The organism is Nonomuraea sp. KM90 (genome assembly GCF_052246675.1).
In the GTDB taxonomy this organism is placed as follows: domain Bacteria; phylum Actinomycetota; class Actinomycetes; order Streptosporangiales; family Streptosporangiaceae; genus Nonomuraea.
Genome location: NZ_JBQQCB010000007.1, coordinates 1 through 56,172 on the forward strand (window position 1 = coordinate 1; position 56,172 = coordinate 56,172).

Here is a 56,172-nt window from a genome sequence, read left to right on the forward strand (position 1 = left end):
TGTTCGACGCCGGCATCCTCGACCCGGCCAAGGTGACGCGCTCCGCGCTGCAGAACGCCGCCTCCATCGCGGCGCTCTTCCTCACCACCGAGGCCGTCATCGCCGAGAAGCCCGAGAAGACCCCCGCTGCTCCGGCCATGCCGGGCGGCGGCGACATGGACTTCTAGGTCTTTTCTCGTCGCTGGTACGAAGGGCGGCCCGGATTTTTCCGGGCCGCTCTTGTTTTTGTTTATCTGCCATTACGTTTCACAATTGATCGACTACTTGGAGTGAGGAAAGGTGGTGGCCACACTCGCCTCAACGAAGGAGTAGAGGATGCTTTCCCGCAGCAAGCGTATTTTCGGCATCGCCGTCCTGACCCTGGCCGCCGCCACCGCCACGGTGGCCCCGGCGCACGCCGACGAGGTTTACGAGGCCGACTTCAGCCTCCTGCGCCAGCTTCAGGGGCCGCTGTGCCTGCCGAACACGACCACGGGGATCGGGCTCCTCGACACGCTGCTGCCGCAGCTCATGGCGTGCACGTCGGGCGCCGTGGTGGTCGAGTGACAGCGGGGGCCCGAGCGCGGACTCCCGGCGGTCCCTGACCCACCGGCTCGTCCGGTCCCGTGCCTGTGGTGCCGCGGCCAACCTTGATCGCCACACGGCCGCGGCCCCACGGTGAAGCGCCCCGCCCATCGCGGCGGGGCGCTTCGATGCCCAGGTGCCCCCTCGGCGGCCTCCACGCCCGCACACGCCTTGCCCGGTGCGGGGGATGCACGCCGGGGCCGGCTGCCCACAGCGCGGGGCTGCACGCCGGGCCGGCGCCTTGCACAATGCGGGGCCGCACGCCGAAGCCGGCGCCTTGCTCAGTGCGGGGCCGGACGCCGGGGCCGGCGCCTTGCGCGGTGTGAGGTCGTGCGCCCGCCCCGCGCCGTTCGCAGCGCGAGGTCACACGCCTGGTCGGCGCCGTCCGCAGCGCGGGGCCGTCCGCCTGGCCCGCGTTCGGCGCGGCGCCGGGGCGGTGCGGGTCTGCGTCGAGCGCAGCGCGGGGCCGCCCGCCCCGTTGGGAAAGGTGGTGCCGCCGACCGGCTCGGGGGCGGTCGGCGGCGGGTGGGGTCAGACGCCGTAGTGGGCGATGACGTGGCCGCGGGCCAGGGTGTTGGCGGTGATGTTGAAGCCCACCACCGCCGGGCTGGCGTCGCTGTCCACCCCGAGCGAGTCCACCCCCAGCGCGTGCACCGTGAACACGTACCGGTGCGGGTCGCCGGGAGGCGGGGCCGCGCCGCCGTACGCCTTGAGGCCGTAGTCGTTGCGGGCGTGCGTCGCCCCCTCCGGCAGGCCCTTGAAGTCAGGGGCCGTGCCCGCGCCCGTGGGGAGCTCCGTCACCGAGGCCGGCAGGTCGAACAGGACCCAGTGCCAGAAGCCGCTGCCCGTGGGCGCGTCGGGGTCGTAGCAGGTGACGGCGTAGCCGCGAGTGCCCTCCGGGGCGCCGGACCAGCGCAGGTGGGGGGACAGGTTGCCCCCCGTCATGCCCCAGTCGTTGAAGACGTGGAGGTCGTCGAGCCTGGCACCGTCCTGGAGGTCGTCGCTTCCGACCACGAGCGCGGGGGCCGACGGCAGGTGTTCATGGGGAAGGGGTGCGGGCACGGCATCCTCCTAGGTTGAGAGCTGCTTGCCCAGCCATCCTAGAAGCGGCCGCGCCCGTCGCCCCTCAGGCCGCCAGCTGTACCGGGAGCGCCTTGTCGTGCAGCACCGTCAGGGACGTGACCGCCCGGGTCAGTACGACGTACAGCCGGGCCAGGCCCCGGGGCTCGGCCTCGACGATGTCGGCGGGCTCGACCACGATGACGTGGTCGTACTCCAGGCCCTTGGCCAGGGTGGCGGGGACGATCAGGAGGCGGTGTTCCTCGGCGGAGTCGGGGTCGAGCACGGCGTGGGGGAGACTCGCCAGCGAACGGGAGGCCTCGGCCACCAGCGCGTCGGGGACGATGACGCCGATCGAGCCCTCCTTGGCCAGCGCCTCCTGGGCGGCCTGCGCGATCGAGCCGCCCGGGCGGACCGTGAGCGAGCCGAGACCGGGGCGCAGCGAGCGCGGCGCGGCCAGGTCGGGCGCGATGGACGGGAGCAGCCGGGCCGCGTAGTCGAGGACCTCACGTGGCACGCGGAAGCCGAGCGTCAGCTCCGTCACCTCGCCCTCGCGCTGACCCAGGTGGTCGAGCACCGACTCCCACGAGCTGGTCGACCACGGCGTCGTGCCCTGGGCCAGGTCGCCCAGCACGGTGGCCGAGCCGTTGCGGCAGCGCCGGCCGAGCGCCCTTAGCTGCATCTCGGAGAGGTCCTGGGCCTCGTCCACCACGAGGTGGCCCAGCGACGGCGTGCGCTCCATGTGGTCGCGGAGCTCGTCGAGGAGCGCGGCGTCCGCGGCGGACCACTTCGCGGACTTCCAGCTCCGGTACGGCTTCCGCCAAATCAGCATTTCCTGCTCGTCAGGCGACAAATCGGATTTGGCGGCGCGGGCCAGGAACTCTGGGTCGGACAGGAGCCGGTGCAGGACCTGTTCGGGCGCCAGCTTGGGCCACACCGCGTCCACGAGCTGCTTGACCGGCTTCGACCTGGCCACCGCGTCCTGCACCCGGTCGTCGGGCGACTCGCCGCGCTGCTCCATCCTGACCAGCACCATGTGGGCCAGCCGCTGCGCCAGCGCCGCCCGCCCGGGGTTGTACCGCGTGGTGCCGCGCAGGGAGGCCACGATCTCGCGCACCTCGTAGTCGGCCACCCGGTGGCGGTAGGCGCCCTTCGTGAACACCAGGCCCTCTTCGGGCTTCACGATGTGCAGCCAGAGCGCGCGTTCGAGCACCGCCGCCATCCTGGCGTCGCCCTTCACCGCCGCCACGAGCGGGTCCTCCGGCGCGGTGTGCTCGCCGAGCAGCCCGGCCACGGTGGTCTGGTCGACCTTGACCTCGCCGAGCGCGGGCAGCACCGAGGAGATGTAGGACAGGAAGGCCCGGTTGGGCCCGACGATCATGACGCCGGACCTGGCCAGCCGCTCGCGGTGGGTGTAGAGGAGGTAGGCGGCGCGGTGCAGGCCGACGGCGGTCTTCCCGGTGCCCGGGGCGCCCTGCACGCACACGGTCTGGGCCAGCGTGGCGCGGACGATCTCGTCCTGGTCGGGCTGGATGGTGGCCACGATGTCGCGCATGGGGCCGGTGCGCGGGCGTTCGATCTCGTCGGTGAGGATCTTCGAGGGGCCGAGCTCGACGCCCTCGCCGAGCGGCTCGTCCTCGAACGCGGTGAGGTGGCCGCCGTGGTAGCCGAAGCGGCGCCGGCGTACGACGCCCATCGGGTCGGCCGGGCTGGCCTGGTAGAACGCCTGGGACACCGGCGCGCGCCAGTCGATGACCAGCGGCTTGCTGCCGCCGTCGTGGACGTGGCGGCGGCCGACGTAGATCGTGCCGGGCAGGTCGTCGCCGGCGGCGCGGTCGAGCCGGCCGAAGAACAGCGGCGTGTCCGGATGGTCGGCCAGCGCGGCCACGCGCTGGTCGAGCAGGGACTGGAGGACCTGCTGCGACACCCAGTCGCCCGCCGCGTCCGCGGACAGGGATTGGGCGTGCGCGCGCATGGCCTTGAGCGCGGCCCTGGACTCGGCCAGGTGCGCCTGCTCGGCGGCGAGTACGTCCGTGGGCATCTCGGGGGGTATGTCGGGCGCCAGCTGGTGTGCGGGCATGCGGAAGCGCCTCCCTGGTTCGTTACGGAGGTGGTCAAGGCAGCGAATCGGCCAGTCTAATAGCGCCTCGCGCGAGCTTCCAAAGCATTTACCGGGGTACGGTCAGGAGGTGGTGCGGGTCCAACTCCGTTTCTCGCCGATCATCCCCACGATCGCGAGCTTCCTGCTCGCCGCGCTGTGGGGGTTGTCGGTGTTCGCCGGGTGGGGGCTGGAGGCCTTCTGCGCCGGTGGCGAGGCCACCTCGGCGTGCTCCCGGCGCCTGAGCACGGTCTCCACCGTGTCGGGGCTGTTCGCCGCGCTCGCCGCCAGCTGCACGGCGGCCGCCTGGCTGCTCCCGTGGTCGAGGAACGATTCGCGGGCGTTCACCCGTCTGATGGGCGCCGGGGTGCTGGCCTGGGTCGCGGCCGAGGGCGTGCTGTTCCTCGGAGGGCTACTGGTGCGATAGGCCGCAAGCTCCAATGAACCTGTGAATACCGAAAAAATCGGGCATATCAGGTGGCTTTGCCGGATCATGAGGGTATGTCGCAGGCGGCGTGATAGTACGCAGGTGAGGGGGGTGGTTCGAATGTCGTCGGCCCGCGGAGTCTCGTGGACGTGACACCACGCTGAATGCCTGGCCGCTCGGGCGAGCGGCCGGGCATCACAACCTCACACCCCGCCCATCACGTCGTCGGCGTCGATGATCTGGTACGCGTATCCCTGCTCGGCCAGGAACCGCTGCCGGTGCGCCGCGAACTCCTGGTCCACCGTGTCCCTGCTGACCACCGTGTAGAACCGCGCGCCCCCGCCGTCGGCCTTGGGCCGCAGCACCCGCCCGAGCCGCTGGGCCTCCTCCTGACGCGAGCCGAACGTGCCCGACACCTGGATCGCGATGGCCGCCTCCGGCAGGTCGATGGAGAAGTTGGCCACCTTCGACACCACCAGCACCTGGATCTCCTTGTCACGGAACGCCTGGTAGAGGCGCTCGCGCTCCTTGACCCGGGTCTCGCCCTTGATGACCGGCGCGTTGAGGTGCTCGCCGAGCTCGTCGAGCTGGTCGATGTACTGGCCGATGACCAGCACCTGCTCGCCCAGGTGGCGCCGGACCAGCGCCTCGGTGACCTTGGTCTTGGACGGCGTGGTGGCGCAGAAGCGGTAGCGCTCCTCGGACTCGGCCATCGCGTACGCCAGCCGCTCCTCGTCCGTCAGCGTCACGCGTACTTCGACGCAGTCGGCCGGGGCGATCCAGCCCTGGTTCTCCATCTCCTTCCAGGGCGCGTCGTAGCGCTTGGGACCGATCAGCGAGAACACGTCGCCCTCGCGGCCGTCCTCGCGCACCAGCGTCGCGGTCAGCCCGACGCGCCTGCGGGCCTGCAGGTCGGCGGTCATCCGGAAGATCGGCGCGGGCAGCAGGTGCACCTCGTCGTAGACGATGAGGCCCCAGTCGCGGGCGTCGAAGAGCTCCAGATGGCTGTAGACGCCTTTGCGCCGGGTGGTCATCACCTGGTAGGTGGCGATGGTGACGGGGCGGATCTCCTTCTTCGTGCCGGAGTATTCGCCGATCTCGTCCTCGGTCAGCGACGTGCGCTTGAGCAGCTCGGTCTTCCACTGGTGGGCCGAGACCGTGTTCGTGACCATGATGAGCGTGGTGGCCTCGGCGTGGGCCATGGCGGCCGCGCCGACGATGGTCTTGCCCGCGCCGCAGGGCAGCACGACCACGCCGGAGCCGCCGTTCCAGAACGCCTCGGCCGCCTCGCGCTGGTAGGGCCGCAGCTCCCAGCCGTCCTGCAGCAGCTTGATCGGGTGCTGCTCGCCGTCGACGTAGCCCGCCAGGTCTTCGGCCGGCCAGCCCAGCTTGAGCAGGGCCTGCTTGACGTTGCCCCGGTCGCTCGGGTGCACGGCGACCGAGTCGGCGCCGATCCGATCGCCCAGCATCGGCTGGATCTTCTTGGAGCGCAGCACCTCTTCGAGCACGGCCCGGTCGGTGGAGGTCAGCGTGAGGCCGTGGACGGGGTCCTTCTCCAGCCGCAGCCGCCCGTATCGCGCCATGGTCTCGGCGACGTCGACCAGCAGCGCGTGCGGCACCGGGTAGCGGCTGTAGCCGATGAGCGCGTCGATGACCTGCTCGGCGTCGTGGCCGGCGGCGCGGGCGTTCCACAGCGCCAGCGGGGTGACGCGGTAGGTGTGCACGTGTTCTGGAGCGCGCTCGAGCTCGGCGAACGGCGCGATCGCCTTACGGCAGGCGTCGGCCCGCTCGTGGTCGACCTCGAGCAGCAGCGTCTTGTCCGACTGGACGATCAGCGGTCCATCGCTCACTGGCATATCTCCGTGGGGTTCAGACGGGGGCCTGGCGCAACAGGACCATCGTCTCCTGATCCCGGCTCCCCCGCTCCGAGTCTCCAACAACGGGCGGGCCAGGATTAGTCCTCAGGACCGTCTGCTCAGTCGTCGAAGGCGCCGTTGATGCCCAGGAGGATGAAGCCGCCGATGCCCAGCACGAAGCCCAGCCCGAACAGGACCCAGCTCCAGATGACCATGGTGCGGGCGGTCTGCGGCTGCGTGCGCGCCCTGCCGAGCGCGAGGCCGGCCAGGATCGCGCCGGGGATGCCGAGGACGTTGCAGCACGAGACGACCGCGAGGAGGTTGAGCACGAGCGAGACGATGGCGTTGGCGTTGGGGCCCTCGTCGCGGCGGGGCGGGGGATAGCCGTAGCCATAGCCGTATTGCGGGGGTGGCTGCTCACCGTAGGGGGCGCCATAAGGCTGGTACGGATACCCCGACGGATCTTCCTGACTCATGTTCACCTCCAGACACGTCAACACTTATCACGGAATTGAGACGCGCCTGACCCGGTGCACGAGATCACCCTAGATCCCCGGAGGGCTCAGCCGAGCCGCTCCCGCAACGCCTTGCGGTCGAGCTTGAGCACGCTCGTCACCGGCACGGAGTCGACGAAGCGCACCTCGCGCGGATATTTCACCCGGCCCACCCGATCGCGCGCCCACTCGATCAGCTCCTCGGCCGTCACCTCCGCGCCGGCCCTGAGCTGCACGAACGCCACGACCTCCTCCCCGAGACGGGGATCGGGGCGGCCCACGACGCCCGACATCACGACGTCGGGATGCCGGTTGAGCGCGTCCTCGACGTCACGCGGGAACACGTTGAAGCCGCCGCGGATGATCAGGTCCTTCTTCCGGTCCACGATGTAGAGGTAGCCGTCGTCGTCCACGCACCCGATGTCCCCGGTCCGCAGCTCGCCGTCGACCAGCGCCGTGCCCTCGGGATCGGCCCCATGCTCGCCCCAGTAGCCGAGCATCAGCGAATCACCCGAGACGCAGATCTCGCCGACGTCCCCGATCTCCATCGCCTCGCCGTCGCCGTCGCGGATGGTGATCGAGTAGCCGGCCAGGGGCAGGCCGACGCTGCCGGTCCGCCGCCTGCCCGGCGGGTTGAAGGTGGTGACCGCGCTGGTCTCGGTCAGGCCGTAGCCCTCCAGGATCTGCACGCCGGGCATCCGGCGCTCGAACTCCGCCAGCACGTCCCGGCCGAGCGGCGCCGCGCCGCAGGTGAGGTAGGCCAGGTCGGGCAGGGGGTGCGCCTCCAGCGGCTCGGCGAGCAGGAGCTGGAGCATGGCGGGCACCACGGTGCCGTACTGGACGCGCTGCTCGGCGGCCAGCTGGAGGAACGCCTTCGGGTCGAACCAGCGCATCAGGACGGCCTGCTGCGGCTCGGTCGCGTGCATGGAGGCGACCGAGATGATCAGCCCGTACGCGTGCGACAGCGGCACGGGCACCAGCGCGCGGTTCTTCCCCTCCTGGTGGGACAGCTCGAAGGCGTCCTTGGCCACCTTCGACAGGCCGCGGTGGCTCAGCATGACGCCCTTAGCCTTGCCGGTGGTGCCGCCGGTGTACATGAGCGCGGCCAGGTCGCCGGGGTCCCTGGTCACGGGGCCGCGTTCGGCTGCCCGTTCGAGCTCGGCCGTGTCCACATATATCGGGATATCGACGCCGGCGGCCCGTACGTTGTCCGCCAGCTCCGGCGAGGCGACGATCGCGGCGGCGCCGCTGTCGAGCAGGATGTGCCGCAGCTCCTCCGGCCCCACCAGGAACACCACCGGCGTCACCACCGCTCCCGCGGCCCACAACGCCTGGTAGATGAGCGGCACCTCGGGCGAGTTCGCCATCATGACGGCCACCCGGTCGCCGGGCCGGATCCCCGCCTCCGCGAACCCGCCGGACATCCTGCGCGCCCGCTCGGCGAGCGCGTGACTGCGGTGCCAGGCGCCTTCGTAGAACATCGAGTCGTAGTCGTCGAAACGGCTCCATGACTCCTCGGCCAGCCGGCCCAGCGTTTGCTCCGTCACATGCCCAACCTGATCCGTGCGGGGTTGTGCAGTCAAGACCGGAGGTGCTGCGGCCGGTCTTGACTAGTCATTGTGGACGGGGTTCTAGTAGCCCGTAAATAGGCATAAATCTTCCTCTGTCGCCATTCGTGTTTTCTTGTTGCCCTAGATCGTGTAATGGTGGGATATCTAAGGGCCGTGGGGTCCCGCAGACAGCCGCGGAGGGTGTGATCGATATGTCGCTATCAGGCATCAGGCCAGGCCAGCGCGATGTCGTGACACTCGGTAATCCCTCCGTGTAAAAGGAAGAAACTCGTTGGCCGGCGATATTTTCTGTAGAAAACTTTCGAGTTGATCCCGAGGTGACTTCGTGACCGAAACGCCTGAACCGGGCGAGATCGACCTCGACAACATAACGCTCACAGGGAGCCTCATAGCTGTCAGCGACCATCTGCGGACCGTGGCCGGTCCGGTCACCAGAGAGCTCAACAGGCGGGAGGCCGACGCCCTGCTGCGCTCGTACCTGGAGCCGGGCTGCTTCCCCGAGGCGGTGCGCCGGCTGAGCATGCGTCACCTGCTCGTGCTCGTGGGCGCGGAGGAGAGCGGCCGGCGCTCTGGCGCGCTCGCCCTGCTGTCGCGCATGTCGCTGGCCGAGGGCACGATCACCGTGCTGTCCCCGGCCGCCTCCGCGGGCGAGCTGCTGTCGGGCACCGAGTACGAGCCGGGCCGGGCGTACCTGCTGCACGACTGGATCGTGGCCAGCACCGACCGCACCGAGCTGGTCAACCTGGCCCGCAAGCTGGCCGAGCTCGGCTCCTACCTGGTCGTCACCAGGAGCGGCGCCCCCTCCCAGGCGGTCGAGGTGGAGCACCCGTGGAGCGCCCCCGAGCCGGGCGAGCTGTTCGACCTGTGCCTGAGCACGTTCGACCTGCGCGCGGGGCTGAGCCCCGAGGCGCTGGCCCGGGCCAGGGCCCTGGCGCTGACCCTCCCGACGCCCGCCGAGGTCGTACGCCTGGCCGCGCGCCTGGCTCGGGGCGGCGAGCCGGACGGCGAGGAGGTGGCGGCCTGGTTCGACACCAAGCCGCCCATGCGCGAGGTGCTCGCCGTGGCGGCGCTGGCGTTCGCGCACCGGCTGGCCGAGCCCGCCTTCGACCGGCAGCTCGCCAGGCTCGAACAGCTCTGCCACGAGATCGGCCGCCGCCCGGTCACCGGCCCCCTGATCGGCGCCGAGAGCGGGCTGGTCGGGTTCCGCGCGGCGCACCAGCGCGGGCGGGTGCTGGCCGAGCTGGCCGGCCGCTACGGGTTCTCGCTGTGGCAGCCGCTGCGCGAATGGGTGCTGTCGCTGCCCGGCCAGGGGCCGGCAGTCCAGGTACGGGCCGCGCAGGGCGTGGCGCTGCTGGCCGGGCACTCGCCGAAGGAGGTCCGGCAGGAGCTCATCGAGGTCTGGGCACGGGGCAGCGCGGCCGAGCGGGTGGCGGCGGCCAACGTCCTGTCGTACATGTGCGCCGACGACACCCTCGCCCCCGAGGCGCTCAGGCTCGCGCTGGGCTGGGCGGCGGACCCCGGCGACGTCAGGGCGACGACGGCGGCCGTGGCGCTGGGCGGCGGGCTGGCGGTCCGCTATCCCGCCGACTCCGCCCGGCTGCTGCGGCGGCTGGAGGCCGCCGGCGGGCCCGCCGCGGCGGTGGCCGGGCAGTCGCTGGAGCTGCTGCTCAGAGACCCGCCACGCCGGTGATGCGGTGCAGCGCGAAGCGGTGCACGGCGGCCCTGGTCTCGTCGTACGCGGTCAGGTAGCCGCCCTCCATCCGGGCCGGCTCCAGGATGCGTGAGGTCGCGTTGCCCTGCGAGTCGAGATAGCCGATCCAGACCCGCACCCCCTGCTTGATGGCCTCTTGCAGGGCCGAGATCGTGGCCGTGGCGGGCCCGCGCGGCACCTGGCCGCCGGGGGCGTCCACCGGCTCGCGCCGCGCCAGGTGCGCCGCGTCGCCGGCCCGCAGCGCGCGGACGGCCGCCGTGGCCACCTCGGGGTCCAGGCCGTTGGGCGAGGCCACGGCGCGGGCCGGCGCCAGCGCCTCGGTGCGGCGGCTCTCCAGCTGGGAGATGATCACGTCGCCGTCGAGCGACTCGGCGACCGGGGCGTACCCCATGGCCCGCAGCGAGTCGACCAGCGCCGCCCTGGACGAGCGGGAGGCGATGACGGTCGGCGCCAGCCGCCGCAGCCGCAGCGCGGCGGAGCGGCGGTCGGCGGTGATCTGGTCGAGCAGCGCGGGGTCGTCGCAGCGGATGTACGCGCCGGCGGTGCCCACCCGGATGCGCCCGTGCCGCCGGGCCACGTCGGTCACCAGGTAGGACAGCGCCTGCGGCACCGGCGTGGCGGAGTGGCGGGCCAGCATCGCGACCAGCTCCTCGCCACCGTGCCCGGCGTCGAGCGCGCGCCTGATCGAGCCCTCGCTGAACCGGTAGACCGTGGCCCCGCCCTTCGACTCCACGTCGGCGGTGAGCGTCATCCAGCGGTTGAGCTCGCTCGTGAGCGGGCCCGGCGCGACGGCGGTGAGGTCGGCCTGGAGCAGCACGTGATCGACCGGCTCCGGCAGCAGCGGCGCGAGCACCTTGGCCGCGTCACCGCCCTCGATCAGGGCCCGCCCGTGCACCGAGAGCGCGCCCAGCCCCGTCACGCCGACCTGCTCGGCCTCCCGCAGCGCGAAATCGGTGAGCTGCTCGCGCAGCGGCCCCCGGCGGCGCGGCTGCTCCCACGCCAGCCGCGCCAGCACGGAGTCGCGGTCGGGGGCCAGCCCGGGAGCCGCCGCCAGCACGCCCAGCGTGGCCGCCCTGACCCCGGGCGCGGAGGAGCGGCGCAGGTCGGTGTGCAGGGCGTTGAGCGGCCTGTCGCGCTCGTCGCGATCGCCGACCAGGCCGGGCACCCGGTCCATGTGCAGCCACGTGGCCGCCAGGGTCACCCACCGGTCGGCGGTGCCCCTGACCCGCCACAGGTCGTAGCCGGAGGTCGGCAGCCACTCGCCGTCGACGCCGCCGCCGGCCGCGACCAGCCCGGTCGCGTGCGCGACCTCGACCACCAGCGCCGCCACCCACTCCGGCAGGTCCAGCTCGCCCGCGGCCCGCTTCAGGTCGCGCACGCCCAGCCCGCCGGTACGCAGCACGCCCGGCGGCTCGATGCTCCACCGCTCGCACAGCTCCTCGACGGCCCTGACGAACGAGAACGCCTGCCCGGCCGCCGTCCGGTCGGCCAGCGCCCGGTCGCGCGCCGCCCCGTGCAGCGGCGGCGGCACCGCCAGCAGGTCGCGGTGCACGCGGCCGCCGCGCAGGAAGAGGCCCACCTCGCGGGGCAGCGTCACGCTCTCCTCGCCCGTGGCCGCCAGCAGGCCGCGCGCGAGCAGCTCCTCGATGGGGGAGCGGGCCGTGGCCACGCTCACTTCGCGCCTGGCGTTGGGCACGCGGCCCGTCGGCGGGCCCCAGACGAGCTGGTCGAGCGCGCCCCTGGCCTCCGGCGAGACGGACTCGACGAGCGCGGCGGGCGCCGCCAGCGCGGCCGCCAGCCGCTCCTTGCCCGTGCCGGCCGTGCCGGGGGCGACGTCGTCGGCCATCTCGTCGAGCTGCTCGGGCGCGTGGTGCCGGAACGCGTCCACGGCCCGCGGCCCCAGCCCGGCCGGGTCGTCGAGCACCTTGCGCACACCCGGGCCCAGCTCCAGCGCGTCGTCGGGCCCGTAGACCAGCGCCAGGTCGCACAGCCGGTCGAGCGCGGTGGACAGCGCGGGCTCCGGGTCGGCGCCACCGGTCGCGGGCGGGTCGTCCTCGTCGCCGGTCGCCAGCGCGTTCTCCGGGTCGGCGGCGGCCAGCGCCGCGCCGACGAGGTCGCGCAGGGCGTCCTTCGACACCGGCCCGTCCTGCACCGCCAGCGTCTCGACAACGGCCAGCGTGAACCGGTCGAGCCTGTCCAGCACCCTGCCGATCGCCGAAGGGCTGCCGGCTCGCGAGGCGAGACCCTCCAGATGCGCGGGCACCGGAGTGATCAACTCGGGACGCGCGGAGACGAGCGCCCGCAGCTGTTCGTCGGTGCGCCCCCTGATCCACTCCGTGAACTCCATCGTTGCCATGGTATGTCCCCCCTGATTGGGGCAGCATTGCTAGGCGTGATAGAGCGTGCGGACCAGCTCGTCCTGAACTACGTCTCGAAGGCGGCCGACGCCGCCCACGGCGTGCTCCGGGCCGACCAGCGGCTGGATTTCGCCAAGCGGCTGCGGGCCAGGATCGAGGTCGAGCGGGGCGGCAGCCAGAACGCGCGCGACGTGGCGAAGGTGTTGGCGCGGTTCGGCGATCCGGCCGCCCTCGTCGAGCGCGAGGCCCGCAGGCTGGCCGAGGCGGGCGTCGCGACGAAGCGTGCCGCCGCCGATTCCGCCGGTGTCGCCGCCAGCGGCGTGTCGCAGGCGGACGGAGGGCCGGCACCGACACCGGGCTCGGGGTCGACGCTGCGTTTCCCCTCCGTCGTGGACGACCACGACGAGCCGCCCGGCGTGCGCGCCTACCGCAGGATCGCCCAGGAGCGGCTGGAGAAGCAGGGGCAGGGCCGGGGGCTGCCGTTCGCGGGGCTCCGCCGGGCGGCCATGTCCAGCGCCAACCCGATGGCCACCGGCGGCCGGGACGCCAGGACCATCGTCAAGGAGCATCCGCGCGAGACGGCGGCGATGGTGATCCTGATCGTGGCGGCGCTGCTGGTGCCGTTCCGGCTGCCGCCGCTGGCGATCTTCCAGGTGCCGGTGGTGGTGTGGGCGGCGGGCGGCGCGCTGGTGCTGTTCAGCGAGAGCTGGAGCCTGCGCGACAAGTTTCTCGGGATCGGCGCGCCGCTGCTGGGCTATTCGGTGGGCGGGGTGCTCGTCGGCGGCCTGCGGGTGGGGATCGAGGCCGGGCTGCAGGCGTTCGTCACGCAGTTCTTCGACGTCAGCGGCACGATGTTCATGATCGGTACGGGTCTGGGCGTGGTGTGGCTGGCCTACCGGCTGTTCGACGTCAGCTGACCGGCGCGGGGCTGGGGAGCAGGCCGACCGCCAGGCGTACCCAGGCGGTGACGAACTGGTCCTTCTCCGCGTGTCCCGGCAGCTCGCCCACGGTCTCCTGGAACAGCCGGTAGTGCACGACCGAGCCCCCGAGGACGGCGGCGATGCCCGTCCAGTCGAGCTTGGCGTCGCGATATTCCGGCTGGGCCTGGAACCAGGTCACGATGGCGTCGAACATGGGCTGCAGCAACCCCTCGCGGACGACCGCGACGAGCTCGGGGAACTGGCTCAGGTCGCGGAAGAACACGCGGGTCAGCTCGGACTCCTCGCGCACCTTCGCCAGCCCCGCGCGGCACACGTGGGACAGGCGCTCCTCCAGGTCCACCGAGGCTTCCATGGTGCTCAGCTCGGCCAGGCTGCCGGCCACCTGGCTCCGCGTACGCGCCGCGTGCTCGTTGATCGCCGCGGCGAGCACCTCGTACTTGGACTTGAAGTGCCTGTAGAGCCCTCCGGCGCCGGGAGACAGCCCTGAGGCGGCCTCGATCTCGGCCACGGAAGTGGCGGAGTAGCCCCGTTCGGCGAACAGCCTCAGGGCCTCATCGACGATCCGCTCACGGGTCGATCTGCTCATGTCTATGCTGATACCTCCGTAAGGAGAGTAGTCGCTAAGGAGCAGCGCGCCGGATCAGGCTCGCCAGCGCGGAGCCGATGATCAGCCACACGACGGCGGCCAGACCGTAGTTGACCAGCGCCGTCCAGCGCGGGTCGGCGAGCTGGAAAAGGTTGGCCAGGCCCAGCGACAGCCACGCGGCCAGCGATTCGACGAACTGGTACCAGACGTTGGCCGGGTTGGCCCTGAACACCGTGAAGACCGCGTAGAGCACCAGGGAGAGCGCGGCCACCCTGGTGGCCACCTTGACCACGTAGGCGCCGGCCGCCACGACCCGCTGCCACGTCGTCACCACGGGCCCCCCGGGGCGGGCCGGGCGGTGCGGGCGGGTGGGGGCGGAGGAGGCGACGAGCCGGTCTCCGGCCTGTGGCGGTTTGGGGGTGTCGGTCACGGCCGCTCCTCTCCGATAAGTAATTCCTTTCTTCCCATTCCCATGCTTCCAGAACAAGGGCGGTTACGCGGGGTAGAGGCAGGTTTGGCATCCTGCACATGTGGCGACTTCGGTGGGATTCGACCTTGACATGACTTTGGCTGACACTCGGGCGGGCATCGCGGCCGTTTACGACGAGCTGGCCGTTCGATTGGGCGTGCCATTTGACAGCGCGGCTATCGTCCGGCGGCTGGGGCCGCCGCTGGAGCTGGAGCTGGCCAACTGGCTGCCGCCGGAGGAGGTCGAGGCGGCCGCTGCCCTCTATCGGGAGATATATCCGGAAATGGGGGTTCCGGTGCACACGGCCATGGCCGGTGCGTACGAGGCGATCGAGGCCGTACGCGAGGCCGGTGGCCGGGTCATCGTGGTGACGGGCAAGAACGTCCGGGACGCGGTCGGCACCGTCGAGGCGCTCGGTCTCGCCGTGGACGAAGTGGCCGGCTCCGTTTTCGGGGCCGCGAAGGGATCGGCACTCGCGCGCTTCGGCGCGGCGGCTTATGTTGGTGACCATGTCGCGGACATCGAGGCGGCACGCGCTGGCGGCGCCGTGAGCGTGACAGTTGCGACCGGCCCTTACACGGTGGGAGAGCTGCGTGATCACGGAGCAGACGTGGCCCTGGGCGACCTGACCGAATTCACCACCTGGTTCGCCGGTTGGCGTGCGCGTGATGAACTTCGGTAATTGTCCGGCATTTACCCGGTCGCCCTGGCGCTTCGCGGGGCATAACCTACATCCATCCGTCCTTCTTTTCGACTGTTTGAACGAGGTCGTCCTGTGCCGAGTGGCAAGGTCAAGTGGTACGACGCCGACAAGGGATTCGGCTTCCTCACCCGCGACGACGGCGGTGAGGTCTTCGTGCATTCATCCGCGCTGCCCCCCGGTACGGGCCCGCTCAAGCCCGGCCAGAAGGTCGAGTTCGGCGTCGCCGAAGGCCGCAGGGGCCAGCAGGCGCTCTCCGTCAGGATCCTGGAGCAGCCGCCGACGCTGGCCAAGCCCAAGCCCAAGGGCAAGCGGAAGAAGCCGGACGAGATGGTCGTCATCGTCGAAGACCTGATCAAGCTGCTCGATGACGTCTCGACCTCGTACCAGCGGGGCAAGCACCCGGACGCGGTGCACGCCAAGAAGATCGCGCAGGTGCTCAGGGCCGTCGCGGACGACCTCGACGCGTAGCCGGGCGGTCAGCCGTTCGGGTTGGTGAGCGGCTTGGTGGGGTCGAGCTTGTCCGGCCGCTGCTGGTCGGCGGCCTCCGCGCGTGCGCGGCGCAGCTTCTCGGCGGTGGCGCGTACGCGCTTCCTCCTGGCGATCAGCAGCCAGACCAGCGCGGCGGTCAGCACGACCGACACCGTCACCAGCCCGGCCACGCTGCTCTGGGTGAGCGAGAGCACCAGCCCGACCAGGCCGCCGAACACCCAGGCGAGCTGCAGCACCGCCTCGACCACGCCGAACGTGGACGAGCGCACCTCTTCGCCGATCTCCCGCTGCACGATCGCGTCGAGCGCCAGCTTGCCCAGCTCCTGGGCGAAGGCCGCGACCAGGGAGATCGCCAGCGCCGTCCAGACGCCGAAGAAGATCGCGGTGGTGATGACGGTCACCGCGGCCAGGGCCAGCGTCACCAGCACGATGAGCTGGGGAGCGTGGTTGCGCGTCCAGTTCGCGGCCGCGGCGCCGACCAGGCCGCCCAGCCCGGCCGCGCCCGCGAGCAGCGCGATCGTCTTGGGGATGTCGAAGAACGGCTCCTGCGCCCACGGCTCCTTGACCGCCAGCCACGGCACCGCCTGGTCCTGCACCAGGAACAGCAGGAAGAACAGCAGGAACCCGGAGAAGACGCGGACGGCCACGTTCGCCCAGACGGCCTCGGCCACCGCCGGGCCCACCTTGAGCAGGGTCCGCCAGCGGGGCGCGGCGCCCTCCTCCTCCAGGTCGGGGGAGTCGACGTGGCGCGGCAGGCGTACCGCGACGACGCCGAGCAGCAGGAAGGCCAGCATCGCGATGCGCAGCACCGCCGCCGGGCCCAGCCACGCGGTCAGGCCCGCGCCGAGCGGCACCGCCACCCCGGCCGACACCAGCGTGAACAGCGCCACCCGCGCGTTCGCCGACACCAGCGTGATGTCGGCGGGCAGCACGTTCGGCATGATCGCCGCCCGCGACACGTTGTACGCCTTCGACAGCACCAGCACGCCCAGCGCCCCGATGAACAGCGTCGGCAGGTCGCCGGGCCCCACGGCCGCGGCCATCGCGAAGCACAGCAGGCCGCGGCCGAACAGCGTGCCCGCCATCACGTAGCGTCGGCCCGACCGGAGCCGGTCGAGTATCGGCCCCACGAACGGCGCCAGCAGCGCGAACGGCAACATCGTGATGACCAGGTAGAGGGCGACGGAACCGCGGGCCTCGCCCACCGGCACGCCGAAGAACACGGTGCTCGCCAGCGCCACCGTGACGAGCGCGTCACTGGCGCTGTTGCCGGCCGACAGCTCGATCAGCCGGCCGAGCCCGGTGCGGCCGGCGCCGTTGGCGTACGTCAGCCGCCGCGTGGCCCTGCCGACTTTTCTGGCTCCCTTGGCGGTGGCTTTGCCGGCCCGCGCGGTGCCGCTCGCAGTGGCCCTGCTCGCGCGCACGGTCGCGCGTCCCGCGTCGGCGGCGCCACGCGCCATCCGCCGCGAGATCTCGCGAGCCCGCTCCCAGCCACCCTCCACGACTACCAGTCTTACCCGATCCGCGTGCGATCTCAGTGCGGGATCTGCGGTTGTGGGCCCCCGCAGGTCCCGGGATGGGTGAGAATGAAGTGTGAGCGAACAGCACCTTTCGGCGGAGGCGCCCCGATGAGCCGCACCAGGGCCCGCGTCTCCGCTCCCGACCAGGCCTGTGTCGCCGCGGTCGATCTGGCGCGCGCCGCGGCCGAGGAGCTTGCGCGGCCGGGCGAGCCCGGCGAGCACCTCGGTTACGAGAGCGAGGGCGACCGGATCGTCACCCACTACTTCGCCTGCCTCGACCGGGCCTATCGCGGCTGGCGCTGGGCCGTCACCGTCACGCGCGCCTCGCGCGCGAAGAAGGTCACGGTCAGCGAGGCCGTCCTGCTGCCCGGCACCGGGGCACTGCTGGCGCCGGAGTGGCTGCCGTGGAGCGAGCGCCTGCGCCCGGGCGACCTCGGCGTGGGCGACCTGCTGCCGACCCCTGACGACGACGACAGGCTCGCGCCGGGTTTCACCGAGACCGACGACGACACCGACAGACAGATGGTTTTCGAGTACGGCCTGGGCCGAGCCCGTGTGCTCTCGGCCATCGGCAGAGACCAGGCTGCCAGACGCTGGCACGCGGGCGAGCACGGGCCGCACACTCCGATCGCACACGCCGCTCCCGCGCAGTGCTCCACCTGCGGCTTCTACTGGTTGCTCTCGGGTGAGCTCCGGCTGTCGTTCGGGGTCTGCGCCAACGAGTACGCCCCGGACGACGGCAAGGTCGTGGCCGCCGACCACGGCTGCGGCGCTCATTCCGAGGCCGCCGTGCTGCCGCCGCCCGTGGAGCAGGCCATCCCGATCCTCGACGACATGGGCTACGACCTTATGGAGGAGGAGGCCGGATCGGTCGACGAATCCGCCTCCGAGGAGCTCGGCCATTCCTGATCGAGAGTGTCGGTTCCGGCCGCTACCCTACGGTGGCCCCCTACCCTCAACCAGGATCGTGATCGATGAGCGACACCTACGGCACTGACCGGATGCGAGCAGCCGTCCTCTCCGCTTGGACGGCCTCGCCCGCCCGGTTCCGCGAAGACGCCAACGCGGAGGAGGACTTCGCGCTCGGCGGCTACCGCGATCGGCTGATCGTCGAGCTGGCCCAGAACGCCGCCGACGCGGCGCTGCGCGCGGGCGTGCCAGGGTTGCTGCGGCTGACGCTGCGGGGCGACGTGCTGACGGCCGCCAACACCGGCGCCCCGCTCGACGCCACCGGCGTGGAGAGCCTGTCCACGCTGCGCGCCTCGGGCAAGCGCGACGAGGCCGGCGCGGCGGGCAGGTTCGGCGTCGGGTTCGCGGCGGTCGTGTCCGTCTGCGACGCGCCCTCCATCGGCTCGCGCGGCGCGGGAGCGGTCCGCTGGTCCCGCACCGAGACCGCGGCCCTCGTCGCCGAGATCCCCGCGCTCGCGGGCGAGCTCGCCGACCGCGGCGGCCACGTGCCGCTGCTCAGGCTCCCCTTCGACGAGCCGCCCCTCGTCGACATCCCCGAGGGTTTCGACACCCTCGTCCGCCTGCCGCTGCGCGACCAGGCGTCCGTCGACGTGGTCCGGCGCATGCTCACCGAGACCAGCCCGGCGCTGCTGCTCGGCCTGCCCGCGCTGGAGAGCATCGAGATCGAGCTCGACGGGTCCGTGCGCACGGTCGTGGCCGACGGCTGGCACGTGGTGTCGGACTCCGGCGAGTTCACCCCCGAGGAGGTGGGCCGGCTCTTCGCCGACCGGCCCACCGAGGAGCGGGCCCGCCCCTACTGGTCGCTGCGCTGGGCGGTGCCCGTCACCGGCACCGGCGAGCCGGGCGCGCTCCCCGCCGCCGTGCCGCCCGTGGCGCACGCCCCGACGCCCAGCGACGAGCCCATCGGCCTGCCCGCGCTGCTGATCGCGTCGTTCCCGATGGCCACCGACCGGCGTCACGTGGCCAAGGGGCCGCTGGCCGACTACCTGGTCGAGCGGGTCGCCGACGCCTACGTACGCCTTCTGCGGGAGCTGCCCCGCACCTCCAAGCTGCTCGACCTGGTGCCCACCCTCATGGGCAAGGGCGAGCTCGACGCCCGCATCCGCCGGGCCGTGCTCGACCGCCTGCCCGGTACGCCGCTGCTGCCCGCGCTGTCGGCGCCGGCACCCGCCGTGCAGACCCCGTCGTTCGCCGAGGCGCGGGTCTACGAGCCCGACGCCGAGTGGCGGGTCGAGCACCCCGCGCCCGAGCCCGAGGGTGACGGCTGGGTGGTGACCGGCCGCGAGGCCGCCGTCGTGGCGTCGGCCTCGGCGGAGCTGCTCGCGATCGTCGCCGACTTCGTGCCGGGGCTGCTGCCGGCCGGCTGGCCCGCCCGCCACGCGGCCATGGCCGCCCTCGGGGTGCGCCGGGTCGAGCTGGCCGACATCGTCGACCTGCTGTCGGGCGAGGCCGTCGAGGCGCGCGAGCCGGCGTGGTGGCGCGCGCTCTACGAGGTGCTCCCGGCCGACGACCCCGAGTCGCTGGGCGCGCTGCCGGTGCCACTGGCCGACGGCCGGGTGGTCCGGGGGCCGCGCGGCACGCTCATCCTGTCCGACGGGGGCGCCGACCTCGACCTGACGCCGCTCGGGCTGCGCATCGTGCACCCGGACGCGGCCCACCCGGCGCTGCTGCGGCTGGGCGCCGCCGAGGCCACGCCCAGGACGGTCCTCGACGACCCGCTGACCAAGGCGGCCGTCGCGCAGTCGCTCGACAGCTCCGACCCGGAGCCGGTGGCGCGGGCCGTGCTGTCCCTCGTGGAGGCGTCCGGGCTGGTGCCCGGCGAGGCGCCGTGGCTGGCCGAGCTGGCCCTGCGCGGCAGCGACGGCGAGCTCTACCCGGCCGGCGAGCTCATGCTGGCCGAGGGCGCGCTGGCGGGCCTGCTGGAGCCGGACACGCACCTCGGGGTGGCCGCGCCGGAGCTGCAGGAGACCTACGGCTCGCGGGTGCTGGCGGCCGCCGGGGTGCTCGACGGGTTCGCGGTGGTGCACGAGCCCGACGTGCTGCTCGACCCCGACGACTGCGACCACGACCTCGACGGCGAGGGCGAGTGGCTCGACCACGTGCTCGACCTGCTGCCCGAGCTCGACGTGCCGCCGCTGGTGCCGGAGTTCCTGGCGGTGCGGGACCTGGAGCTGGTGGCCGACTGGGCGGGCGCGCTGGAGCTGCTGACCAGGCCGCCGCTGCGGGCCGCCCTCCACCCGCTGCGCGTGGAGGGTGTGGAGGTGCCCTCCTACACGGCGTGGTGGCTGGCCAACCATCCGGTGCTGGGTGGGCGCAAGCCGCTGGAGCTGCGGCTCCCGGGGGCCGACCCGCTGTTGCAGGGCCTCTACGCCGACGCGCCCGCGGGGCTCGACGAGGCGGCGCTGTCGATGCTCGGGGTCCGCACGACGCTGGCCGAGCTGCTGGCCTCCCACGGCGGGCCCGAGGAACTCCTCGACCTGATGGCCGACGAGTCCGTGGAGGTGGACCGGGCCCAGCTGCGTGCCCTGTGGATCGCGCTGGCCGCCGTCGACCCCTCGCGCGTCGCGCCGCCGTCCCGGGTGCGGGCGGTGCTGGAGGGCTCGATCGTGGTGGCCTCCGCCGAGGACGCCGTGGTGGTGGAGGCGCCCGACCTGCTGCAGCTGGTCACGGAGCGGCCGCTGGTGCTGGCGCCGTACGATCTGGCGGAGTCGCTGTCCGAGCTGCTCGACCTGCCGCTCGCCGGAGAGCTCACTTCGGGGGAGGTCACCTCCGAGGGGGTCCGGCGAGAGGTGCCCGCCGAGGTGCGCTCGCTGCTGCCCACCGCGCCCGAGACGTATGTGGAGCACGAGAAGCTGCTGGTGGACGGCGTGGAGTGCGCGTGGCGGTTCTTCGAGGGGGCCGTGCACTGCACCGGCGTCGACGGGCTGGCCAGAGGGCTGGCCTGGGCGACGGGGCAGTGGAACGACCGGCTCGCGGTGGCCGCCCTGCTGCGCGACCCGGGAGCGGTGCCGCTGCTGCTCGCGGAGGCCGACCTGTCCTGAGTCCCGCCGGATCACCTGGTCACGAGGCCGGGCACTGCTGAGCGGGCGGCCTGCCGCCGGAGCAGGGGCCTGACCACCGTGAGCTGGGCGGCGGCCAGCACCAGGCACACGAGGGCCAGGCCGCCCCACAGCCCGGCCGGGCCGGCGCGTTCGAGGAGTTGCGTGCTGGAGAGGGGCGCCAGGACGGTGGCGAAGCCCCATGAGGTGCCGAAGATCGACAGGTATCGTCCCCGGGCGTCCTCGGGGGCGATGCTGACGACCATGGCGTAGCTGCGCCCGAACATCAGCAGGTCGCCGGCGCTCCACACGACCGTGGCGGCGAGGTGCCCCGGCAGCCCATCCGCCACGGCGTACCCGGCCAGGCCGGCGGCGAGCAGCAGGTAGCCGGCGACCATGGCGGCGTGGTGGGACAGCGGCGCCGTCCACCTCAGGAGTGGCTGGCAGAGCACCATCACGACGGCGGAGACGGTGGACAGGAGCCCGGCGTCGGCGGCCGGCAGGCCGCGCCGCACCAGCGCGAGCGGCAGCGCCATCATGACCTGCATGTAGATCAGGGCCAGGAGGGTGCCGGAGACGAGCAGCACGAGGAGCGAGCGGTCGCGCCACGCCGACCCGCCGACGACCGCCGGGTCCTCGACCTCGAACGGGCCCTCGGTGTGGGGCGGGTCGTCAATGTGGGGCCGGCCCTCGGGATGGGGCGGGTCGTCAGCGTGGAACGGGCTCTCGGGATGGGGTGCGGCGTCGGTGTGGGGCGGGCTCTCGGGATGGGGCGTGGCGTCGGTGGGGGGCCGGCCCTTGGGGTCGGGCGGGGCGTGGGAGTGGGGTGGAGGGGTGGTCCGGGGTGTGGGGGAGGGCAGGGCGGCGGGTGGGCGTCGGGCGGGGTGGTCGGCGGGCAGGACGAGGCGTACCACGATCGCGCAGGCCACGCAGGTGACGGCGTCCACGACGAACAGCCAGCGCAGGTCCCACCGTCCCAGCCCGGCGGCGATCAGGCCGGCGCCCATGCCGCCCACCGCCAGGGCCGTGTTGAACAGGCTGAACGCCTGCGCCTGCTGCGCGGGACGTACGGCGTCCGCGATCATCGCCTGGGACGGCGGCTCGTAGATCTCGAAGACCAGCCCGAGCAGGACGGCGAACACCGCGAGCATCGCCACGGAGCCGGAGGCCGCGATGCCCGCCTGCGCCAGAGCGCATCCGGCCAGACCGGCGACGATCGTCCGGCGCCGGCCCAACCGGTCGGCCAGGACGCCGCCCAGGAGGCGCGAGGGGATGGTGGCCAGGCCGAAGGCGGCGGAGACCAGGCCGGCGGTGACGGCGCCCGCCCCGAACTCGGTGCTGATCAGGACGGTGAGGAACCCGAGGGAGAAGGCCCCCAGCCGGTTGACGGCCCGCGCCAGGACGAGCCACCAGACGGTGCGCGGCAAGCGCTCCGCGCGGCCGGCGATCCGCACGTTCACCCTCCATGTGACTGATGAAACTGCTAACGTCGGTCATGGAGGACCGTAAGGCCTTAGGAGTGACCAGTCAAGTGATGTTCGATAGTCACGTGGCGATTCTGTTGGACACTGCGGCATCGCTCGTGAACGTGCTGACCGACGGCGACGAGGGTGGCAGGCCCTATGTGGCGCCGACGGGTGAAGGGCTGCCCGCCGCGATCGTCGGTGTGCTGCCGGGCGAGGCGGCGGTCTCGATGGAGGAGGCCCTGTACCTGACCGGGACCACGCTGAAGGTCCGGCGGGTCTTCGAGGCCATGGAGGCCGGGCGGGACGACGAGGCGGCCGCCGTCGTCAACGCGCTCGTCATCAGCACCGGTGCGCGGCCGCAGCTCAACCGAGCCCCCGGGGAGCCGTGGCAGGTGCACTTCCACGGCGCCGACGACACCCTCGCGGTGGGGTGGAGCGCGGGCATCGCCTCCGCGCTGACGCTGGCCATCGGCAGCGACCTCGGCGGGCGCTTGGGCGTCTGCCAGGCCAGGCGGTGCGACCGCGTCTACGTGGACGCCTCACGCAACGCGGTGCGGCAGTTCTGCTCCCGGTCCTGCCAGAGCCGGACGAAGGCGGCGGCCTTCCGTGCCCGCTCGGCCGCCCGCCACCCGTCCTGAGCGGGGTCCGGCCAGGGGAGACGCCCCCGCAGAGCCTCCCCGAGCCTCCCGTCAGGCCGGGCAGCCGGCGCCCTTGGCCGGGAGCTTGCCCTCCAGCAGGTACGACTCCACCGTCGTCGTGACGCACTCGTTGCCGCTCAGGTACGCGCCATGGCCCTCGCCCTCGTAGGTGACCAGGACACCCGTTTTGAGCTGCTCCGTCAGTCTCGTGGACCACTGGTACGGCGTCGCCGGGTCACCCTTGCCGCCGATGACCACGATGGGGCCCGAGCCCGTGGCGTCGATGCGCTTGGCGGCGTCGTCCCCCGGGGCCGGCCAGTGCGCGCATGCGCCGATCGAGGCTTCGCCCGACAGGATCGGGAAGATCTTCCGTACTTTCGCGTCGATCGCGGCGGCCTGCGCGGCGGTCGGCCGTTCGGTGGTGTCGGCGCAGTTGATGGCCGCCAGGCTGGTCATCATCGTGGTGTACGTCCCGTTCGCCCGGCGCCCGGTGTAGGCGTCGGCCAGGGCGAGCAGCACGGTGGCGTTGCCCTTGCGCGCGGCGGCGACCGCCTGCTCCAGCATCGGCCAGGTCTGCTTGGCGTACAGCGGGGTGATGACGGCCAGTTGCCCCAGCCCGTACGTGAGCTCGCGGTCCCCCACCTTGATCGGCTTGGTCTTGAGCCCGTCGAGCAGGTCCTCGACCGTCTTCTCCACGGCGGCCGGGTCGGCGCCCAGCTCGCAGCTCTGTGCCACGCAGTCCTCGGCGAACGCCTCGAACGCCCCGTCGAAGCCCTTGGCCTGGGTGAGCACCCGCTCCTCGAACGTCACCGTCGGGTCGAAGCCGCCGTCGAGGACGAAGCGGCCGACGTTCTTGGGGAAGTGGGTGGCGTAGACGGCGCCGAGGTGGGTGCCGTACGAGAAGCCGAAGTAGTTGAGCTGCCGGTCGCCGAGCGCGGTCCTGAGGAGGTCGAGGTCCTTGGCCGCGTTCACGGTACCGACGTGCGGCAGGACCTTGCCCGAGTCCTTCTGGCAGGCCGCCGCGAACTCCCTGGCCAGCTTGTCCTGGTCGGCGTCCGCTCCGGCGGAGAGGAGCTTGCCGATCTCGCCGCCGCACCTGACGCCGGAGCTGCGGTCGACGCCGCGCGGGTCGAAGCTGACCAGGTCGTAGCGGCTGCCCAGCTTGCCGAACGTCGTGGCGGCCACGGCCAGGGTGTCCACGCCGGAGCCGCCGGGGCCGCCGAAGTTGAAGACGAGCGAGCCGAGGCGGTCACCGCCGGCCTTGACGCGGATGAGCGCGAGGCCGATCTTGTCGCCGTCCGGCCTGGCGTGGTCGAGGGGGACCTGGAGGGTGCCGCATTCGACGCCGGGGCCGGGGGTGAGCTGCTTGCCGTCGGGGCCGACGAGATCGGTGCACTTGCCCCAGGCCACCGCCCCCGCTCCCGCCGCCTTCTCGCCGGCGGGCGCGGAGGGCTCGGCGGCGCAGGCCGTGAGGAACGCCGCTCCCAGGAGGAGTGTCACTATGGGCTTCTTCATGCTGACAAGCATGATTTGGCGGGCATGCGCCGATGTAGTGGGCGAAAACACCACTTCCGGGTGACTTCGACGAGCGGCCGGAGATGACGAATGTCAGCTCCGGCGAGGGACGCCTGTCAGTCGTGCCGGGGCCGCCGGACGAACCACATGCCGAAGAAGCCGAAGCCCACCCCGGTCAGGCAGGTCCAGATCCACCACGTGTTCTCGGGCTCGGGACGGAAGATCAGCAGGGCGACCAGCGCGACCGCCCACGCGGCCGTGCCGACGGCGATGGCGGCGGTGTCGTTGGTCCTGATCGGCTCCGGGTTGGGATGCCACTGCTTGTCCACGTGTTCAGCCTAGCTTCCAATCGGGTCTCGATCTCATCACTGGCTCTTTTCGCAGTTCACCACGACTGTCACTCTTCGCGTCGTGAGTGACACACGTAACGCAATAGATCGTTTCTTCGCAATCTCCGCACGAGGATCGACCATCTCCCGTGAGGTACGGGGAGGTTTGGCCACGTTCTTCACCATGGCCTACATCGTGGTGCTGAACCCGATCATCATCGCCAACGGCAAGGACGTGGACGGGCAGGTCATCGGCGACGGCACGACGCCCAACGTCGCGCTGGTGGCGGCGGGCACGGCCTTCGTGGCGGGTGTGCTGACGATCCTCATGGGGGTCATCGGCAAGGTGCCCTTCGCGATGGCGGCCGGGCTGGGCCTTAACGCCTTCGTCACCTTCAGCATCGCCAGCGTGATGACCTGGGAGGAGGCCATGGGTCTGGTCTTCCTCGAAGGCGTCATCATCGCCATCCTGGTGCTGACCGGGCTCAGGACGGCGATCTTCCACGCCATCCCGGCCCAGCTCAAGACCGCGATCAGCGTGGGCATCGGCCTGTTCATCGCGCTGATCGGGTTCGTGGACGCCGGTTTTGTCCGCAAGGCGGTGGGCACGCCGCTGGAGCTGGGCATCGGCGGCAACCTCACCTCCTGGCCGATCTTCGTCTTCATCGTCGGCCTGCTCGCCACGGCCGCGATGGTGGCGCGGAAGGTCCGGGGCGCGATCCTCATCGGCATCGTCGGCACCACGATCCTGGCGATCATCGTCGAGCTGCTCGCCAAGGCGGGCAACTTCTCGCCCGAGAACCCGGGCGGCTGGCAGCTCAACCTGCCCAGCCTCCCCGAGCAGATCTTCGGCTTCAACAACCCCTTGCTGCTCTTCACCGAGTTCGACCCCTTCGGCGGGTTCATCCGCGTCGACGTGCTGCTGGCCGCGCTGCTCGTGTTCACCCTGCTCATCACGGACTTCTTCGACACGATGGGGACCATCGTGGGCGTCGGCCGCCAGGCGGACCTGGTGGGCGAGGACGGGATGTTGCCGCGTACCAAGCAGATCCTGCTCGTCGACTCGATCGGCGCGGCGGCCGGCGGCGCGGGCTCGGTCTCCTCGAACACCACCTACATCGAGTCGGCGGCCGGCGTCGGCGAGGGCGCTCGCACTGGCCTCGCCAGCGTGGTCACGGGCCTGCTGTTCCTGGTGGCCGTCTTCTTCGCGCCGCTGGTCCAGATCGTGCCCTACGAGGCCGCCGCTCCCGCGCTGGTGCTGGTGGGCTTCCTGATGATGACCGCGATCCGGGACATCGACTGGGACGACTTCGAGATCGCCATCCCGGCCTTCCTCACCGTCGTGATCATGCCGTTCACGTACTCGATCTCGAACGGCATCGGCGTCGGCTTCATCAGCTACGTGCTGATCAAGGTGGTGTGCGGCAAGGCGCGGCAGATCCACCCGCTGCTGTGGGGCGTGGCCGCCCTGTTCACCCTCTACTTCGCGATCGGCCCCATCAGGGCGCTGCTCGCGGGCTGAGTGTCAGATCTGTGTCTCTACGTCGGAGCCGTCCTGCGCACGCGGGGCGGCTTCGGGGTATCAAGAGGTGAGATGCCTCATGTCGGGAAATATCTTGTCTTGCCGTATAGTTAGCAAAGGTAATGACTCATGCTAACCAAAACCCAGCCCAAGACGAACCTGCGCAGCGACGCAGGTCTGGCTTCAGCCCTGCGCGTGTCCCTGGCAAGGCTGAACCGACGCCTACGACGACAGGCGGCAGCGCATCAACTGACGGCCACGCAGTTCGCGACGCTCGCCGCGGTGGAACGGCATTCCGGGATAACCCCCGGCGAATTGGCCGAGCTCGAGAAGGTGCAACCACCCTCGATGACCCGCGTGATCGCCGCGCTCGAGGAACGCGGCCTGGTCGCCCGCACCCCGCATCCGACCGACCGGCGACAGGTGACCGTCTCGGTGACCGAGGCCGCCGAGAAGCTGCTGAAGGAGGAACGACGCCGCAAGGAAGCGTGGCTGGCGCAACGCTTGAAGGAGCTGTCGCCGGAGGAGAGGTCGATCCTCAGGCAGGCGGCGCCGATCCTGGAGAAGCTCAGCAAGATATAGAGCCTGAAGAACCCAAGACCGGGATGTTCCGGTCTCTCAGGGTTCACAACTACCGCATGTTCGCGGCCGGTGGCACCGTCTCCAACGTCGGCACCTGGCTGCAGCGCACCGCCCAGGACTGGCTGGTGCTCGACCTCACCCACGGCAGCGCGGCGGCGCTGGGAACGGCGACCGCCCTGCAGTTCCTGCCGATGCTGCTGTTCGGGATGTTCGGCGGCGTGCTCGCCGACCGCTACCCCAAGCGCCCCATTCTCATCGGCGCCCAGATCCTCATGGCCGCGCTGGCCCTGACCATCGGCGTGCTCACGATGACGGGCTCCGCTCACGTGTGGCACGTGTACGTGATGGCGTTCCTGCTCGGCATGATCTCGTGCGTCGAGGTGCCGACGCGGCAGGCGTTCGTGGTCGAGATGGTCGGACGCCAGGACCTGCCGAACGCGATCGCGCTGAACAGCTCCATCTTCAACCTGGCCCGCGTGGTCGGCCCGGCGCTCGCCGGCGTGCTGATCTACGTGCTGGGCGGCACCGGACCGATCTTCCTGATCAACGCGCTGACCTTCGGCGCCGTGATCTCCAGCCTGATCTTCATGCGCAAGTCCGAGCTGAACCCCGCCGAGCCCGTGCCCAGGGCCAAGGGCCAGCTCCGCGAGGGCCTGCGCTACGTGCTCCAGCGCGAGGAACTGCTCATGCCGGTGCTGCTGATCGGGTTCGTGTCGATGTTCTCGCAGTCGTTCTCGATGTCGATCGCGCTCATGGCCCGCGAGGAGTTCGGGGCCGGGGCGTCCTCGTTCGGGCTGGCCTCCAGCATGTTCGCGGTGGGAGCGCTCGGTGGCGCGCTGCTGGCCGCGCGCCGGGCGCGGCTGTCGCGGAAGGTGCTGTTCGCGGGGGCGATCGGGTTCGGGCTGTTCCAGATCGCGACCGGGGTGGCGCCGTTCTACCCCGTGTACCTGGTGCTGCTGATCCCGACCGGGATCGCGCTGATCACGATCAACACGGCCGCCAACGCCAGCGTCCAGATCGCCACGTCCCCCGAGATGCGGGGGCGGGTCATGGGGATCTACATGCTGGTGTTCACCGGCGGGGCACCGCTCGGGGCGCCGCTGATCGGGTGGCTGTCCGAGCTGGGCGGGCCCCGGGCGGGCGTGATCCTGTCCGGCGTGCTGGTCCTGGCCGGTACGGGACTGGCGGTGCTCATGACGCGGCTGATCAGCTCGCGGGTGGGCCGGCCGGCGCTCGCCGTGGCATGAGTCGGCACGCGGTGGGGCGAGCCGGTGTGCGGGCCGGCGAGGGCCGGGGGCAGAATCGGGTGGCATGAGGCTCTTCGCGGCCCTGGTGCCGCCCGACGAGGTGCTGGACGAGATCTCGCGTGCCATCGCACCCCACGTCGGGCAGGTGCCGGGCCTGCGCTGGCCCGATCGCGCCACCTGGCACATCACGCTGGGTTTCTTCGGTGAGGTGCCCGAGCGGGTGCTGCCCGAGCTGGAGGTGCGGGTGGCCCGCGCCGTGAGCCGCTACCCGGTCCTCGACCTGGCCTTCGGCGGCTTCGGAGCGTTCTCCTCCGTACGCCGGGCGCGCGTCTTCTGGGTGGGCGTCACCGGCGATTCCATGACCAGGCTCGCCGATTCCGTCAAGGCGGGCGCCCGCCGGGCGGGGGCCGCGCAGACGGACGAGAAGCGCTTCCACCCCCACCTCACCCTGGCCCGGGCCAAGGTGGAGACGGATCTCCACCCGCTGGTCGAGTCGCTGTCCGGATTCAGCGGCTCGCCGTGGCGGGCGGAGAGCGTCCGTCTCGTCCGCAGCCACACCGGCCCGCAGGTGAGGTACGAGTCACTCGCCGAATGGGCGCTGGCACCCGCCGAGCAGGGCTAGGCTCCACGTCGTGGATCGTCCTCGCCCCTGGCTGCTGCCCATCGTGCTCGGCCTGCTCCTGCTGATCGTGATCGTCGGCGCCCTGCTCAGCTGAGCTCTCTCGCCGGCGCCCTGCTCACCATGAGCTCGTCGTCCGGCGCCCTGCTCACCATGGGCCCCTCGTTCGGGCCCCTCGTCCGGGGCCGTCGGTCACCAGGCGTAGTCCTCCGGGGCGGTGCGGTGGCCCGGGAAGATCTCGTCGAGGCGGGCCAGCGCGTTCGCGTCCAGGTCGATCTCCAGGGCGCGCAGGCTGCCTTCGAGCTGCTCCATGGTGCGCGGACCGATGATCGGCGAGACGACCGCCCGCTGCTTGAGCAGCCAGGCCAGCGCCACGTTCGCCGGGTCCTCGCCGAGGCCGTCGCAGAACTTCTCGTACTGCTCGATCTTGTCGCGGTGCCTGTCGAGCTCCTTGACCATGTTCTCGGCGGCCGAGCGACCCTTGTCGATCTTGCGCAGCACGCCGCCGAGCAGGCCGCCGGCCAGCGGGCTCCACGGGATCACGCCGAGGCCGTAGTCCTCGCAGGCGGGCAGCACCTCGAGCTCGGGAGCGCGCGTGAGCAGGTTGTAGTGGGTCTGCTCGCTGACGAGGCCGGTGAAGTTGCGCCGGGCCGCGGTCTCCTGGGCCTTGGCGATGTGCCAGCCCGCGAAGTTCGACGACCCCACGTAAATGATCTTGCCCTGCTGCCGCAGGACCTCCATGGCCTCCCAGAACTCCTCGAACGGGGTGCCCCGGTCGATGTGGTGAGCCTGGTAGACGTCGATGTAGTCGGTCTGCATCCGCTTCAGCGAGGCGTCGCAGGCCCTGCGGATGTTGAGGGCGGACACCCGCCGCTCGTTGGGCCAGTCACCCATGTCGCCGTAGACCTTGGTCGCGATGACCGTCCTCTCCCGGCGGCCGCCGCCCTGGGCGAACCACCGGCCGAGGATGTTCTCCGTGACGCCCTCGCCCTTCTTCCCGCCGTAGACGTTGGCGGTGTCGAAGAAGTTCAGGCCCAGCTCATGGGCCCGGTCCATGATCGCGAAAGAGTCTTCCTCCGTGGTCCGCGGGCCGAAGTTCATGGTGCCGAGGCAGAGCGGGCTAACGAGGAGCCCGCTGCGTCCGAGGTTGACGTAGTCCATGACTCAACCCTAAGGACCTGGAGTGCACTCCAGGCCAGAGCGCCGCGGCGCCGGAAGCCCGGGAGGGCGTGGCGTCGGAGGTCCGGGAGCATCGTGGCTGCGTGTGGGGCATGATGGCGGCGTGGGGGACTTCGTGACCAGGGTGCTCGCCGTCATGGCGGCCGTTTTCCTGCTGCCTGCCGCTCCCGCCCGCGCGGCGGGCGACGACGGCGCGGAGCGGTTGTTCACCTTCAAGGATCCGCAGATCACGGAGTCGAGCGGGCTGGCCGTGTCGCCGACGCACGAAAGCGTCTACTACACGCACAACGACAGCTCCGCCACCCCGACCTTCTACGCGGTCGACGGCCGGGGGCGCACGCTGGGCACGTTCCAGGTGCGCGGGGCCGAGGCGCGGGACTGGGAGGCCATGGCCGCGACCAAGGATCCGGCGACGGGCCGGGGGGTGCTCTGGTTCGCCGACATCGGCGACAACCTGGACGGCGCGTGGCCGAACGTCTCCGTCTACAAGGTGATGGAGCCCGCGACGCTCCAGGACGCCACGCTGCCCGCCACCCGCTACCGCTTCCGCTACGCGGACGGGGGCCGGAACGCGGAAGGCATCATGATCAACCCGCGGACGGGGCGGCTCTACGTGGTGTCCAAGGAGTTCGCCGGATCGATCTACGCGGCGCCGAAGAAGCTGCGGGCCGACCGGACGAACGTGCTGCGCAAGACGGGCAACGCGCCCATCATGGCCACGGACGCCGCGTACGCTCCCGACGGCTCGTCCTACGTCGTCCGCACCTACTTCTCCGCCACCCTCTACAAGCCCTCGGGCGAGACGATCGCCAAGGTGGAGATGCCGGAGCTGAAGCAGGCGGAGTCGATCGCGTACACGCCCGACGGGAAGGCGCTGCTCACCGGGACGGAGGGGCCGAACAGCCCGGTCTACCGGGTGCCGCTGCCCGAGACCGCCCAGGTCACCGCCACGCCCAGCCCGGTCAGGGCCGAGGAGCGCGAGGAGGGCGCCACGCCCGCCGCCGCGCCGGCGGACTCCTCCGGAGCCGGGCTGACGGTCACCGACGTCCTCATCTGGCTGGCCGCCGCGGCGGCCGCCATCGGGGTGATCACCTTCCTGGCCCGGCGCACGCGCTGATCAGCGGCCGCGGCGCATGGTGGCGGTGAAGAGGTCGCCCCTGAGGGCGCGCTCGACCACCTCGATCGAGCGCGACAGCCGCACCAGCCGCGGCCCCTCCTCCCGGTAGGTGTCGAGCACCTCCTCGATGGCGTGTGGGGGCAGGTGGCCCTTGAGGTCGACCGCCGCCGCGCGGTAGCCGGCGCGGGCGGCCTCGACGGCGGAGGTGACGTGGTGGCGGGCCATCGCGGCCAGCGCCACCGGGTGCCGCCTGAGCACCTCGTACGCCCGGTAGTCCGGCGGCACCGCGTCGAGCAGCCAGGCCACTGCGGAGGTCTCCCAGTCGGGCACGCTGGGCGGCCGGACCTCCGCCGGCCACTCTGGCGGGACGTACATGGGGACATCGTACTCATGTTCGATTCGTCCGGATATGGCGGGGACGGTCGGTAAGTCGGAAAATCGTCATGTGACGGAGAAGATCGGGGTCGTGGGTGCCGGCATCGTCGGGCTCGCGGTGGCGCGCGAGCTGGCCACCGCCAGGGGTGCCGAAGTGACCGTGCTCGAGAAGGAGGGGCGCGTCGGCGCCCACCAGACGGGGCACAACAGCGGCGTCGTGCACGCGGGGATCTACTACCCGCCGGGCTCGCTCAAGGCCAGGCTCTGCCGCGAGGGCGTGGCGCTGCTGAAGGAGTACTGTGCCGCGCACGGGCTGCCGTACGACGAGGTGGGCAAGCTGGTCGTGGCGAGCACCCACGCCGAGCGGCCGCTGCTGAGCGCGCTGGCCGAGCGGGCGCGCGCCAACGGCGTGCCGGGCATCGCCGAGCTGGACGGGCTCGCGCTGCGCGAGATCGAGCCGCACGCGATCGGCGTCGGCGCCATCCACTCGCCGCACACCGCGATCTGCGACTTCCCGGCCGTCGCGCGCCGGCTCGCGCTGGACGTGGCCGAGCTGGGCGGGTCCGTACGCCTGGCGCACCCGGTCCGGGCGATCAGGGAACGGGCCGGGAAGGTGGAGGTGGTGGCCGGGCAGCGCAGGCTCGCCTTCGACCGCCTGGTGGTGTGCGGCGGGCTGGGCACCGACGCGGTGGCCGGGATGGCCCGGGCGCCGGGTGACGTGCGGATCGTGCCGTTCAGGGGGGAGTTCTACGCGCTCAAGGGCGCCGCCAGGGACCTGGTGCGCGGGCTGATCTATCCCGTGCCGGACCCGCGCTATCCGTTCCTGGGCGTGCACCTGACGCGGCAGATCGGGGGCGGGGTGCTGGTGGGGCCGAACGCGGTGCTCGCCCTGGCCTATGAAGGCTACCGGTGGCGGAATTTCCGTAATTTTCGGCAAATTCTTGGCTGGCCGGGGACCCTGCGCATGGCCCGGGCGCACTGGCGCACCGGGGTCAGGGAGACGTACGCGTCCCTCGTCAAGAGCGCCTTCCTCAAGGGGGCCCGCCGCTACGTGCCCGAGCTCGCCATCGCTGACCTGGAAAGAGCCGCCAGCGGCGTGCGCGCCCAGGCCGTCGCGCGGGACGGCCGGCTGGTGGACGACTTCGTGGTGGACGTGCACGGGAAGGTCGTCCTCGTACGGAACGCGCCCTCGCCCGCGGCCACCTCAAGCCTGGCCATTGCGCGGCACATTGCCGGAATTGTCCCAGCACCCGTCCAATGAGGGCATCCTTGGATGTGATGGAATCACGCCTGCTGATAGTCGAGGACGATCCGAACATCCTCGAACTCCTCGCCGCGAGCCTGAGGTTCGCGGGTTTCGACGTGACCACGGCGAAGAGCGGTCTCGACGCCGTGGCCGCCGTCCAACGACACCGCCCCGACCTCGTAGTGCTCGACGTCATGCTGCCCGACCTGGACGGTTTCGAGATCGTCAAGCGGTTGCGGGGCGGCGGGCTGCACACGCCGGTGGTGTTCCTGACCGCTCGTGACGAGACCGAGGACAAGATCCGCGGGCTGACGATCGGCGGCGACGACTACGTGACCAAGCCGTTCAGCCTGGAGGAGGTGGTCGCCAGGATCCACGCGGTGTTGCGCCGTACGAGCGGGGAGCCGCAGGCCGCGCCGCCCCGGCTGACGTTCGCCGACATCGAGCTGGACGAGGAGAGCCACGAGGTGTGGCGCGGGGGCAACGCGGTGGCGCTGTCGCCGACCGAGTTCAAGCTCCTGCGGTATTTCATGACGAACGCCGGCCGCGTCCTGTCCAAGCCGCAGATCCTCGACCACGTGTGGGACTACGACTTCAGGGGCGAGGTGGGCATCGTCGAGTCGTACGTGTCCGTGCTCCGCCGGAAGATCGACAACCGGAGCCCGCGGCTCATCCACACCCTGCGGGGTGTCGGATACGTCCTGCGCCTGCCGCCGAGTCCCTGATGCGCGGCCTGCCGCTGAGGGTCAAGCTGATCGCGTCGATGCTGGCGCTGCTCGGCTTCGGCATGACCTTCATCGGCCTGGTGAGCGTCTCGGTGCTGCACGGCTATCTCCTGGACCGCGTGGACAGCCAGCTCCACCTGCTCAACGCGCGCATGCACAACAAGGTCAGGAACGACTGGAAGAAGGACAGGGAGACCGACGACCGGCCGATCCTCATCGAGTCCGACGCCATCGCCCTGGTCAGGGAGCCGGGCGGCGAGTTCGTGCCGATGCTGAGCGACCGCGACGTGGACACCAAGCCGAAGCCCGTGCTGTCGCCGTCGCCGGGCACCGATCCCTACACCGCGCCCGCCTTCAGCGGCGGCGGCGAGTGGCGGGTGCTGGAGAGCGTCTACCAGCGGCGCACGCTCGTCGTCGCGGTCGACCTGGAGGAGGTGGACGCGATCACCCGGCGGCTCGTGCTCATCGAGGTGCTGGGCGGTGGCGGCATCCTGCTCATCCTGGCCGTCGTGGGCATCACCATCGTCCGGCGCAGCATGCGGCCGCTGGGCCAGATCGAGCGTACGGCCGAGGCCATCGCCGCCGGCGAGCTGGGTCGCCGGGTGCCGGACGGCGACCCGCGTACCGAGGTGGGCGGCCTGGCCAGGTCGCTGAACGGGATGCTGGCCCAGATCGAGGCCGCGTTCGCCGCCAGGTCGGCGTCCGAGGCGGCGGCCCGCCGCTCCGAGGACCGCATGCGCCAGTTCGTCGGCGACGCCTCGCACGAGCTGCGCACCCCGCTGACCTCGATCCGCGGCTTCGCCGAGTACGCCAGGCAGAACCCGGGCGCCGACCCCGCCGAGCTGATGCAGCGCGTGGAGAAGGCCGCGGGCCGGATGAGCCTGCTCGTGGACGACCTGCTGCTGCTCGCCCGGGTGGACCAGCAGCGGCCGTTGCAGATGCGGCCGGTGGACATGCTGGCGCTGGCCGCGGACGCCGTACAGGATGCCCGGATCCTCGCCCCCGACCGGGTGATCAAGCTGGACGTGGTCGGCGGCGCGGCCCTGATCGTCTCCGGCGACGAGGTGCGGCTGCGCCAGGTCATCAGCAACCTCGTCACCAACGCCATCGTGCACACCGAGCCCGGCTCCCCGATCATCGTCCGGGCCGGGGCGGGCACGGACCGCCTGTTCGTCGAGGTCGTCGACGCCGGGCCCGGCCTGACGCCCGAGCAGGTCGAGCACGTCTTCGAGCGCTTCTACCGGGCCGACTCCGCCCGGTCGCGCCGCCGCTCGGCCGAGGACCGGGGCAGCGGGCTCGGCCTGGCCATCGTGCAGGCGCTCGTGCGCGCCCACGGCGGTTCGGTCACCGTGGACAGCTCGCCGGCGAGCGGCTCGACCTTCCGTGTGGAACTCCCACTCGCCTTGGAGTAAGTGTTCAGCTAACCCTCAGGTGGCTGCGTCACTCTAAGTAGGTGACGAAACCCGAGGCGCTGATCATGGTGGTGGACGACGAGCCCAGCATCAGGGATCTGCTGTCCGCCAGCCTGCGCTTCTCCGGGTTCGAGGTGCTGACCGCCCAAGACGGCGAGGAGGCCGTCGAGGTGGCCGTGCGCACTTCGCCCGACCTGGTGGTGCTCGACGTGATGCTGCCCGACCTGGACGGGTTCGAGGTGGCCAGGCGGATCGACGCGCCCGTGCTGTTCCTGACCGCCCGCGACGCCACCGAGGACAAGATCGCCGGGTTGCGGGTGGGGGACGACTACGTGACCAAGCCGTTCAGCCTGGAGGAGGTGCAGGCCAGGATCAGGGCGGTGCTGCGGCGTACGCGGGGGGAGAGCGCGCCCGCCAGCAAGCTGAAGGTGGCCGACCTGGAGCTGGACGAGGACGCGCGCGAGGTGTGGCGCGGCGGCCGTCAGGTACGCCTGTCGCCGACCGAGTTCAAGCTGCTGCACTACTTCATGGTCAACGCCGGGCGCGTGGTGTCGAAGGCGCAGATCCTCGACCACGTGTGGAACTACGACTTCGGCGGCGACGCGGGGGTGGTGGAGTCGTACGTGTCGTACCTCCGGCGCAAGGTGGACGACGTCGAGCCGCGGCTCATTCACACGCTGCGCAGCGTCGGTTACGTGCTGAGGGAGCCACCGGCCGGTTAGTTTGGGTCTTATGGACCTGCTGGGCGCGCTGGAGTCGCTTCGGCGGCCGCTGGATCGGGAGCTCTTCCCCCTGGCCGTCGGCGAGGCGGCGGCCGACCGGCGCGCGCTGCGCGAGCTGACCGGGCAGCTCGACGACTACCTGCTGCCCAGGTTGCGCGCCATCGACGCGCCGCTGCTCGCTGTCGTGGGCGGCTCGACCGGGGCGGGCAAGTCCACGCTGGTCAACTCGCTGGTCGGGGCCGACGTGGCCGAGCCGGGCGTGCTGCGGCCCACCACGCTGGTGCCCACGCTCGTGGTCAGCCCGGCCGACCGGTCCTGGTTCATGGGCCAGAACGTGCTGCCCGGCCTGTCCCGCGCCACCGGCGGCGGTCCCGGCGCGCTGCGCGTGGTGACGTCCCCGGCGCTGGGGGCGGGGCTGGCGCTGCTCGACGCGCCCGACATCGACTCCGTGGTGACCGCCAACCGGGAGCTCGCCGCGCAGCTCCTGGCCGCCGCCGACCTGTGGCTGTTCGTCACGACCGCCGCCCGCTACGCCGACGAGGTGCCGTGGAGCTTCCTGCGCTCCGCCCGCGAGCGCAGCACCGCGCTGGCCGTCGTGCTCGACCGCGCGCCCGCCGAGGCCGTCGAGCCCGTCTCGCGCGACCTCGCCCGGCTGCTCACCGAGAACGGCCTCGACGGCACCCGGCTGTTCACCGTCCCCGAGGCCGCGCTCCCCGACGAGAAGGCCCGGCTGCCCGCCTCCTACGTCGAGCCCATCTCCGCCTGGCTGACGGGGCTGGCCGCCGACGCGGCCGAGCGGTCGCGGGTCGTCCGCCAGACGCTGTCCGGGGCCCTCGACAGCCTGGCCACCCGGGTACCGTCGCTCGCCGCGGCCATCGAGCGCCAGCAGGCAGCCTTCGACGGGCTGCGCTCCATCGTGTCGGGCGCGTACGCGGGCGGCATGGCCGACTTCGACGAGGGCATGCGTGACGGGTCGCTGCTGCGCGGCGAGGTGCTGGCCCGCTGGCAGGACTTCATCGGCACCGGTGACCTCATGCGCTCCCTGGAGAGCCGGGTGGGGTGGCTGCGCGACCGCGTCGTCGGCTTCTTCACCGGGCGGGTGCCGGAGGTGCAGCTCAGGGACGCCCTGGAGAGCGGCGTGGAGGCGCTGATCAGGGGCGCCGCCGACGGGGCGGCCGAGCGGGCCCTGGAGGGCTGGTCGGCCGCGCCAGGGGGCCCCGGGCTGCTCGAACGGCTCGGCGCCGTCGAGTCCGCCCGCCTCGGCCGGGCCTCGCCCGACCTCGGCAAGCGGGCCGAGACGGCGGTGCGGGGGTGGCAGGAGTACGTGCTGGACCTGGTGCGGGAGGAAGGGGCCGAGCGGCGTACGACGGCCAGGGTGGCCTCGTTCGGGGTGAACGGGGCCGGGCTGCTGCTCATGCTGGCCGTCTTCGCCTCGACCGGCGGGCTGACGGGGATCGAGGTGGGGATCGCGGGCGGGACGAGCGTGTTGTCGCAGAAGCTGCTGGAGGCGGTGTTCGGGGACCAGGCGGTACGGTCGCTGACCGTGCGGGCCAGGGAGGACCTGCGCGAACGGGTGCGCGGGCTGATGGCGGAGGAGTCCGGGCGGTTCACGGCCCGGCTGGAGACGGTGGAGCCGCCCAGAGGCACGGCGGACGCCTTGCGCGCGGCGGCCCGGCAGATCCGCGACCACCGCGCCGAACTGCCCCCTGCGACGGCGGATGGGCCGCCCGGCGCGACGACGGCCGAGCTGCCCGCGCCCGGAACGGAGGCGCGGACGGCAGAACTGCCTGTGCTCGGGACGGTGGAGCCGCCCGTGCCCGGGACGGAGCCGCGGACGGCGGAGCCGCCGTCACCCGGGTCCGGCGACGACGCCGCGGAGGAGAGGCCGTGAAGCTGCTGCGCCGCAAGGAGGGCCCGTCCCTCGACTCCCGGCTGGCCGCCCTGCTGGAGGCGGCCACCCTGGGCGAGGGGCGGCTGTCGGAGCGGGCGGTCTTCGCCGCCCGTACGGTCGCCGAACGCGCCGGGACCCGCCGCGACCTGTCCATCGACCACACCGTGGCCGCCCTGGCCGGCGCCACGGGCAGCGGCAAGTCCTCCCTCTACAACGCCCTCGCCGGCGAGAACCTGGCGGCCGTCGGCGTCACCAGGCCCACCACCTCGACCGCCCAGGCGGCCCTGTGGGACGGCGAGGGCGCGGGCGCGCTGCTGGACTGGCTGGACATCCCCCGCCGCCACTCCGCCCCCGCGACCCCGGAGCTGGCCGGGCTCGTCCTCCTCGACCTGCCCGACCACGACTCCATCCGGCTGTCCCACCGCCTGGAGGTGGATCGCCTGGTGGAGCAGGTCGATCTGCTGGTGTGGGTGGTGGATCCGCAGAAGTACGCCGACGCGGCGCTGCACGAGCGCTACCTGCGCCCCCTGGCCGGGCACGGGGACGTGATGGTGGTGGTGCTCAACCAGGTGGACCGCCTGCCCGCCCAGGCCGTGGACCGCTGCCTGCGCGACTTGCGCCGCCTGCTGGACGACGACGGACTGGCCGGGGTGCCCGTCCTCGCGGTGTCGGCCCGTACGGGGCAGGGGCTGGGGGAGCTCCGCTCGTTGCTCGGGGAGCGCGTCTCGGAACGCCGGTCCTGGTCCGCCCGCCTCGCCGCCGACCTCTCCTCCGCCGCCGACCACCTGGCCACGGCCGGTCCCGCCACGTCGCTGGAGGCGAGCGCTCCTCGGGGGACGGTGGAGGGCGATTCCGCGTCACTGCCTCCCGCCGGGGCGCCGGAGGATGCTCGTCCCGCGCCGGCGCTTCCTGCCGGGGCGCCGGAGGAGCCCGGCCCCCCGGTGGGTGGCCGGGAGGCGGATCGGGCGGGGGCCGGTGTCCTGGCGGCCGGGCGCGAGACGTCCGCCCGCGAAGACGCGGCCGGGCGTGAGGCGTCCGGTCCTTCCGCCGGGGAGGTGCCCGACGTCGGTGCGGCGGCCGGGCGGGATGGGGCCAAGCGGATGGCCGGGGCCGGGCGGGCGCTCACCGGGGCGCTCTGCGCGGCGGCGGGGGTGCCGCTGGTCGTTGAGGCCGTGGCCAAGGGGCACCGGCACCGGGCCGTGGTCGCCACCGGCTGGCCGGTCACCAGGTGGGTCCGGCGGTTCCGGCCCGACCCCCTGCGCAGGCTGCGCATCGACGGCGCGTCCCGCCGACCGGGCAGGGAGGTCGCCGGCACGTCCCGGCGGGCTGGCGGGGAGATCGGGAGCGCGTCCCGGCGGTCCGGCGGGGAGATCGTCGGCCGTACCTCCGTGCCGGCGGCGTCGGCCGTGCAGCGGGCGCAGGTCGAGACGGCGATCAGGGACGTCGGCGAGGTGGCCGCGAGCGGGCTGCCCGGGCCGTGGGCGGCGGCCGTGCGGCAGGCGGCCAGGTCGCGCGCCCGTGAGCTGGCGGACACGGTGGACCGGACGGTGGCCACGACGTCCGCCGGCGCCACGAGGCGGCCCAGGTGGTGGCGGGTGGTGAACGTCCTGCAGTGGCTGGTGTTCGCGGCCATGCTGGCCGGCGCCCTGTGGCTCGGGGTGCTGTTCGCGATGGACTATCTGCGGCTGCCCCAGCCGCCGCTCCCCACCGCCGGCGTGGTGCCGTGGCCGACGGTGTTGCTGGTGGGGGGCGCGCTGGCCGGGGTGCTGATCGCGTTGTTGTCGAGGCTGGCGGCCTGGGCGGGCGGGCGGCGCCGGGCCCGGCGTACGGCCAGGGCCCTGCGTACGGCCATCGGGCAGGTCGGCAAGGAGATGGTGCTGGAGCCCGTGGAGGCGGAGCTGGACACGTACGCCCGGTTCGCCGAAGCCCTCGACCTGGCCCGCGCCCGCACCTGACCCCCGGGCAAGGCCGGGTCAGGCCGGGGTGCGGCGGAGCAGCGAGGTCGCCAGCAGCGCGCCCAGCAGGGCCAGTGCGGCGGCCGACAGGAAGGGGGCCGAGGGGCCGAAGCGTTCCCCGACGACCCCGGCTCCCGCCGCCCCCGCCGCCCCGCCCATCCCGATGGCCGTGGAGACCCACCCGAACGCCTCCCCCTGCGCGGCCGGCGCGTACTCGTCCACCAGCAGCGACCCGGTCGTCAGCGCCGGATTGAGCACCAGCCCCCCGGCGAACAGCGCCGCCCAGAACAGCGGCAGCGCGCCGATCAGGACGAGCGGCGCCAGCGCGACCCCGAGCGCCAGCATCAGCCCCACGAGCCGCACCTGGACGGCCGATCCCCAGGAGCGGGCGCCATAGGCGGCGGCACCCGCGATCCCGCCCAGCGACAGCGCCGCCACCAGCAGCCCGGTGGCGGCGGGCACGTCGCGGGCGACCGCCAGCGCGGGCAGGCCCACCTCCAGCGTCCCGATGACGCCGCCGAGCAGCAGCACCACGGCCAGCAGCACGAACATGCGGCGATCGGCGAAGACCCGCCCCGGCTCCCGTTCGGGCGGCGCGGAGCCCACCCGCAGCGCCCGGGAGAAGGCCAGCGTCCCGGCCCCGGCCGCCGCGGCGACCACGCCCAGCGCCAGCGAGGTCGAGGCCACCGCGATCAGCAGCCCGAACACCAGCGGCCCGACGAGCATGGCCAGCTCCTGGACCAGGTACACCAGGCTGTAGGCGGCGGTACGGCCCTCGCCGGCCATCCTGCGGCCCCACTCGATCCGCATGCTGACGGAGATCGGCGGCAGCCCGGCGCCCGACACCCAGGCCAGCACCAGCATGGGCCACCACGGCCACCCGGCCAGGGCGCATCCGATCAGGCCCAGCAGCGCCGCCACGTGGATCAGCGCCGTGACCGCCAGCACCACCCGGGGCCCGCGCCGGTCCATGATGCGCCCCTGCACCGGCCGGCCCATGCCCGCCCCGACGGAGAACGCCGCCGCCGTCACCCCCGCCAGGGCCAGCGAGCCGGTCGCCTGCTGCACCACGAGCACCATCCCGACGGGCGCCACCTGCTGCGTCAGCTGCGCCAGGAACCCGAGCACCCCCTGCGCCGCGACCCCCGGCAGGCCGAACAACCGGCGATACGGTACGCCACCCGGCCCGCTGTCTCCCATGGCCGCACGCTACTCCTGGAGATCAGCGCTCGTTCCGAGGGACTCCGCCGCCGCGCGCAGGGCGGACAGCAGCGGGCGCAGGAGGGGATGGGCGTCGGAGCCCCGGCGTACGGCGGCGAAGACCCGGCGTTCCGGACCCGGCGTGTGGCGTACGGCGACCCCCGGCAGCACCATGTCCCGCAGCGCCAGCCGCGGCACCAGGGCCACCCCAGCGCCCGCCCCGACCAGGGCCACCACGGCGCGGAAGTCGTCGGAGCAGTGCACGAGGTTCGGCGTGAAGCCCGCCTGCTGGCACGCGAACGCGATCACGTCGTGCACCGGATTGCCGGGGTACGGCCCGATCCAGGTCTCGGAGGCCAGCGACACCAGCGTGGCCGATCCGGCCAGCGGGTGGTCGTGGGGGAGCACGAGGTCGAACGGCTCGGCGTACAGCGGGCGGCGGGAGATCCGGCGGTCGGCGGCGTCGGGCGCGCCGCGGTATTCGACCGTGACGGCCAGGTCCGCCTCCGCGTCCAGCAGCATGGCCAGGCTGTGGTCGCCCTCGGCGTCGCGCACGCGTACGCGCAGGCCGGGGGCGGTGGTGCGGAGGGCGGCGATGGCGGGGGAGAGCACGGCGCTGATCGCGGTGGCGAAGCAGGCCACGGTGACCTCGCCGGCCTCGCCCGTGGTGTACGCGGCCACGTCGGCCTCGGCCCGTTCGAGCTGGGCGAGCACCTCGTTGGCGTGGCCGAGCATGATCTTGCCGACCGCGGTGAGGTGGACGCCGCGCCCGTCACGGTTGAACAGGCGGTGGCCCACCTCGTGCTCCAGCGCGACGAGCTGCTGGGACACGGCGGAGGGCGTGAGGTGCAGCGCGGCCGCCGCGGCGGTGACCGTGCCGTGGTCGGCCACCGCGCGCAACGTACGCAGCCGCCGCGTGTCTATCACGCGTGCAGGATACTCAGCCCCTGGCCTCGATGAACGCCCGCACCGCGCGGTCCACGTCGTCCTGCGAGTGGGCGGCGGAGAGCTGCACCCGGATCCTGGCCTGGCCGTGCGGCACCACCGGGTAGGAGAAGCCGATCACGTAGATGCCCAGGTCGAGCAGGCGCTCGGCCATGGCGCCGGCCTCGGCGGCGTCGCCGATCATCACGGGCACGATCGGGTGGTCGCCCGGCAGGATGTCGAACCCGGCCCGGGTCATCTCGCTCCGGAAGCGCGCGGTGTTGGCGCGCAGCCGCTCGCGGGCCTCGCTGGAGGTCTCCAGCAGGTCGAGGATGCGCAGCGACGCCGAGGCGATGACGGGGGCGAGGGAGTTGGAGAACAGGTAGGGGCGCGAGCGCTGGCGCAGCAGCTCGCAGATCTCCTTGCGGGCCGAGACGTAGCCGCCGCTGGCCCCGCCGAGCGCCTTGCCCAGCGTGCCGGTGATGATGTCGATCCGGTCGGTGACGCCGTGCAGCTCCGGCGTGCCGCGGCCGGTGGGGCCGACGAAGCCGACGGCGTGGGAGTCGTCGACCATGACCATGGCGTCGTACTGCTCGGCCAGGTCGCAGATCTCCCGCAACGGCGCGAGATATCCGTCCATGGAGAACACGCCGTCGGTGACGATCAGCCGGCGCCGGGCCTCCGATGCCTCCTTCAGCCTGGCCTCCAGCTCCGACATGTCGCGGTTGGCGTAGCGGAAGCGCTGGGCCTTGGACAGCCGGATGCCGTCGATGATGCTGGCGTGGTTGAGCGCGTCGGAGATCACCGCGTCCTGGGCGTCGAGCAGGGTCTCGAACACGCCGCCGTTGGCGTCGAAGCAGGAGCTGTAGAGGACGGTGTCCTCCATGCCCAGGAAGTCCGACAGGCGGGCTTCGAGCTCCTTGTGCACCTCCTGGGTGCCGCAGATGAACCGCACGGAGGCCATGCCGAACCCCCACCGGTCGAGCGCCTGCTTGGCCGCCTCGACCACCGCGGGCTCGTCGGCCAGGCCCAGGTAGTTGTTGGCGCAGAAGTTCAGCACCTCGCGACCGGCCACGCTGACCTGGGAGCTCTGCGGGGTGGAGATCACGCGTTCGGGCTTGTGCAGCCCGGCCTCGGTGATCTCGTCGAGCGTCGTACGCAGTTGCTGGCGCACGTTCGTGAACATCAAGCGCTCCTGTCTATGGTCGCGGCCGCTTCGGCCTCCGTCGGCTCGTCCCGCGCTCTCTCCGGCCGAGCTCCTCCGCTCCAGTCCAGGATGACCTTGCCCGTCCGGCCGCTCGCGGCCGTGTCGAAGGCGGCGTCGAAGTCCTGGTAGGAGAACCGGTCGGTGATGACGGGGGACAGGTCGAGGCCCTTTTCCAGCAGGACGGACATGTTGTACCAGGTCTCGTACATCTCCCGGCCGTACACGCCCTTGATGGTGATCATGGACGTCACGACGGTGGACCAGTCGACGGCGAACTCCTCGGCGGGCAGCCCCAGCATGGCGATCCTCCCGCCGTGGGTCATGCTCGCGATCATGTCGCGCATGGCCGCCGGGTTGCCGGACATCTCCAGCCCGACGTCGAAGCCCTCGCGCAGGTGGAGCTGGCGCATGCCCTCGGCGATGGAGGAGCGGGAGACGTTGAGGGCGAGGGAGACGCCGAGCTTGCCGGCCAGGTCGAGCCGCTCGTCGCTGACGTCGGTGATCATCACGTTGCGCGCGCCGACGTGCGTGGCCACGGCCGCGGCCATGAGGCCGATCGGGCCCGCGCCGGTGATCAGCACGTCCTCGCCGACGAGGGGGAAGGACAGCGCGGTGTGCACGGCGTTGCCGAACGGGTCGAAGATGGCCGCCACGTCGGGGTGGACGGGCACGCGGTGCACCCAGACGTTCGAGGCGGGCAGCGTGACGTATTCGGCGAACGCGCCGTCCCTGTTCACCCCGAGCCCGACCGTGTTGCGGCACAGGTGCCTGCGGCCCGCCATGCAGTTGCGGCACTTGCCGCACACGATGTGACCCTCGCCGCTGACGAGGTCGCCGACGGCGATGTCCTCGACGCCCGGCGCCACCTCGACCACGTGCCCGGAGAACTCGTGCCCGACGATGAGCGGGAGCTCCAGGGTGTGCCGCGCCCAGTCATCAAATTTCCGGATATGGAGGTCTGTGCCGCAGATGCCGGTCCGCAGGACCCGGATCTTCACCTCGCCCGGTCCCAACGCCGGCTCCGGCACGTCCACCAGCCACAGGCCAGGCTCGGCCCTCTCCTTGACCAGCGCTTTCATCCCCGTACCTTTCGCCGTCTACGAACCTAACGCACTGTGCCCGCTGCACTCGGGACGTGTCCATCGAAGGATTCTTAAGTGCCCCCTCAGACCTGCTTCACGCGACCTTGTTGAATGGGTCGAGAGCTCAGAAAGACACCAGTGGAAGATCTGCGCATCGGAGTCATCGGCCTCGGCCTGCGTACCAGCCTCGCCCGGGCCGCGCACCGGCCCGGCAGGGGCTCGGTCGTGGCCGCGCTGTGCGACTCCGACCCGGCCGTGCTCAAAAGGCAGGCCGGTACGTTCGAGGCGGAGTTCCTGACCGAGGACCACCGCGAACTGCTCGGCCGGGACGACCTCGACGCGATCGTGGTGAACACGCCCGACGACACGCACGAGCGCCTCGCGATCGACTGCCTCCGGGCCGGCAAGGCCGTCTACCTGGAGAAGCCGATGGCCATCACCGTGGAGGGCTGCGACAACATCCTGCGCGCCGCCCGCGAGAGCGGGACCCGGCTGTACGTGGGGCACAACATGCGGCACATGGGCGTGGTACGCCTGATGCGCGACATCATCGGCAAGGGCGTCATCGGCGAGCCGAAGACCGTCTGGGTGCGCCACTTCGTGTCCTACGGCGGCGACTACTACTTCAAGGACTGGCACGCCGACCGCACCCGCACCACCGGCCTGCTCCTGCAGAAGGCGGCCCACGACCTCGACGTGATCCACTGGCTCGCCGGCGGCTACACGACCAGGGTGAACGCCCTCGGCGACCTGATGCTCCACGGCGACCTGCCGCGCCGGGCCCCCGGCACGCCGCGGCCCGAGGGCTGGCTGCAGGAGTACGAGTGGCCGCCCACGTCGCGCAAGAACCTGCACCACGTCGTGGACGTCGAGGACGTCTCGGTCATGAACATGCGCCTGGACAACGGTGTCATCGCCGCCTACCAGCAGTGCCACTTCTCGCCCGACTACGTGCGCAACTACACCGTGATCGGCACCGAGGGGCGGCTGGAGAACTTCGGCGACGGGCCGGGGGACACGGTCAAGGTCTGGAACACCGGGCCCAGCGGTTACCGGGACGACTGTGACATCGCGTACAAGGTGCCCGCGGCGCAGGGCTCCCACGGGGGCGCGGACGTGGAGATCGTGACGGAGTTCCTCAGGTTCGTCAGGGAGGGCGGGGCGACCGACACCTCGCCGGTGGCGGCGCGGATGAGCGTGGCGGCCGGGTACATGGCGACGATGTCGCTGCGGGACGGCGGGATGCCGTACGACGTGCCGGGGCTGGACGCCGGGCTGGCGGCGTACTTCGACAACGGGCAGGTGGAACCCGGAGGCGCGGCCGGACAGTAACCAGATGTGGATATGTCGATACGCGCCCGCATACGCGACGGGGACCAGGCGGCCTTCGGGCAGCTCTTCGACGAGTGCTCGAAGGCCGTCTACAACCACGCCTTCCGCCTGACCGGCAACTGGTCCACCGCCGAGGACGTGATGGCGCTGACGTTCCTGGAGGCATGGCGGTTACGTACGAAGATCGACCCCGAGGGCGGCTCGCTGAGGCCCTGGCTGCTCGGCATCGCGACCAACGTGCACCGCAACGTGCGCCGCGCCGCCCGCCGGCACGACGACGCCCTGGCCCGGCTGCCCAGGGGCGAGCGGGTGCCGGACTTCGCCGACGAGGTCGTGGGCCGCATCGATGACGCCGACCGGCTGGCCGCCGTCCGCCGGGCCTACGACCGGCTGCGCCGGCAGGAGCAGGACGTCTTCGCGCTGTGCGTGTGGGCCGGCCTCGACTACGCCCAGGCGGCGGAGGCGCTCGGCATCCCGGTGGGCACGGTCCGGTCCCGGCTGTCACGGGCCCGCGGGAAACTCGCCGGCGCCGGGGAACCACCTCCGCAGCGGCGACAGGTAGTAGGTGACCGAGGCCCCTCGAAGGAGGAGATCCGATGAACTGGCCGACCGAGCGCGATCTTCCCGAGGGCCGTCACCGGCTGCTCAAGGAGTTCGTCATGACCGAGATCGACCGGGCGCCCGCCGGACGCCGCCGCCCCCGCCTCGCCGTGCTGGCCCCCGCCCTGGGGCTGGCGGCCGCCGCCGCGCTGGCCGTACCGCTGCTGCTCGGCGGCACTCCCGCGTACGCGGTGACCAAGGGGGCCGACGGGTTGATCCACATCACCATCAACGAGGCCAGGAACCCGGAGAGCCTGCAGGAGGAGCTGCGGGGGATGGGGGCGAACGTGGTCGTGGACTACATCCCGATGGGCAAGAAGTGCAGCCCCCAGCCCCGCGCCGCCCGCTTCCTCACCACCGACGAGGCCGAACTGTCCGTCTGGCCGGCCCCGGAGGGCGGCGAACCGGGCTTCACCATCGACCCGAGCGTGATCGGGCCGGGGCAGACGGGGGTGCTGGAGTTCAGCGTGGGCGAGAACAACGGCGGGGTGATCGCCGGCATCTGGGCCCGGGTGGGCGAGGGACCGATCGCCGACTGCGTGCTCGTGGACACCACGGACGCGCCGCTGTCGCACTGACGCCCCCGAAGGGCCGGACGCCCGTCGCGCGAGAGCCGTGCGACGGGCTACAACCTGGAACTTCCGTGTGGTTCTCAATCGCGAGCCCACCGACGCGGAGACGGACGCTCTGTACGAAGCAGGACTGGACGACTGCTCGATAGCCGGCGGTCCGGACGGCAGCGTTCACCTCAGATGCGATCGTGCGGCGGCAAGCCTGCTGGACGCCGTCGCCTCCGTGCTCACCGATCTCCGTAGGGTCGAGGGCCTTTGGGCAGTCGGCGTCGGCCAAGGGGACGGGGTGACGCTGGGGGATGCGGCGCGGCGGCACGGTGGGCGTACGCAGGCGAGCCTGCGTCAGCTCGCCGCCGGGCAGCGCGGTCCCGGCGGTTTTCCGGAGCCGGTCATGGAGGCCGACAACATCAGCATCTACTCCTGGGCCGAGATCTCCGACTGGCTTCGCACCAGGATGGGCGACGACATCGCGCCCGTGAACCGGGACATCGCGCTCGCCGACGCGGCCGTCAAGCTGGCCTGCCGGGCCAGGGCCGCGCACCAGGAGACCCGGATCCGGCACCTGATCGACGTCGCCTGACCCCTGACGGCCATGCCGCGGCAGTGTCTTCCCTCGACTCCGCACCACAAAGGGGCGCCCGCCACACGGCGGGCGCCCCTGGTGCGATCTGTCAGCGGTCGGCCTCCGTCGGCTTCCGGTCCAGGTCGGGGAACGGGGACGGCTCCTGGGCGGCCTGGGTGAGCTGCCGGGGGCCGTTCGGGCTCTCCGCCTCCTGGGCGTCGGCCACCGCCTCGGCCGCCGCCTCCGAGGCCTTGGCGACCTCCTCGTCCGCCGCCGACGTCTCCGGCAGCTCCTCCCGGGTGGCCGCCGAGCGGGGCAGGGCCTCCGTGAACGCCTTCGAGACGCCCTGCAGCGCCGAGGTGACCTCGCTGGGGATGACCCAGAACGTGTTGCCCTCGCCCTGCGCGAGCTGCGGCAGGACCTGGAGGTACTGGTAGGCCAGCAGCTTCGGGTCCGGGTCGTTGCGGTGGACCGCCTGGAAGACCTGGTCGATGGCCCGCGACTGGCCCTCGGCCTCCAGGATGGCGGCCGCGCGCTGGCCCTCCGCGCGCAGGATGCTGCTCTGCTTGTCACCCTCGGCCGTGAGGATCTGCGACTGGCGCTGGCCCTCGGCGTTCAGGATGGCGGCGCGCTTGTCGCGCTCGGCCCGCATCTGCTTCTCCATCGCGTCCTTGATGGTCTTCGGCGGGTCGATGGCCTTGACCTCGACGCGGTTGACGCGCAGGCCCCACTTGCCCGTGGCCTCGTCGAGGACGCCGCGCAGCTGGCTGTTGACGGTGTCGCGGGAGGTCAGGGTCTTCTCCAGGTCCATGGAGCCGACGACGTTGCGCAGCGTGGTGACCGTGAGCTGCTCGACACCCGTGATGTAGTTGGCGATCTCGTACGCCGCCGCCCGCGGGTCGGTGACCTGGAAGTACAGGACGGTGTCGATCTCGACGACCAGGTTGTCCTCGGTGATGACGGGCTGCGGGCGGAACGAGACGACCTGTTCCCGGAGGTCGATCATGGGGTAGACGCGGTCGATGTACGGGATGACGAAGTTGAGACCGGGCTTGAGCGTGCGGTGGTAACGGCCGAGGCGCTCGACGTTGCGGGCGCGGGCCTGCGGGACGATCCGCACGGCCTTGAGCAGGGTCATCACCGCGAAGAGTATGACGAAGAGTCCGACCAGCAACAGCGGGTCCATGGGTCACTCCCGGGGATATACGAGGGCTGTGGCGCCCTCGATCTCGATGATGTCGACGGTCGCCCCCGTGGGGATCACCAGGGTCTCGTCGTAGGCGCGCGCCGACCACTCCTCGCCACCGATGCGTACGCGACCGTCACGGCCCGTCACTTCGGCGACGACGTAGGCGGGCTTTCCGACGAGTGCTTCCACGCCGAACCGCTGCAGCGGTGGCTGCTTGATATGGCGCATGGCGATCGGCCTGAGCACCAGCAGGCCGGCCGCGGAGGAGGCTGCGAAGAACAGTAACTGCAGGGGAACGGGCAACCCGAGGGCCGCGGTCGCGGCGGTCAGCAGCGCCGCCACCCCGAGGAGACCGAGCGAAGCCGTGAGCGTGAATATCTCGGCCACGCCCAGAACGACTGCGAGGATTACCCAGATGATCCATTCATCCATGTCGGCCCTCCTGTATGGGACAACGGGCCTGAGGTCGTAAGTGGTTCCCCTTCTCCTACCGTAGTCCCGATATCAGCGGTTCGGCACCCCGACGCGTGCGGTGTCGGATTCGCGCAGAGCACTTCCCTGGCGCCATTTCTCCCACGAGAGTTGCCAGAAACCCCATCCGTTGTCCCATTCGAGCGGGCGGCTGGTGCCGGTGATCGTGACAGGGTCGCCGCGCAGGGAGGACTCGTAGAACCAGGCCGCCTGATCGGGCCGGGAATTGATGCAGCCGTGGCTGACATTGGCCCGGCCCTGCGCCCACACGTTGTCCTTGGCGTGCACGTATTCGCCGCTGTTGGAAATGCGCACGGCGTGGTCGATCATCATGTCGTAAAAGCCGGGGTCGCCTTCCTCGCGGCCCGGGGAAATCATCCGGACCGGATTTCCCTTGTCCATGGTCAGGTGGACGCCGCTGGTCGTGGTGTATTCGCGGGTGGTGGCGTTTCCGGCGCTGATGGCCATGCGCTGGACGACCGCTCCGTCGCGCCGGACGACCATCTGATGCGTCCGGGTGTCGATCGTGCTGGTCTGCTCGCGGCCGACGGTGAAGGAGAAGGTCGAGTCGGTGCCGCCGAACAGGCCCTCGCCCGCGCGTACGCCCGCCAGATGGGCGGTGACCGTGACCGTCTGCCGGGGCGTCCAGAACCGCCGGGTGCGGTAGACCACCTGCGTGTCGCTGGTCCAGCGCCAGGCCCCCTCGACCGGCGTCCGCGAGGTGACCTCGAGCGTCCGCTCGACGGCCGCCTTCTCCTCCACGGGAGCGTCGAAGTCGATGACGATCGGCATGCCGGTGCCGACCGTCTCGCCGGGCAGCGGCGAGGTGGCGGCCACCTGGAGCGTGTTCGTGGCGGCGCGGGTGTGGATGCGGCCCATGGCCACCGTGGCCGGCGCGCCCTCGCGGGAGGCGGTGGCGGTCACCGTGTATTCGGTGGCGGGCTTGAGCGTCCAGTCGGTGCGCCACGTCGTACGCGAGTCGTCGAGCCGGCCGGGCACCGGCTCGCCGTCCTGGTAGACCAGCACCTGCGTGAGCGTGCCGCCGTGCGCCCTGATCACCAGGCCCCGGTCTGGCCAGGCCCGCTTGGTGTCGAACGGCGGCCAGACCTGCACGACCGGCGGCGGCGACGTGGGCTCGGTGGGGCCGGAACCGCAGCCGGAGACGGAACAGACCAGGCAGACCAGGAGGAAGGCGACACAGAACATCGCGGCACGACGCATGTGACTCCTGCTTTCCGAGGGAAGGGGAGACCCCAGGGTAGCGGTGAGTCAACACGCAGGCACCTTGAGTTACCTATCCGACGATTCCGGAAACCTCCCCCAATGTCAGGCCGGCCGCGGTCGCGCGGATGGTGACCGTGTCGCCGTCGTGCAGGAACGCGCGGGTCTCCCCGCCCGCCAGCTTGATCGGGTCGGTCCCGTTCCACGTCAGCTCGATGAGCGAGCCGCGCTCGCCCCGCTCGGGGCCGGAGATCGTGCCGCTGGCGAACAGGTCGCCGGTGCGCAGCGAGGCCCCGTTCACCGTCATGTGCGCGAGCATCTGGTCCGGCGTCCAGTACATGGCCGAATACGGAGGCCGCGACACCACCTCCCCGTTGAGCAGCACCTCCAGCGAGATGTCCAGCCCCCAGTCGGCCTTCCGGCGCAGGTAGGCGGGCGGCTCGGGATCCTGGGCGCGGCCGGGGATCCTGGGCAGCGCCTCCAGCGGGGTGATCCACGGGGAGATCGACGTGGCGAACGACTTGGCCAGGAACGGCCCCAGCGGCACGTATTCCCACGACTGGATGTCGCGCGCGCTCCAGTCGTTGACCAGCGTCACCCCGAACACGTGATCCTCGAACGCCCCGGCCGGCGAGCCCATCGCGGTCGGCACGCCCACCACGAACCCCAGCTCCGCCTCGATGTCGAGCTTCTGGCACGGGCCGAACTTCCCCGGCCCGAGCTGCCCCTGCGGGCGCGCGACCGGCGTGCCCGACACCACGACCGTGCCCGACCTGCCGTGGTAGCCGACGGGCAGGTGCCGCCAGTTCGGCTGCAGCGGCTCGGAGCCGGGGCGGAAGATCTTGCCGATGTTGCTCGCGTGGTCGAGCGAGCAGTAGAAGTCGACGTAGTCGGCCACCTCGAACGGCATGTGCAGGCGCACCTGGTCCAGCGGGATCAGGTGCCGCTCGGTGACGGAGACGTCGCCGGTGAGCTTGTTCCGGATCAGCGTCCTGGTGTCGTGCCAGGCCGTGCGGCCCCTGGCCATGAACGGGTTGAGCGAGGGGGCCGCGAAGACCTCGTCGTGCAGCGCGGGGGCCAGGTCGAGCACCTTGTCGCCGTACCGGACGCCGACCCGGGGTTGTTCCCCGGGACAGGAGAAGACGCCGTACGGCAGGTTGTCCACCCCGAAGCTCACGAAGCCTCCTCGATCAGTCCGAGCGTGCGCAGGTCGTCAAGGGGCGTGGCGGTGCTGCACGAGCCGTAGCTCACCAGCAGCCGCCGCGCCTGCTCGGCCGTGTCGTCCGGTACGGCGCCCGCCAGCCGTACGAGGTGGCCGACGTCGGTGGTGCGCAGCACCGGCACCGGGTCGCGCCCCTCCACGGCCTCGCAGACGGCCAGCAGCAGGTTGAGGAAGCCGTGCCGGTCCACGCCGAGCGAGGGGTCGAAGTGGCGTACGGCGTGGTGCAGCCCGGCCGTGGCCTTGAACGGGATGTCGTTCTCGGCGCAGGACCTGATGAACTGCCCGAGATGCTCGGCCGGCGGGAACATGTCGGCCGAGGAGCCGCCGCAGCGGATCTTCAGGCCGCAGTCGTCGGGCACGTCCAAGGAGATCTTGCGCGGCACCACCTCGGCGAAGAGCCGCACCCCGTCGGGCAGGCGCAGCCGGTCGGCCAGCGTCTGGACGGACGTGTCGGGCGGCAGCCGCATCTCGACGTAGTCCACCGGGAGGTCGCCGAAGTCGGGCAGCTCGGAGGTGTCGGCGATCAGCCCGATCCGGCGCGGCCGGAAGTCCATGCCGCGCAGCCGGTCGAGCCGGCTGGCCGGGCACAGGAAGCGGTGCGTGAGCACCGGGCTGCCGTGCTCCAGGTCCCGCTGGTTGCGGGCCAGGGCCTCGTCCATGTGCAGGGACGTCGGCGGGAACAGGCCCGCGTCGTCGATCAGTGCGCTGTAGAGCCTCATCGTGCCCAGGTCCATGCGTAGCCGGGATCCTCGCAGGACAGGGCGCCCTGGCCGAGGTCGAGCGGGCGGAACGTGTCCACCATGACGGCCATCTCGCTCGTCACCGTGACGCCGCGCGAGACCGCGTCGATCACCGCCTCCACCGCCCCGGGCTGCGGCCCGTGCGTGAAGCCGGCCGGATGCAGCGAGATCGACCCGACGTCGATGCCGGAGCCCTTGCGCGCGGAGTAGTCGCCGCCCACGTAGAACATGAACTCGTCGGAGTCCACGTTGTGGTGGTTGTACGGGATCGGGATGGCCTCCGGGTGGTAGTCCAGCGGCCGGGGACAGAACGAGCAAACCACGAACCCCGGCCCCTCGAACGTCTGGTGCACCGGCGGCGGCGCGTGCGTCTTCTTCACGATCGGCTCGAAGTCGTTGATGTTGAACGCGTACGGATAGAGGTAGCCGTCCCAGCCCACGACGTCGAACGGGTGGTTGCGGTAGACGAGCCGGGTCAGCCCGCCGCGCGTGCGTACGAGCACCGGCACCTCCTCGCCCTCCACGACGTGCGGCTCGGCGGGGGCGCGCAGGTCGCGCTCGCAGTAGGGCGCGTGCTCCAGGAACTGCCCGTACTGCGACAGGTAGCGCTTGGGCGGCCTGATGTGCCCGGACGCCTCGATGGCCAGCACGTTCACCGGCCCGTCGGGCACCCAGCGGTGGATGGTGCCGGTCGGGATGACGACGTAGTCTCCCTCGCCGGCCTCGATCACGCCGTAGGTGGACTCGAAGCGCACGCGCCCGCTCTGCACGTAGACGCACTCGTCGCCCATGGAGTTGCGGTAGAGCTCGCTCGGCCGGTCGCTGGTGGCGTACGACAATCGGACGTCGGCGTTGCCTGCCAGGGAGATGCGGCCCGTGATCAGGTCGCCGGCGCTCGCCAGCTCCTGGGTGCGGAAGTGGCGCGGTGAGAGCGGCAGGTTGGGCTCCAGGCGGGTCTCGGCCGAGGGGGTGACGGCCTCCGCCTTGAGGATCGCCGTCGGCAGGTGACGGTGGTAGAGCAGCGAGGAGTCGGACGAGAAGCCCTCCTCGCCCATCAGCTCCTCCGCGTAGAGACCGCCGTCCGGCCGCCTGAACTGCACGTGCCGCTTGCGCGGCACCTCTCCCACGACCCGGTAGTACGGCATCCCGGCCCCTCCATGCATGTCCGATTATCGGACGGAAGTGTCCTCTATATGTGATTACGGTCTGCCATCGGCCGGGAGATGTCAACCCAGCGCGGCCGCCAGCTCGGCGGCCGCGGCCACCACGCGTGGCCCGGTGGCCTCTCCCAGCGGCCCGAACGTCACCACTCCGACCGACGCCTCCAGCCATGGCAGCCCGGTGACCGGCGCGGCGACGCCGCGGGCTCCCTCCTGCAACTGCCCCTCCGTGATGAAGTAGTCATGCCGTCCCTCGCGCAGCGCCAGGATCGCCCGCCCCGCCGCGCCTCTGGCCAGCGGATGGCGCGAGCCCTCGCGGTAGGCCACGTGCATGTCGGTCCAGGACGGCTCCACCACCGCCACCGCCAGCCCGTCGTCGCCCTCGGCCACGGTCAGGTGCGCGGTCGCGCCGACCTGCTCGGCCAGCCGCCGCAGCGTGGGCACCGCCGCCGCGCGCAGCAGCGGTTGCACGGCCTGGGCCAGCGCCAGCACCCCGAACCCGAGGTGCACCCGGCCCTCGGCGTCCCGGCGGACGAAACCCTCGCCCATCAGCGTCGTCAGCAGCCGGTACACCACGGGCCGGCTCAGCGACAGCTCCGTGCTCAGCTCGGTCGGCGTGCGCCCGTCCTTGCCGTCGGCGAGCAGTCTCAGCAGGCGGAGCCCGCGTTCCAGGGTCTGAGCGGATTCAGCGGCCATGCGATCGATTATCTAGTGACGCTGCGCGGTTACGGGGGTACGTATCGACATAGAAGAGCCGGGGGGTAATCATGCGGCAAAGGTGGGTTCTCCTGCTTGCCGGGCTGGCCATGTGTGCCTTGTCGCCTGCCCTGCCCTCGCTCACCACGCCCATGGCCAGCGAGACCCCGCTCACCCCGACCGGCCGCAACGTGGTCGAGGACACCTTCTACGTCACCGAGGGCATCGAGGTGAACCAGCGGCTGCTGCCCACCGCGAAGGGCGTGGCCTTCCGCCCCGCCTACCTCGCCGTCGGCATCAAGGTCGACCAGAGCGGCCGCCTGTACGGCAGACCGCAGCGCTCCGGCACCTACGTCGCCCGCGTCCAGGTCTGCGCCGGCCCGGCGTGCCGGACACAGCAGCTCACGCTCGTGGTGCTGGCCAACGTGCCGTGGGAGCCGCGCGAGCTGACCTTCCCCGGCCGGGCGGGCGCGGCGCTGGACGGCGAGATCGGCATCAACGGCGGCCCCCCGGGCGTGGTGCCCACCTTCACCGTCACCGACCTCGACAAGGTGCCCGACGGCGTGAGCATCGGCCCCGACGGCCACGTGGGCGGCGTCCCGGCCGCGCCGGGCATCTCCGAGGTGCCGGTGCGGATCTGCGTGGCGGGCAACTGCGCCGGCGTCGTCGTACGTCTGATCATCGTGTGACTCGCTCTTGCGGCGGCACGTGGTTTCCGGTCACCGTGGTCTCATGAAATCGGTCATTGTGGTCGGAGCGGGCATTTGGGGGTCGTCACTGGCGCTGCGGCTGGCCGAGAGCGGCTGGCAGGTGACGCTGGTCGAGCAGCACAGGCCGGGTCACGTCCGGCAGGCCAGCGCGGGGGAGACCCGGCTGCTGCGCTGCGCGCACGGCGAGGACGACTGGTACGCCCGGCTCGCCTGGCAGGCCAGGGACGGCTGGCGGCGCCTCGGCGAGCGGGCCGGCGAGGAGCTGTACCAGGAGGCGGGCATGGTGTGGTTCGCCGGGACGCCGGACGGGTGGGAGCACGCCAGCGCCCGAGTCCTGAAAAATCTGGACATCGCGTGTGAGGTGCTGGACCCGGCCGACGGCGGCAGGTTCTTCCCCGACTTCCGCGGCGACGACCTCAGCTTCCTGCTCTGGGAGCCGCACGCCGGCGTGATCAGGGCACGGCGGGCCACCCAGGTGACGGCGGGGCTGGCCACGGCCGCCGGGGTGCGCCTGGTCAGGGCGCGGGCGGTGCCCGTGGCCGGGGAGGCGGCGCCGTACGCGTGCGCGGTCGAGATCGACGGCGAGGTGCGGCACGCCGACCGGGTGGTCTGGGCGTGCGGCGCGTGGCTGCCCGAGCTGTTCGACGGGCTGCCGATCACCGTGACCAAGCAGGACACGCTGCACTTCGCGGTGCCGTCCGCGTGGTCGGTCCCCGAGACGCCGGCCTGGGTGGACCACGGAGCCTCGGCCTACGGGCACGGCGACGTGGACGGGGTGGGGATGAAGGCGACCTCCGACGCGGAGGGGCCGCCGTACGAGCCCGAGCACGGCGAGCGGGTGGTCGACCCGGGCAGCGTCGAGCGGGCCAGGACCTACCTGGGGCGCAGGTTCCCCTCGCTGGCGGCCGCGCCGGTGCTGTTCACCCAGGTCTGCCAGTACGCGCTCACGCCCGACGCCGAGTGGCTGCTCGCCGAGGCGTCACCCGGGGTGTGGCTGCTGGGCGGGGACTCCGGGCACGGGTTCAAGCACGCCCCGGCGCTGGCCGGCTACGTGGCGGGCGTGCTGGACGGCGCGTACGAGCCCGAGCCCCGCTTCGGGCCGCACCCGCGCACCCCCACCCGCGGGCTGAGGACGAGCGGCGAGGTCTGGTAGGGCGCGCCTCACTCGAAGTCGGGGGCCGGCGGGCATGATCCGGACCGGGTGCGCGGCGCACACTTCAAGGACGAACGCGCACGTGAAGGAGCCCGCCATGAGTCCCACCACGATCACCGACCTCCGCCCGACCGAGCACCCGTCGCCCCCGCCCGTCGTCCACACCGCCTCCATGCTCTGGTTGTCGGCGGTCGCGTTCGGCGCGTTCGAAGCCGTGCTGATGATCGCCGGAGAGCTGTACGAGGGCACCTCGGCGCTCGGGCAGTTGCTGCCGGGCGCCGGGTTCCGGCTGGCCGTGTTCGCCGGGGCGGTCTACCTGGCGCTGCGGCTGAAGCAGGGGGCGAACTGGGCGCGCTGGACCCTGGCCGGCACGCTCGGCGTGTTCGGCACGCTCTCGCTGGTGGTCGAGCCCGTCCAGTGGTTGCTGGCGGGCGGGTCGATCGGCGAGGCCATGGCCGGGGCCGACGCCGTGGGATGGGCCTTCGCGGTGAGCCGGATCCTGCACGTGCTGGCCGTGCTGGGAGCGGTGGCCCTGATGTTCCAGCCCAGGGCCAACGCCTACTTCAGGTCGGCCGGGGCGGCCGCCTGAGGCTGGGGCGCGCGCAGGTTGCGCACTCCGGGGGACAGCAGCGCGGCCAGCGTGGACACCACGACCAGGACCGCGCAGCCGAGCAGCGACTCCTCCGTACCGAAGAACGCCGCCGCCGGCCCCGCCAGCAGCAGCCCGATCGGGCCGAAC

53 protein-coding genes and 1 pseudogene (1 of these 54 only partly in view) are annotated in these 56,172 nt (G+C 72.0%); 28 read left to right on the forward strand and 26 right to left on the reverse strand.

All coding sequences use genetic code 11. The features are described from left to right. Positions 1–167, forward strand: a pseudogene (gene groEL, locus ACTWPW_RS10415) (chaperonin GroEL); the annotation flags it as partial. Between the two features lie 148 nt (positions 168–315). Beyond that, a complete protein-coding gene (locus ACTWPW_RS10420) occupies positions 316–546 on the forward strand; it encodes a hypothetical protein (protein ID WP_375118749.1) in 231 nt (76 codons plus the stop codon). Between the two features lie 549 nt (positions 547–1,095). Here ACTWPW_RS10420 and ACTWPW_RS10425 read toward each other — a convergent pair. Both ACTWPW_RS10425 and ACTWPW_RS10430 read right to left on the reverse strand, forming a co-directional pair. Further along, the gene (locus ACTWPW_RS10425; RefSeq protein ID WP_443168553.1) at positions 1,096–1,626 is read right to left on the reverse strand and encodes a YbhB/YbcL family Raf kinase inhibitor-like protein; all 531 of its coding nucleotides are present in this window, start codon (positions 1,624–1,626) and stop codon (positions 1,096–1,098) included. 64 nt (positions 1,627–1,690) lie between these two features. Then, positions 1,691–3,703, reverse strand: coding sequence for a HelD family protein (locus tag ACTWPW_RS10430; RefSeq protein WP_443168554.1), 2,013 nt, complete (start codon positions 3,701–3,703; stop codon positions 1,691–1,693). Positions 3,704–3,812: 109 nt separating this feature from the next. Here ACTWPW_RS10430 and ACTWPW_RS10435 point away from each other — a divergent pair, with 109 nt between their 5' ends. Then, positions 3,813–4,148, forward strand: a complete 336-nt coding sequence (locus ACTWPW_RS10435) for a hypothetical protein (RefSeq protein ID WP_375118752.1) — start codon at positions 3,813–3,815, stop codon at positions 4,146–4,148. A 203-nt stretch (positions 4,149–4,351) separates the two neighbouring features. Here ACTWPW_RS10435 and ACTWPW_RS10440 read toward each other — a convergent pair whose 3' ends face one another. The 3 genes from ACTWPW_RS10440 to ACTWPW_RS10450 all read right to left on the reverse strand — a co-directional run bounded on the left by ACTWPW_RS10440 (position 4,352) and on the right by ACTWPW_RS10450 (position 8,045). After that, positions 4,352–6,004, reverse strand: coding sequence for a DNA repair helicase XPB (locus ACTWPW_RS10440; protein WP_375118753.1), 1,653 nt, complete (start codon positions 6,002–6,004; stop codon positions 4,352–4,354). A 119-nt stretch (positions 6,005–6,123) separates the two neighbouring features. Then, the gene (locus ACTWPW_RS10445) at positions 6,124–6,480 is read right to left on the reverse strand and encodes a DUF4190 domain-containing protein (RefSeq protein WP_364117029.1); all 357 of its coding nucleotides are present in this window, start codon (positions 6,478–6,480) and stop codon (positions 6,124–6,126) included. 86 nt (positions 6,481–6,566) lie between these two features. Then, entirely contained in the window at positions 6,567–8,045 is a 1,479-nt protein-coding gene (locus ACTWPW_RS10450) for a class I adenylate-forming enzyme family protein (RefSeq protein ID WP_443168555.1), read from the reverse strand. A gap of 349 nt (positions 8,046–8,394) precedes the next feature. Between ACTWPW_RS10450 and ACTWPW_RS10455 the strand changes: the two genes are divergently transcribed. Further along, positions 8,395–9,759 carry a hypothetical protein gene (locus ACTWPW_RS10455; protein ID WP_443168556.1) on the forward strand — a complete coding sequence of 455 codons (1,365 nt, stop codon included), beginning with the start codon at positions 8,395–8,397 and terminating at the stop codon, positions 9,757–9,759. On the opposite strand, the gene ACTWPW_RS10460 is transcribed toward ACTWPW_RS10455, so the two are convergent. Next, entirely contained in the window at positions 9,737–12,127 is a 2,391-nt protein-coding gene (locus ACTWPW_RS10460; protein ID WP_443168557.1) for a helicase-associated domain-containing protein, read from the reverse strand. The two genes, ACTWPW_RS10455 and ACTWPW_RS10460, sit on opposite strands and share 23 nt — an antisense overlap. A gap of 45 nt (positions 12,128–12,172) precedes the next feature. Between ACTWPW_RS10460 and ACTWPW_RS10465 the strand changes: the two genes are divergently transcribed. Beyond that, positions 12,173–13,054, forward strand: a complete 882-nt coding sequence (locus ACTWPW_RS10465; protein ID WP_375118757.1) for a hypothetical protein — start codon at positions 12,173–12,175, stop codon at positions 13,052–13,054. Here the strand turns inward: ACTWPW_RS10465 and ACTWPW_RS10470 are convergent. Further along, positions 13,047–13,664 carry a TetR/AcrR family transcriptional regulator gene (locus tag ACTWPW_RS10470; protein ID WP_364117021.1) on the reverse strand — a complete coding sequence of 206 codons (618 nt, stop codon included), beginning with the start codon at positions 13,662–13,664 and terminating at the stop codon, positions 13,047–13,049. The genes ACTWPW_RS10465 and ACTWPW_RS10470 overlap by 8 nt on opposite strands. 34 nt (positions 13,665–13,698) lie before the next feature. Next, on the reverse strand, positions 13,699–14,094 hold the full coding sequence (locus ACTWPW_RS10475) for a hypothetical protein (RefSeq protein WP_443168558.1): 396 nt from the start codon (positions 14,092–14,094) through the stop codon (positions 13,699–13,701). Between the two features lie 100 nt (positions 14,095–14,194). Between ACTWPW_RS10475 and ACTWPW_RS10480 the strand changes: the two genes are divergently transcribed. Together ACTWPW_RS10480 and ACTWPW_RS10485 are read left to right on the forward strand one after the other, a co-directional pair. Beyond that, positions 14,195–14,815 carry an HAD family hydrolase gene (locus ACTWPW_RS10480; protein ID WP_375118758.1) on the forward strand — a complete coding sequence of 207 codons (621 nt, stop codon included), beginning with the start codon at positions 14,195–14,197 and terminating at the stop codon, positions 14,813–14,815. Between the two features lie 93 nt (positions 14,816–14,908). Continuing rightward, complete coding sequence (locus ACTWPW_RS10485; protein ID WP_364117015.1) at positions 14,909–15,304, forward strand: cold-shock protein; 396 nt, start codon at positions 14,909–14,911, stop codon at positions 15,302–15,304. Positions 15,305–15,312: 8 nt separating this feature from the next. Here ACTWPW_RS10485 and ACTWPW_RS10490 read toward each other — a convergent pair whose 3' ends face one another. Then, positions 15,313–16,827: an MFS transporter gene (locus ACTWPW_RS10490; RefSeq protein ID WP_443168559.1), complete on the reverse strand. Its 1,515-nt coding sequence runs from the start codon at positions 16,825–16,827 to the stop codon at positions 15,313–15,315. A gap of 126 nt (positions 16,828–16,953) precedes the next feature. Here ACTWPW_RS10490 and ACTWPW_RS10495 point away from each other — a divergent pair, with 126 nt between their 5' ends. Both ACTWPW_RS10495 and ACTWPW_RS10500 read left to right on the forward strand, forming a co-directional pair. Continuing rightward, complete coding sequence (locus tag ACTWPW_RS10495) at positions 16,954–17,754, forward strand: DUF3027 domain-containing protein (protein WP_375118760.1); 801 nt, start codon at positions 16,954–16,956, stop codon at positions 17,752–17,754. A 65-nt stretch (positions 17,755–17,819) separates the two neighbouring features. After that, a complete protein-coding gene (locus tag ACTWPW_RS10500; RefSeq protein WP_443168560.1) occupies positions 17,820–20,855 on the forward strand; it encodes a sacsin N-terminal ATP-binding-like domain-containing protein in 3,036 nt (1,011 codons plus the stop codon). 11 nt (positions 20,856–20,866) lie between these two features. Here the strand turns inward: ACTWPW_RS10500 and ACTWPW_RS10505 are convergent, their stop codons facing one another. Further along, positions 20,867–22,306 carry an MFS transporter gene (locus ACTWPW_RS10505; RefSeq protein ID WP_443168561.1) on the reverse strand — a complete coding sequence of 480 codons (1,440 nt, stop codon included), beginning with the start codon at positions 22,304–22,306 and terminating at the stop codon, positions 20,867–20,869. Between the two features lie 95 nt (positions 22,307–22,401). Here ACTWPW_RS10505 and ACTWPW_RS10510 point away from each other — a divergent pair, with 95 nt between their 5' ends. Then, complete coding sequence (locus ACTWPW_RS10510; protein ID WP_443168562.1) at positions 22,402–22,956, forward strand: CGNR zinc finger domain-containing protein; 555 nt, start codon at positions 22,402–22,404, stop codon at positions 22,954–22,956. A 51-nt stretch (positions 22,957–23,007) separates the two neighbouring features. Here the strand turns inward: ACTWPW_RS10510 and ACTWPW_RS10515 are convergent, their stop codons facing one another. After that, the gene (locus tag ACTWPW_RS10515) at positions 23,008–24,471 is read right to left on the reverse strand and encodes an alpha/beta hydrolase (RefSeq protein WP_375118764.1); all 1,464 of its coding nucleotides are present in this window, start codon (positions 24,469–24,471) and stop codon (positions 23,008–23,010) included. A gap of 116 nt (positions 24,472–24,587) precedes the next feature. Further along, on the reverse strand, positions 24,588–24,800 hold the full coding sequence (locus ACTWPW_RS10520) for a DUF2530 domain-containing protein (RefSeq protein ID WP_375118765.1): 213 nt from the start codon (positions 24,798–24,800) through the stop codon (positions 24,588–24,590). A 142-nt stretch (positions 24,801–24,942) separates the two neighbouring features. Here ACTWPW_RS10520 and ACTWPW_RS10525 point away from each other — a divergent pair, with 142 nt between their 5' ends. The 4 genes from ACTWPW_RS10525 (at position 24,943) to thpR (ending at position 28,773) form a co-directional block, all read left to right on the forward strand. After that, positions 24,943–26,322, forward strand: a complete 1,380-nt coding sequence (locus ACTWPW_RS10525; RefSeq protein WP_375118778.1) for an NCS2 family permease — start codon at positions 24,943–24,945, stop codon at positions 26,320–26,322. A gap of 129 nt (positions 26,323–26,451) precedes the next feature. Beyond that, positions 26,452–26,904, forward strand: a complete 453-nt coding sequence (locus tag ACTWPW_RS10530) for a MarR family winged helix-turn-helix transcriptional regulator (protein ID WP_375118766.1) — start codon at positions 26,452–26,454, stop codon at positions 26,902–26,904. A 23-nt stretch (positions 26,905–26,927) separates the two neighbouring features. Beyond that, complete coding sequence (locus ACTWPW_RS10535; RefSeq protein ID WP_443168563.1) at positions 26,928–28,151, forward strand: MFS transporter; 1,224 nt, start codon at positions 26,928–26,930, stop codon at positions 28,149–28,151. Positions 28,152–28,215: 64 nt separating this feature from the next. Continuing rightward, positions 28,216–28,773 (forward strand): RNA 2',3'-cyclic phosphodiesterase, encoded by a 558-nt coding sequence (thpR, locus tag ACTWPW_RS10540; RefSeq protein ID WP_443168564.1) that lies wholly within the window; start codon positions 28,216–28,218, stop codon positions 28,771–28,773. A 189-nt stretch (positions 28,774–28,962) separates the two neighbouring features. Here the strand turns inward: thpR and ACTWPW_RS10545 are convergent, their stop codons facing one another. Then, positions 28,963–29,931 (reverse strand): aldo/keto reductase, encoded by a 969-nt coding sequence (locus ACTWPW_RS10545; RefSeq protein ID WP_443168565.1) that lies wholly within the window; start codon positions 29,929–29,931, stop codon positions 28,963–28,965. A 121-nt stretch (positions 29,932–30,052) separates the two neighbouring features. Between ACTWPW_RS10545 and ACTWPW_RS10550 the strand changes: the two genes are divergently transcribed. Next, a complete protein-coding gene (locus tag ACTWPW_RS10550; RefSeq protein ID WP_375118769.1) occupies positions 30,053–31,066 on the forward strand; it encodes a hypothetical protein in 1,014 nt (337 codons plus the stop codon). On the opposite strand, the gene ACTWPW_RS10555 is transcribed toward ACTWPW_RS10550, so the two are convergent. After that, entirely contained in the window at positions 31,067–31,441 is a 375-nt protein-coding gene (locus ACTWPW_RS10555; RefSeq protein ID WP_375118770.1) for a hypothetical protein, read from the reverse strand. 70 nt (positions 31,442–31,511) lie between these two features. Here ACTWPW_RS10555 and lhgO point away from each other — a divergent pair, with 70 nt between their 5' ends. From lhgO to ACTWPW_RS10585, 6 genes are all read left to right on the forward strand, one after another. Further along, complete coding sequence (lhgO, locus tag ACTWPW_RS10560; RefSeq protein ID WP_375118771.1) at positions 31,512–32,702, forward strand: L-2-hydroxyglutarate oxidase; 1,191 nt, start codon at positions 31,512–31,514, stop codon at positions 32,700–32,702. Between the two features lie 17 nt (positions 32,703–32,719). Beyond that, positions 32,720–33,412 (forward strand): response regulator transcription factor, encoded by a 693-nt coding sequence (locus ACTWPW_RS10565; protein ID WP_364116985.1) that lies wholly within the window; start codon positions 32,720–32,722, stop codon positions 33,410–33,412. Continuing rightward, the gene (locus ACTWPW_RS10570; protein ID WP_443168566.1) at positions 33,412–34,824 is read left to right on the forward strand and encodes a sensor histidine kinase; all 1,413 of its coding nucleotides are present in this window, start codon (positions 33,412–33,414) and stop codon (positions 34,822–34,824) included. Before ACTWPW_RS10565 ends, ACTWPW_RS10570 begins: the two co-directional genes overlap by 1 nt. A gap of 65 nt (positions 34,825–34,889) precedes the next feature. Then, complete coding sequence (locus tag ACTWPW_RS10575; RefSeq protein WP_364117044.1) at positions 34,890–35,546, forward strand: response regulator transcription factor; 657 nt, start codon at positions 34,890–34,892, stop codon at positions 35,544–35,546. Positions 35,547–35,556: 10 nt separating this feature from the next. Continuing rightward, positions 35,557–37,437, forward strand: coding sequence for an ABC transporter (locus tag ACTWPW_RS10580; RefSeq protein WP_443168567.1), 1,881 nt, complete (start codon positions 35,557–35,559; stop codon positions 37,435–37,437). Continuing rightward, complete coding sequence (locus tag ACTWPW_RS10585; protein WP_443168568.1) at positions 37,434–39,392, forward strand: YfjP family GTPase; 1,959 nt, start codon at positions 37,434–37,436, stop codon at positions 39,390–39,392. Before ACTWPW_RS10580 ends, ACTWPW_RS10585 begins: the two co-directional genes overlap by 4 nt. Before the next feature lie 18 nt (positions 39,393–39,410). On the opposite strand, the gene ACTWPW_RS10590 is transcribed toward ACTWPW_RS10585, so the two are convergent. From ACTWPW_RS10590 to tdh, 4 genes are read right to left on the reverse strand one after another with little or no spacing between them, the layout of a single operon-like run. Next, positions 39,411–40,592, reverse strand: a complete 1,182-nt coding sequence (locus ACTWPW_RS10590; RefSeq protein WP_375118775.1) for an MFS transporter — start codon at positions 40,590–40,592, stop codon at positions 39,411–39,413. A 9-nt stretch (positions 40,593–40,601) separates the two neighbouring features. Then, a complete protein-coding gene (locus ACTWPW_RS10595) occupies positions 40,602–41,519 on the reverse strand; it encodes a LysR family transcriptional regulator (protein WP_375118776.1) in 918 nt (305 codons plus the stop codon). Positions 41,520–41,532: 13 nt separating this feature from the next. After that, the gene (locus tag ACTWPW_RS10600; protein ID WP_364116973.1) at positions 41,533–42,702 is read right to left on the reverse strand and encodes a glycine C-acetyltransferase; all 1,170 of its coding nucleotides are present in this window, start codon (positions 42,700–42,702) and stop codon (positions 41,533–41,535) included. Beyond that, entirely contained in the window at positions 42,702–43,802 is a 1,101-nt protein-coding gene (gene tdh, locus ACTWPW_RS10605) for an L-threonine 3-dehydrogenase (protein WP_443168569.1), read from the reverse strand. The genes ACTWPW_RS10600 and tdh overlap by 1 nt, the downstream gene beginning before the upstream one ends. 141 nt (positions 43,803–43,943) lie before the next feature. On the opposite strand from tdh, the gene ACTWPW_RS10610 reads away from it, so the two are divergent. The 4 genes from ACTWPW_RS10610 (at position 43,944) to ACTWPW_RS10625 (ending at position 46,889) form a co-directional block, all read left to right on the forward strand. Beyond that, complete coding sequence (locus ACTWPW_RS10610) at positions 43,944–45,137, forward strand: Gfo/Idh/MocA family protein (RefSeq protein ID WP_375116895.1); 1,194 nt, start codon at positions 43,944–43,946, stop codon at positions 45,135–45,137. 12 nt (positions 45,138–45,149) lie between these two features. Beyond that, positions 45,150–45,737, forward strand: a complete 588-nt coding sequence (locus tag ACTWPW_RS10615) for an RNA polymerase sigma factor (protein WP_375116894.1) — start codon at positions 45,150–45,152, stop codon at positions 45,735–45,737. Further along, complete coding sequence (locus ACTWPW_RS10620; RefSeq protein WP_375116893.1) at positions 45,734–46,315, forward strand: hypothetical protein; 582 nt, start codon at positions 45,734–45,736, stop codon at positions 46,313–46,315. The genes ACTWPW_RS10615 and ACTWPW_RS10620 overlap by 4 nt, the downstream gene beginning before the upstream one ends. 280 nt (positions 46,316–46,595) lie before the next feature. After that, on the forward strand, positions 46,596–46,889 hold the full coding sequence (locus ACTWPW_RS10625) for a hypothetical protein (RefSeq protein WP_443168570.1): 294 nt from the start codon (positions 46,596–46,598) through the stop codon (positions 46,887–46,889). A 91-nt stretch (positions 46,890–46,980) separates the two neighbouring features. On the opposite strand, the gene ACTWPW_RS10630 is transcribed toward ACTWPW_RS10625, so the two are convergent. The 7 genes from ACTWPW_RS10630 to ACTWPW_RS10660 all read right to left on the reverse strand — a co-directional run bounded on the left by ACTWPW_RS10630 (position 46,981) and on the right by ACTWPW_RS10660 (position 53,570). After that, complete coding sequence (locus ACTWPW_RS10630; protein WP_364116962.1) at positions 46,981–48,057, reverse strand: SPFH domain-containing protein; 1,077 nt, start codon at positions 48,055–48,057, stop codon at positions 46,981–46,983. Between the two features lie 3 nt (positions 48,058–48,060). Beyond that, positions 48,061–48,492 (reverse strand): NfeD family protein, encoded by a 432-nt coding sequence (locus ACTWPW_RS10635; RefSeq protein WP_364116960.1) that lies wholly within the window; start codon positions 48,490–48,492, stop codon positions 48,061–48,063. Positions 48,493–48,564: 72 nt separating this feature from the next. Beyond that, complete coding sequence (locus tag ACTWPW_RS10640; protein WP_443168571.1) at positions 48,565–49,752, reverse strand: Ig-like domain-containing protein; 1,188 nt, start codon at positions 49,750–49,752, stop codon at positions 48,565–48,567. Positions 49,753–49,825: 73 nt separating this feature from the next. After that, positions 49,826–50,929, reverse strand: a complete 1,104-nt coding sequence (fahA, locus tag ACTWPW_RS10645; RefSeq protein WP_443168572.1) for a fumarylacetoacetase — start codon at positions 50,927–50,929, stop codon at positions 49,826–49,828. Next, positions 50,926–51,708: a hypothetical protein gene (locus ACTWPW_RS10650; RefSeq protein WP_375116890.1), complete on the reverse strand. Its 783-nt coding sequence runs from the start codon at positions 51,706–51,708 to the stop codon at positions 50,926–50,928. The genes fahA and ACTWPW_RS10650 overlap by 4 nt, the downstream gene beginning before the upstream one ends. Then, positions 51,690–52,859 carry a homogentisate 1,2-dioxygenase gene (locus tag ACTWPW_RS10655; RefSeq protein ID WP_443168573.1) on the reverse strand — a complete coding sequence of 390 codons (1,170 nt, stop codon included), beginning with the start codon at positions 52,857–52,859 and terminating at the stop codon, positions 51,690–51,692. The genes ACTWPW_RS10650 and ACTWPW_RS10655 overlap by 19 nt, the downstream gene beginning before the upstream one ends. 81 nt (positions 52,860–52,940) lie before the next feature. Then, complete coding sequence (locus ACTWPW_RS10660; RefSeq protein ID WP_443168574.1) at positions 52,941–53,570, reverse strand: IclR family transcriptional regulator; 630 nt, start codon at positions 53,568–53,570, stop codon at positions 52,941–52,943. Positions 53,571–53,689: 119 nt separating this feature from the next. Between ACTWPW_RS10660 and ACTWPW_RS10665 the strand changes: the two genes are divergently transcribed. The 3 genes from ACTWPW_RS10665 (at position 53,690) to ACTWPW_RS10675 (ending at position 56,022) form a co-directional block, all read left to right on the forward strand. After that, positions 53,690–54,259, forward strand: a complete 570-nt coding sequence (locus tag ACTWPW_RS10665) for a hypothetical protein (protein WP_364116948.1) — start codon at positions 53,690–53,692, stop codon at positions 54,257–54,259. A 43-nt stretch (positions 54,260–54,302) separates the two neighbouring features. After that, on the forward strand, positions 54,303–55,433 hold the full coding sequence (locus tag ACTWPW_RS10670) for an NAD(P)/FAD-dependent oxidoreductase (RefSeq protein ID WP_443168575.1): 1,131 nt from the start codon (positions 54,303–54,305) through the stop codon (positions 55,431–55,433). A gap of 97 nt (positions 55,434–55,530) precedes the next feature. Next, positions 55,531–56,022: a hypothetical protein gene (locus tag ACTWPW_RS10675; protein ID WP_443168576.1), complete on the forward strand. Its 492-nt coding sequence runs from the start codon at positions 55,531–55,533 to the stop codon at positions 56,020–56,022. Here the strand turns inward: ACTWPW_RS10675 and ACTWPW_RS10680 are convergent. Further along, a protein-coding gene (locus tag ACTWPW_RS10680) for an MFS transporter (protein ID WP_375116885.1) crosses the window boundary here: on the reverse strand, positions 55,992–56,172 show its final stretch. Its footprint extends 1,076 nt past the window's final position; only the last 181 of its 1,257 coding nucleotides appear in the window; its start codon lies off the right edge, out of view; its stop codon occupies positions 55,992–55,994. The genes ACTWPW_RS10675 and ACTWPW_RS10680 overlap by 31 nt on opposite strands.

Coding starts and splice junctions, on each gene's coding strand:
- tdh (WP_443168569.1), bottom strand. CDS start 43,802: ATGAAAGCGCTGGTCAAGGAGAGGGCCGAGCCTGGCCTGTGGCTGGTG.
- ACTWPW_RS10650 (WP_375116890.1), bottom strand. CDS start 51,708: ATGGACCTGGGCACGATGAGGCTCTACAGCGCACTGATCGACGACGCG.
- ACTWPW_RS10600 (WP_364116973.1), bottom strand. CDS start 42,702: ATGTTCACGAACGTGCGCCAGCAACTGCGTACGACGCTCGACGAGATC.
- ACTWPW_RS10660 (WP_443168574.1), bottom strand. CDS start 53,570: ATGGCCGCTGAATCCGCTCAGACCCTGGAACGCGGGCTCCGCCTGCTG.
- ACTWPW_RS10440 (WP_375118753.1), bottom strand. CDS start 6,004: ATGCCAGTGAGCGATGGACCGCTGATCGTCCAGTCGGACAAGACGCTG.
- ACTWPW_RS10445 (WP_364117029.1), bottom strand. CDS start 6,480: ATGAGTCAGGAAGATCCGTCGGGGTATCCGTACCAGCCTTATGGCGCC.
- ACTWPW_RS10620 (WP_375116893.1), top strand. CDS start 45,734: ATGAACTGGCCGACCGAGCGCGATCTTCCCGAGGGCCGTCACCGGCTG.
- ACTWPW_RS10590 (WP_375118775.1), bottom strand. CDS start 40,592: ATGGGAGACAGCGGGCCGGGTGGCGTACCGTATCGCCGGTTGTTCGGC.
- ACTWPW_RS10655 (WP_443168573.1), bottom strand. CDS start 52,859: ATGCCGTACTACCGGGTCGTGGGAGAGGTGCCGCGCAAGCGGCACGTG.
- ACTWPW_RS10430 (WP_443168554.1), bottom strand. CDS start 3,703: ATGCCCGCACACCAGCTGGCGCCCGACATACCCCCCGAGATGCCCACG.
- ACTWPW_RS10575 (WP_364117044.1), top strand. CDS start 34,890: ATGGTGGTGGACGACGAGCCCAGCATCAGGGATCTGCTGTCCGCCAGC.
- ACTWPW_RS10530 (WP_375118766.1), top strand. CDS start 26,452: ATGCTAACCAAAACCCAGCCCAAGACGAACCTGCGCAGCGACGCAGGT.
- ACTWPW_RS10555 (WP_375118770.1), bottom strand. CDS start 31,441: ATGTACGTCCCGCCAGAGTGGCCGGCGGAGGTCCGGCCGCCCAGCGTG.
- ACTWPW_RS10535 (WP_443168563.1), top strand. CDS start 26,928: ATGTTCCGGTCTCTCAGGGTTCACAACTACCGCATGTTCGCGGCCGGT.
- ACTWPW_RS10640 (WP_443168571.1), bottom strand. CDS start 49,752: ATGCGTCGTGCCGCGATGTTCTGTGTCGCCTTCCTCCTGGTCTGCCTG.
- ACTWPW_RS10675 (WP_443168576.1), top strand. CDS start 55,531: ATGAGTCCCACCACGATCACCGACCTCCGCCCGACCGAGCACCCGTCG.
- ACTWPW_RS10495 (WP_375118760.1), top strand. CDS start 16,954: ATGAGCCGCACCAGGGCCCGCGTCTCCGCTCCCGACCAGGCCTGTGTC.
- ACTWPW_RS10420 (WP_375118749.1), top strand. CDS start 316: ATGCTTTCCCGCAGCAAGCGTATTTTCGGCATCGCCGTCCTGACCCTG.
- ACTWPW_RS10545 (WP_443168565.1), bottom strand. CDS start 29,931: ATGGACTACGTCAACCTCGGACGCAGCGGGCTCCTCGTTAGCCCGCTC.
- ACTWPW_RS10500 (WP_443168560.1), top strand. CDS start 17,820: ATGAGCGACACCTACGGCACTGACCGGATGCGAGCAGCCGTCCTCTCC.
- ACTWPW_RS10615 (WP_375116894.1), top strand. CDS start 45,150: ATGTCGATACGCGCCCGCATACGCGACGGGGACCAGGCGGCCTTCGGG.
- ACTWPW_RS10630 (WP_364116962.1), bottom strand. CDS start 48,057: ATGGACCCGCTGTTGCTGGTCGGACTCTTCGTCATACTCTTCGCGGTG.
- ACTWPW_RS10635 (WP_364116960.1), bottom strand. CDS start 48,492: ATGGATGAATGGATCATCTGGGTAATCCTCGCAGTCGTTCTGGGCGTG.
- thpR (WP_443168564.1), top strand. CDS start 28,216: ATGAGGCTCTTCGCGGCCCTGGTGCCGCCCGACGAGGTGCTGGACGAG.
- ACTWPW_RS10670 (WP_443168575.1), top strand. CDS start 54,303: ATGAAATCGGTCATTGTGGTCGGAGCGGGCATTTGGGGGTCGTCACTG.
- ACTWPW_RS10460 (WP_443168557.1), bottom strand. CDS start 12,127: ATGGAGTTCACGGAGTGGATCAGGGGGCGCACCGACGAACAGCTGCGG.
- ACTWPW_RS10470 (WP_364117021.1), bottom strand. CDS start 13,664: ATGAGCAGATCGACCCGTGAGCGGATCGTCGATGAGGCCCTGAGGCTG.
- ACTWPW_RS10565 (WP_364116985.1), top strand. CDS start 32,720: ATGGAATCACGCCTGCTGATAGTCGAGGACGATCCGAACATCCTCGAA.
- ACTWPW_RS10515 (WP_375118764.1), bottom strand. CDS start 24,471: ATGAAGAAGCCCATAGTGACACTCCTCCTGGGAGCGGCGTTCCTCACG.
- ACTWPW_RS10580 (WP_443168567.1), top strand. CDS start 35,557: ATGGACCTGCTGGGCGCGCTGGAGTCGCTTCGGCGGCCGCTGGATCGG.
- ACTWPW_RS10570 (WP_443168566.1), top strand. CDS start 33,412: ATGCGCGGCCTGCCGCTGAGGGTCAAGCTGATCGCGTCGATGCTGGCG.